Genomic DNA, 57,671 nt, shown 5'->3' with positions numbered 1-57,671 from the left:
AATCGTTGCGCAGAAAAAAGCACACGAAATAAAAGCAGTTAATAAAGCACCTAAGGTTACGTTAAGGTTAAATTTCTTCAAATCTTCAAGTGGAGATAGTACTTTTGATAACAAACGAGTTCAAGATATGAAGGCCGTTTTTTCTTCAAGAGATTTGTTCAAAAAAATGGCGATTATTAACCGACATGAAAATGAAATTCATAAAATTACAAGCCAATTCATAGAACAAGTTTTTTTCAGTTTTATATCTCAGGTACAATCTAGCAACTGTTATACAAAGTCCCTTCGTGGTCCTCCTTTGCTTTTGTCTTATTTCTAAATCTCTATCTTTCAGTAGTTCTATATTTTAAGTATTTTTCACTTATTTTATGGTTCGAAAGGTGTGCCCCATAGCGGGTATACGTCTTTATCTGCATTTTTTTAAATCAATATTTTTTGCAGATAGAAATTTTAATAAAATCAAAAATCACATTAATTAAAAAATGACAAAATTTCAATTCATTTCAAAACCTTTGAAAAACTATTTTATATGTGTTTTCGGGTTAATGTTTTTCAGTCCGTTTATCATGGCACAAACTGCAACTTTGGATGTTTCAGGTACAGATTTTTCTTTCTTGAACAGCAATAGAACAACCATTAGTGGAACTCCAACTACGTCAGGATCTGTTGTAAAATATGCGAATGTCGTAACAAAAAGTGGCGTTACGGTCTATGCCAAAGTAACCATGACTTTAGATGCCAATGTTACAATTAGCAACTATGATGATGATACCTCCAAACCTGGACAATTTCAGCCGATTATCAATACGACCGGTAGCGGAATAAAAGGAGCAACCTATAAAATGGAATTTTTTGATACGGCAACTGATTTTCCCATTTACTTGAGAAATTTTATTTTAACCGGGATGGATGTTGATGGCAATCCAGCTAACGGGGGTAATCCAGCATATACTGAACTTTATCGTCTTTCAAACCAAGAATACTCGGCATACAGACGTTCCGATGCAACGGCATTAACAACTTCGACTGTGGGTTCATTCTTTCAGATTTTAGGTTCCCCAACCTCAATTAATGGAACTGATTTTGACAACTCCAATTCCTTTTTAGCGGATTACAATTCCAGTAAAACTTCAATTACTTTTTTTATAGGAAATAGCAATGCTGCATCAGGAAGATTGGCAGCTATGAAATTAGGAACAGCAGGAGGTGCTTTCACCGTACCTACAACCACTACACCGAATCCAACAACGAAAGCGACAACAGACTTGCAGATATTGAAATCAGTAAATTCTAATGTGGCGCTTGCCAATACTAATGTTATATTTACCCTTGCTGCCACGAATTTAGGAACTGCAGCAGCTACAGGAGTTCAAGTAGGTGATCTATTGCCTTCTGGATATACTTTTGTAAGTGCTTCTGCACCTTCAGGAACTACTTATAATAATACGACAGGAGTTTGGACAATCGGAAATTTAGCAGTTAGTGCCTCTTTAAATTTACAAATTACCGCCACAGTAAAAACAACAGGTAATCTTACCAATGTAGCTATTATTACTGGTAATGAGATCGATTCCAATCTTACAAATAACACAGCCAGTGCAACAGTAACACTTGCAGATCCTTGTACATTTGGCGCAAGTACCGATGGCAACCCAACTCCAACCGATCGCGACGGAGATGGTGTAAATGATGTTTGTGATTTAGATAATGATAATGATGGGATTTTAGATGCTACTGAAATGTATTGTGACCAAACCAACGCGCCAAATGGTGCTTTTCCCGTTGCTACAACACCCACCACCATTCCTAGCTATACGAAACAGCTTTTGTTTTTCGATTGGAGCGGGGTTACTCTTAGCCCAACAAGTACTACTGCAACCAAAACTGTAGTCTTTAATGGAGTAACTTATACGGCTACCATCTCAAACTATACAAGTACTTCAACTGGTGCTGCTAATACTAAAACGATGGTTGGGAATGATGTAAATACTTGGGCAAACGGTCCCGCTTGGATGTTTTGGAGATATTATAATGTAAATACTACAACCTTTAAAGAGATCCTCTATACTCCAGACAATACTACTTCAACAAATACGATGGACATTGTAGTTACCGCGACAAAAGGTGGCGTAAGTTATCCAGTAGATTTAGTTGTTTTTGATCCGGAATCCACTAATGATAAAGTTGCATTAAATCCAACAAGGGGAGAAAGTGTATCGTATCAAACGAATACAAATAATTTTACCTTATTAGAAAAACTAGGAACTGGAACAATTACAACATCGAATATCACGGGTGGTGGAACTAATATAGTCACTTATTTGAATACGGAAACAAGTAGTGTAAATGCTTTATTTGTAACAACGGGTTACGCTCCTAAAGTTACCGCTACAACCAAAACTATAGACTCAAAACAAGGAGTAGGAATTGCAGTTCGTTTATTTTGTGATACCGATGGCGATGGGATTCCAAATTTTTTAGACACAGACAGCGACAATGATGGGTGCCCAGATGCAACAGAAGGAGCTAATCATTATACAACCACCGGAACATTACCAGGGGGAAGCAATGGCGGAAGCTCTGCTAATTTAGGTGTCACGGTAGATTCGAATGGGATTCCTACTGCTGCAGGAGCAGGACAAGCTACAACTACAGGAGTAAAAACTCCCGTAAGAATCAACACAGGAACCACTCCACCAGCAACAGTAACTGCGAATTCAGGAACTACTGTTACATTGACCTCCAACGCAACGGCAGAAAGTGCTACAACTTGGGCCACAACAACGCCATTCGCACCAAATTATACCACTCCAGGTAATGCAACAGCGGGTTTAACGTATTCTTGGACCAAAGATGGAGTAGCGGTTGTTAATGGAGCAGGGATTTCTGGCGCAACCACCGCTACACTTACTTTAACGGGTGTAACGGCTACAAGTGGCGGAACTTATGTGGTTACCATTAGACATGCTGGTAATTATTGTGGTGCTGCAAAATCTACCGTGCTAACTATTAATAGTGCTTGCTATGACGATCCAAATACCGGAGCAGGCGTCGCCACCAAACACGGTATCACTTTGTTGCAAAGAGCCGGCGCAGACAATGGCAACTGGCCAATGATCAGAACCTCTGCCCACACGGTTTTAGAATCCAACACCAAAGGATTTGTCATTACCAGAATGACCCCAACTCAAATTAGTGGCTTAACCGGTCAAGAAGGAATGATGGTTTATGATACCGTCAACAAATGTTTGAAAATATATTCAGATGGAGCTTGGAGTTGCTTTGAAACCCCAACTTGTCCATAAAAATTAGTATAATCAACTTCATCAATACCCTCTCATTAAAAGAGAGGGTTTGGGTGAGGAAAAAAATAAATAAAATGAAAAAAATAGTAGCAACCATATTACTAGCCATGATGTTTACAGCCAATGCGCAGGTCATCATCGGGAATGCCACAGGAACAGCAGCAGTAAAGACTTCTGTTTTACTAGAATTTGCTTTAGAGAACAAAGGCCTTATATTGCCCTATGTTCGTACGATTCCTACGGGCACGAAACTCTCGGAAGGCACCTTGCTTTTAGATGCCAGTGATCCCACCAAAGCGCGCGTAAAATATTATAACGGTACGTGGCAAGATTTGAGTGGACAAGATGCGAACTTAAATTCTCCGCTCGTTCTGGCGAACTTTGCAATAGAACAACCTTCAATGCTTAGCGAAATCGAAGGATCAAAAGCGATCATTGGATCTACAACAACTACCGCAGATGGTGTTTTGGTTTTAGAATCTACCACCAAAGCGATGGTTTTACCCACGGTTGCAGATGTACAAAACATCCCAAGTCCTTCGCCGGGAATGATGGTTTATGTCAACAAAACGGGCGCAAAACGCTTGGCTGTTTTCAATGGCAGCAAATGGAGTTTCTGGAAACCGTAACTTTAAGACTATTTGTCTTAAATAGTCACTTCGAAAGGAGTGGCTATTTTTTTACCCTATTTTTATGATTTTTCCCGCAGATGCTCAATTTCATTTTCCGGAGTAATGATTGTAGGGTTTTCTTTAAGATAACTATTTTAAAAAAAACAGATTACGGTTCAAAATCAGTGTGTTATTTGTAATAACCGAATTAAATTCTTACCTTTGCACTCAATTTTGGCGCATATAATTGTTTACTTGACTTTAAAATATTGACTATCAACTCTTTCAATTTTTGAAAGAGGATTTTCTGTTTTAATAATCACCCAAACAAAAATTTCTGCCAAAGTTACAGTGAAAATATTTTGCACTACGTCGTGAAAAGATATACCGATGTTGCAGTTAGGTTTTAGATAAAAGACTGATAGATAATAGATCAGAGACTTTTAATAAGAATTATTCAGATAACTGCGCCAAAGTTTTCTATATCGTTTTCTTATTGAGTTCGTCTGCAATCATAAATCTTTTCGTCTTCAATTTAAACCTGATATTTTGAAAAACAAAATATTTTTTAACCCTCATTCTTTAATTTTTTTATGAGTAAATCTAAAGCAGTCGCTAAAACTCAGGCCAATCAAAGAATCAATTTTTCTGAAGCAAAAGGAAAAATTGTTACCCCTGACTTTTTGGACATTCAGATCCAATCTTTCAAAGAATTTTTCCAGTTGGATACCCTTCCGGAGCAGAGACTCAAAGAATCTTTGTACAAAACCTTTGAAGAGAATTTCCCAATTACCGATTCTAGAAACAATTTCGTTTTAGAATTTTTAGATTATTTGGTGGATTCCCCACGATACTCGATCGACGAGTGTGTAGAAAGAGGTTTAACCTATTCGGTCCCTCTTAAAGCCAGACTTAAATTGTATTGTACCGACCCGGAACACGAAGATTTCCAAACGGTAGTACAAGATGTTTATTTAGGACCAGTTCCTTACATGACGCCATCTGGGTCATTTATTATTAATGGTGCTGAACGTGTGATCGTAACACAGTTACACCGTTCGCCAGGGGTTTTCTTTGGTCAAACATACCACGCCAACGGAACCAAATTGTACTATTCCCGTATTATTCCTTTTAAAGGGTCTTGGATGGAATTTACAACCGACATTAATAATGTAATGTTTGCCTATATCGATCGTAAGAAAAAATTACCTTTAACTACTTTGTTAAGAGCAATTGGTTACGAATCTGATAAAGACATTTTACAAATTTTCGACCTTGCCGAAGAAATTAAAGTTTCTAAAGCAGCCTTGAAAAAAGTAGAAGGAAGAGTTCTTGCAGCGAGAGTATTGAACACTTGGTTCGAAGATTTCGTAGATGAAGATACCGGTGAAGTAGTTTCTATTGAAAGAAATGAAATCATCTTGGATAGAGAAACGGTTCTTGAAAAAGAACACGTAGAAATGATTATGGATTCTGGCGTGAAATCAATTTTGATTCACAAAGAAAATTCTCATGAATTCTCCATCATTCAAAACACTTTACAAAAAGATCCAACCAATTCTGAAAAAGAAGCGGTTGAATATATTTATCGTCAGTTGCGTAATGCAGATCCGCCCGATGAAGAAACTGCACGTGGAATTATCGAAAAATTATTCTTCAGTGAGCAACGTTATTCATTAGGAGAAGTTGGTCGTTACCGATTGAACAAAAAATTAGGATTAAATATTCCTGAGAAAACTGAAGTTTTAACCAAAGATGATATCATTGCGATCGTAAGACACTTGATTCAATTGGTAAACTCTAAAACTGAAGTAGATGATATTGATCACTTATCAAACAGACGTATTAAGACTGTTGGTGAGCAATTATCAGGACAGTTCGGTGTAGGTCTTTCGAGAATTGCCAGAACGATCCGCGAGAGAATGAACGTTAGAGATAACGAGATCTTTACGCCGATTGACTTGGTTAACGCGAAAACTTTAACCTCTGTGATCAACTCGTTCTTCGGAACCAACCAGTTGTCTCAGTTCATGGACCAAACCAATCCACTCTCAGAAATTACGCACAAGCGTAGACTTTCTGCCCTAGGACCTGGTGGTTTATCAAGAGAGAGAGCCGGATTTGAGGTGCGTGACGTTCACCATACACACTACGGAAGGATTTGCCCGATCGAAACCCCAGAGGGACCAAACATTGGTTTGATTTCGTCATTAGGAATTTATGCAAAAATCAATACTTTAGGTTTCATTGAAACGCCATACAGAAAAGTAGAGAACGGTAAAGTTGATTTGAAAGGCAATCAAGTGTACTTAAATGCTGAGGATGAAGAGGATCGAGTAATTGCACAGGCAAATATCGATATGAAAGATGACGGAACAATTCTTACAGATAGAGTTATTGCTCGTCTGGATGGTGATTATCCAGTGGTAGAACCTAAACAAGTTGATTTAATCGACGTGGCACCAAACCAGATTTCTGGTATTTCTGCTTCATTAATTCCATTCTTGGAGCATGATGATGCGAATAGAGCCTTGATGGGATCCAATATGATGCGTCAGGCAGTTCCATTGTTGAAGCCAGAAGCACCAATCGTTGGTACCGGTTTAGAAAAACAGGTGGCAACCGACTCCAGAGTTTTAATTAATGCTGAAGGCTCAGGTACGGTAGAATATGTAGATGCTGACAAGATTATCATTAATTATGATAGAACTGATGATCAAAATCTAGTTTCATTTGATTCAGGAACCAAGTCGTATAAATTGACCAAATTCCGTAAAACCAACCAGAGTACGACCATTACTTTGAGACCAAACGTAAGAGTTGGTGACAAAGTTGAAAAAGGGCAGGTTCTGTGTGATGGTTATGCAACTGAAAATGGGGAATTGGCCATCGGCAGGAACCTTACCGTAGCATTTATGCCATGGAAAGGATACAACTTTGAGGATGCAATTGTAATTAATGAAAAAGTAGTTCGTGAGGACTGGTTTACGTCAATCCACGTGGATGAATATACGCTGGAAGTTCGTGATACCAAATTAGGTATGGAAGAATTAACAGCAGATATTCCTAACGTTTCTGAAGAAGCGACCAAAGACTTAGACGAAAACGGTATGATTAGAATCGGTGCTGATGTGAAGCCTGGTGATATCATGATCGGAAAAATTACTCCAAAAGGCGAATCTGATCCAACACCGGAAGAGAAATTATTAAGAGCAATCTTCGGTGATAAAGCTGGAGATGTAAAAGATGCTTCGTTAAAAGCAGATTCTTCTTTAAGAGGAGTTGTTATTAACAAGAAGTTATTCTCGAGAAATATTAAAGACAAAAAGAAAAGATCCGAAGAAAAGTTGAAACTGGAGGAAATCGAAAACACGTACAAAGCGAAATTCGATGACTTAAGAGGAACACTTCTTGAAAAATTAGGAACTTTGGTAAACGGTAAAACTTCTCAGGGAGTGAATAACGATTTAGCTGAAGAGATTATCGGAAAAGGCGTGAAGTTTACAACCAAACTTCTTCAATCTGTTGAAGATTATGTAAACGTAAGCGGTGCTGACTGGACTGTTGATGCTGAACGTAATGAATTGGTTAAACAATTAATTCACAATTACAAGATCAAATACAACGACTTGAACGGTGTTAAAAACCGTGAGAAATTTGCAATCTCTATTGGAGACGAACTTCCTGCAGGTATCATCAAATTAGCGAAAGTTTATGTTGCTAAAAAACGTAAACTGAACGTTGGTGATAAAATGGCGGGACGACACGGTAACAAAGGGATTGTATCAAGAATCGTACGTGAAGAAGACATGCCGTTCCTAGAAGACGGAACACCAGTAGATATCGTATTGAATCCATTGGGTGTACCTTCTCGTATGAACATCGGGCAGATTTACGAAACCGTTTTAGGTTGGGCTGGACAAAAATTAGGGTTGAAATTCGCAACTCCAATTTTCGATGGGGCAAGTTTAGAGCAAATTACAGAATATACCGAGCAAGCAGGTTTACCAAAATATGGTAGTACTTACTTATATGACGGTGGAACAGGTGAAAGATTCGCACAACCCGCAACGGTTGGAATTATTTACATGTTGAAACTAGGTCACATGGTAGATGACAAAATGCACGCACGTTCGATTGGACCTTACTCATTAATTACGCAACAGCCATTAGGTGGTAAAGCGCAGTTTGGTGGACAAAGATTCGGTGAGATGGAGGTTTGGGCATTGGAAGCATTTGGTGCTTCAAATATCCTAAGAGAAATCTTGACGGTGAAGTCAGATGACGTGATTGGTAGAGCAAAAACATATGAAGCGATTGCAAAAGGAGAAGCAATGCCTGAACCAGGTATTCCAGAATCCTTCAACGTATTACTTCATGAGTTGCAAGGTCTTGGTCTTGATGTAAGACTGGAAGAATAGAATAGAGACTCTTAGACTTGAGATTAGAGAATTAATTGTCTCTACTCTCCGCTCTCTCAATCTTTTAATCTAAATTTTAAAAAATGTCAAACAAAAATAAAACAAGTAATTTTACTAAAATTACCATTGGACTTTCTTCGCCAGAATCTATTTTACAGGATTCAAGAGGTGAGGTTTTAAAGCCCGAAACAATTAACTACCGTACGCATAAGCCGGAAAGAGATGGTCTTTTCTGTGAAAAAATATTCGGTCCTGTAAAAGATTACGAATGTGCCTGTGGAAAATACAAAAGAATCCGCTACAAAGGAATCGTTTGTGACCGTTGTGGTGTAGAGGTTACCGAGAAAAAAGTACGTAGAGAAAGAATTGGGCATATTGGCTTGGTCGTTCCTGTGGCTCATATCTGGTACTTCCGTTCTTTGCCGAATAAAATCGGTTATCTTTTAGGATTACCGTCTAAGAAATTAGACATGATTATCTATTATGAAAGATATGTGGTTATTCAACAAGGTATTGCGAAAAGAGCAGACGGTGCTGATTTCGATGATAAAGAATTCTTAACCGAAGAAGAGTATCTGGATATTCTAGAAACGCTGCCGGCAGATAATCAATATCTTGATGATGCTGATCCAAATAAATTCATCGCCAAAATGGGTGCTGAAGCAGTGGAGCAGTTATTAAGCAGAATTGATCTTGATACTTTATCATTCGACTTGCGTCACAAAGCGCATAACGAATCTTCTAAACAAAGAAGAACAGAAGCCTTGAAAAGACTAAACGTGGTAGAAGCAATCAGAGGTGCAAATACCCGTATGGTTAACCGTCCCGAATGGATGATTATGAGAGTGCTTCCTGTAATCCCGCCAGAGTTGAGACCTTTGGTTCCATTGGATGGTGGTCGTTTTGCGACTTCAGATTTAAATGATCTTTACCGAAGAGTAATCATTAGAAATAATCGTTTGAAGAGACTTTTGGAAATCAAAGCTCCGGAAGTGATCCTTCGCAACGAAAAAAGAATGTTGCAGGAATCTGTAGATTCATTATTTGATAACACCAGAAAATCCTCAGCAGTTAAGTCGGAATCAAACAGACCATTGAAATCACTTTCTGATTCATTGAAAGGTAAGCAAGGTCGTTTCCGTCAAAACTTACTAGGAAAACGTGTGGATTATTCTGCCCGGTCCGTAATCGTCGTAGGCCCAAACTTGAAACTACACGAATGTGGAATTCCTAAAGATATGGCTGCGGAACTTTACAAACCGTTCATCATTAGAAAACTGATCGAAAGAGGAATTGTAAAAACCGTAAAATCTGCAAAAAGAATCATTGATAGAAAAGAGCCAGTTGTTTATGACATCTTGGAAGGAATCATCAAAGGTCACCCGGTTCTTTTGAACAGAGCACCTACTTTGCACAGACTTGGTATTCAAGCTTTCCAACCGAAAATGATCGAAGGAAAAGCAATCCAACTTCACCCATTGTGTACGACAGCATTTAATGCCGATTTCGATGGTGACCAGATGGCAGTGCATTTGCCATTAGGTCCTGAAGCAATTTTAGAAGCACAACTTCTAATGTTAGGTTCCCAGAATATCTTGAACCCTGCAAATGGTTCTCCGATTACAGTACCTTCTCAGGATATGGTTTTGGGTCTCTATTATATGACCAAAGAATTATCATCAACAGATGAAATGAAAGTATTAGGTGAAGGCCTGGCTTTCTATTCAGCAGAAGAAGTTGAAATAGCATATGCAGAAGGAAAAGTTTCCTTGAATGCAAAAATAAGATGTAGAGTTCCTGTAAAAGAAGAAGGTGAATTAGTAACCCGATTGGTAGAAACAACTACTGGTAGAGTACTATTCAACCAAATTGTTCCCGAAGGAGTAGGATTTGTAAACGAACTTTTAACCAAGAAATCATTGAGAAATGTTATTGGTAGAATTTTAGCGGATACAGACTTCCCAACGACCGTAGACTTCTTAGATGATATGAAAGACCTAGGGTATTCTCACGCATTCCGTGGCGGATTATCCTTTAGTTTAGGTGATATTGTAATTCCTGTAGAGAAGAAAGGTATGATTTCAACTGCGGTAGAAACCGTTGATGAAATTAAGGCCAACTATAACATGGGTCTTATTACCGATACAGAAAGATATAATCAGGTGATTGATGTTTGGACGAATACCAACGCAGGATTAACCGAGATGATTATGAGCAGAATGAAAACCGATCAAGGTGGATTCAACTCTGTTTATATGATGCTTGATTCTGGTGCAAGGGGTTCCAAAGAACAGATTCGTCAGCTTTCAGGAATGAGAGGTTTGATGGCAAAACCACAAAAAGCCGGTTCATCTGGCGCAGAGATTATTGAAAACCCGATTGTTGCAAACTTTAAAGAAGGTTTATCCATCTTAGAGTACTTTATCTCTACTCACGGGGCTCGTAAAGGTCTTGCAGATACCGCACTAAAAACTGCCGATGCTGGTTACTTGACCAGAAGATTAGTAGATGTAGCGCAGGATGTAATCATTACCGAAAACGACTGTGGAACATTAAGAGGAACTGAAATTACACCACTTAAGAAAAATGATGAAATCGTAGAACGTATTTCTGAAAGAGTATTAGGTAGAGTTTCCTTACATAATGTGTACGATCCAGAAACCGACGAAGTAATCGTGGAAGCTGATCAATTGATCAATGAAGCCTACGCGAAGAAAATCGAAGAAGCTGGAATCGATAGCGTAGAAGTTCGTTCACCTTTAACTTGTGAAGCGAAAAAAGGAATCTGTGCAGCTTGTTACGGTCGTAACTTAGCCACTGGTAAACCTATTCATATGGGTGAAGCAGTAGGAGTTATTGCCGCGCAATCCATCGGTGAGCCAGGAACTCAATTAACATTGAGAACCTTCCACCAAGGGGGAACTGCAGGGAATATTTCTGAGAATTCATCGATTGTTGCAAGACGTGATGGTATCGTAGAAATGGATGAAATTAGAACCGTAACTTCTGAAAACGAAGCTGGTAAAAAAGCCGAAATCGTAGTTTCCCGTTCAACTGAATTCCGTTTGGTAGCAGACAATGCAGCAAGAACACCATTAATGGTGGCGAATATTCCTTACGGATCTGAATTGGCTGTTAAACCAGGTGATAAAGTAAGCAAAGGAGATCTAATCTGTAAGTGGGATCCGTATAATGCGGTAATCATCGCTGAATCTGCAGGTAAGATCGAGTATGAAGATATTATCCAAGGGGTTTCATTCTCACTAGAGATTGATGAGCAGACTGGTTTCGAAGAGAAAGTAATTTCTGAATCTAGAAACAAGAAAGCCGTACCAACCTTGAAAGTTGTGGATTCTAAAGGAGTGGAGCAAAAAGCCTACAACTTACCAGTAGGAGCACACATCATGGTAAACGATGGTGAGAAAATTAAGTCTGGTAAAGTAATGATCAAGATCCCAAGAAAATCTGCAAAATCTGGAGATATTACAGGGGGTCTACCGAGAGTTACCGAATTGTTCGAAGCAAGAAATCCTTCAAACCCAGCGGTAGTTACAGAAATCGATGGAGTGGTATCGTACGGTAAAATCAAAAGAGGGAACCGTGAGTTGATCGTAGAAGCAAAAACTGGAGAAATCACTAAATATTTAGTGAAACTATCCAACCAGATTTTGGTTCAGGAAAATGACTTCGTAAGAGCTGGCTCACCATTATCAAATGGATCTACGACTCCAGATGACATCTTGAAAATTAAAGGACCAACTGCCGTACAGGAATATTTGGTCAATGAAATTCAGGAAGTATATCGTCTGCAAGGGGTGAAGATCGATGACAAACACTTCGAAATTATTGTTCGTCAGATGATGACCAAAGTTTCAATCGTAGATGGTGGAGATACTCAATTCTTAGAAGGAGCGTTAGAGCACAAAGGAGATTTCTTAGTAGAAAACAATAGAGTGTTCGGTCTTAAAGTAGTGGTAGAAGCTGGAGATTCCAAAGAATTCAAACCAGGGCAAATGATTACGACCAAAGATCTAAGAGACGAAAATTCTAAACTGAAACGGGAAGACTTGGCCTTAGTAGAAGTTCGTGACGCACTTCCTGCAACTGCAACACCAGTATTGCAAGGGATTACCAGAGCAGCGCTACAAACCAAATCATTCATGTCTGCAGCCTCTTTCCAGGAAACGACGAAAGTATTAAACGAAGCAGCAGTTTCAGGAAAAGTAGATTACTTGAGCGGTCTGAAAGAAAACGTAATTGTAGGACACAGAATTCCTGCAGGAACGGGTCTGAAAGATTATCAAAACATCATCGTGGGTTCTAAAAAAGAATTCGAAGACATTAATTAGTAATTATAGATTTTAGATTACAGATTTTAAATTAATAAATTCTGTAGTCTAAGGTCTTTTGTAATTTAAAATCTAAAATTTATAATTTAAAATTCATTCAAAAATGGACAACAACCAAAATCAAAATCAAGATCCAAACAACATCAACATTCAATTAAGCGAAATGGTTGCCGGAGGAGTTTACTGTAACTTAGCTTTAGTAAATCATTCCCCTTCAGAATTCGTAGTAGATTTTATCCAAATGATGCCAGGAGTTCAGCAAGCGAATGTAAGATCAAGAGTAATTCTTGCGCCACTTCACGCCAAAAGAGTAATGGCAGCTTTGCAACAAAACATCACCAATTACGAACAACAATTCGGAGAAATCAAAGAAGTTGAACCTTTCGTATTAGGACAAAACAACGTACAGGCTTAATTAGCACCGCGTTTTTTCAATCAGAAATCCCGATTCATTCACTTGAGTCGGGATTTCTATTTGGGCGCCTTTTCCGTCCTCCATTCCCGCTTTTTTGTTCCGCTGCGCTGCACAAAAAGAGCTCCATTCAGGCCGGGGCGCAGGGTAATACGAAATTTAGGTCTTGTTCACCCAAAACAAAGACAAGCTGACCTTCCACACTTTTCGACGCTCGCTTCGCTCGCGCCACACTAAACCACCCAGAAATACCAACTAAAAGTTTAAAAAACCTTTAGAAATTCCTATCTTCCTCAAAAATATTATTGTTTTAGCAATGCGAAAATTAATCCCTTTATTTAGCTTTCTGTTTTTTGGCAATTACATTGTTCCAGCGTCCTCACAAAAAGCCTCGCCAACCAACCAACTCCTTCTCAAAGTAAAAATAATTGGCATTAAAGACGGCGACACTGTTGAGGTTTTATATTACCAGTTGCCCATGACCCTGCGCTTAGAACATATCGATGCGCCGGAAAAAAAGCAGGCCTTTGGTACTGTTTCCAAACAAAAACTTGCCGCGCTCGCTTTTGGAAAAACGGTCACAATCATTAGCAATGGAAAAAAAGGATCTTACGATTCTCGCGGAAGGATGATTGCAGAAATATTTTTAGAAAATAAAGTCTGCCTCAATAAAGAAATGCTAAAATCTGGTTTAGCCTGGCATTATAAAAGATATTCTAGCAGCATCGAGTATGCACAATTAGAAAATAGTGCCCGCAAAAATAAAATCGGACTCTGGGCAGATAAAAATCCAGTGGCGCCTTGGGATTTTAGAAAATAGTTTATTGATCGATGAATCGAACTCGAATTTTTTATCTTCCAACTTTCTCAAGCTTTTAGGTAATAAAGAACTTAAATTCTTTGCGCCATTTGTGGTTTTAAAAAAATAGCCCTTAAATTTGTAAAAAATAAATCAATGTTTCAGATCAAATCGTTTACATTTAATCCCTTTTCACAGAATACCTATATCGTTTATAATGACGACAAAGACGCTTACATCATCGATCCCGGAAATTTCACTGACGAAGAAACCAATGTTTTAGAACAATTTATTGCTGACAATGATTTAAAAGTTAAGAATATACTATTGACCCACGCACACATCGATCACGTTTTAGGGTTGCAGAAGGCCTATGACAAATACCAAGTTCCCGTGGTAATGCATCCACTTGAACAGGAAATGTTGGACCGAAATCCAATGGATGCCAATCGATTCGGCTTTTTCTTCAAACCATTTGTAGGAAAAATTTCTTATGTAAAAGAAACTGAAATTCTCAGGTTGGGAAAAGATGAATTTAAAATTATTCACGTTCCCGGCCATTCACCTGGAAGCATTGCTTTTCATAATGAAAAGCAAAAATTCATGATTTCTGGAGATGTTTTGTTTGAAGGAAGCATAGGCAGAACCGATTTGTACAAGGGAAGTCATGAAGAACTCATCAGCAATATCAAGTCAAAACTTTTTGTTCTGGACCAAGATACCAAAGTCTATAACGGTCACGGTAATCCGACTACGATTGGATATGAGAAAAATTACAGTCCCTTTTTTTAAAGTAAAAAGGTAAAAGTAAAAAGAGCCAAGTAATGCGTATACTTGGCTCTTTTTACTTTTTACTTGGCTCTTATTATTACTTCCATTTGATATTACAACCCATACTTGGTTTCTGAATTTCTTCCTGTGGTGCGCCAGCCAATAGATTTTCGAAGGCGATAATTAAATCTTCACCTGTGATTTCTTTTTGATTTCCCGGTCTGGAGTCATCCATTTGTCCGCGGTAAATTAAATCTAATTTGTCATCAAAAAAGAAAAAATCGGGCGTACAAGCTGCCTCGTAGGCTTTTGCAATCGCTTGACTTTCATCATATAAATAAGGAAAATCAAATTTTCTCTCTACCTGAAATTCAACCATTTTTTCTGGGGAATCTGCAGGATATTTTTCAACATCATTGGCATTAATGGCGATAAATTCGATACCCTGTTCCTGATAATCTTCGTACAGTTCAGTTAACTTATCAACCACATGAAGTACAAACGGACAGTGGTTACACATGAAAAAAACGAGGGTTCCTTTTTCACCTTTTAGATCTTCTAAGGATTGCATTTCATTGCTTTGGGACGGATTCGGTAGTTCAAAGAAAGGAGCTTTAGTTCCGAGGTCGATCATATTGGAAGGAGTATTTGCCATTGTTTTATTTTTTGATATTTAAAGTATGAAGCAAAGATAACGATTCTTGCACCGAATTTTCAAAATTTACCCAGTTGATGTTTTCTTCTTTTCGATACCAGGTCAATTGCCGTTTTGCAAATCTTCGCGAATTTTTTTTAATTTCTTCCAAAGCAAAATCCAAAGGCCAGATTCTCCCAAAATATTTGAAGAGTTCGGAATAACCGACGGTTTGTAAAGCTAGATTATTTTTAAAAGGAATTAATGATTCTGCCTCGTTTAATAAACCGTTTTCTACCATCAGATCTACGCGTTGATTAATTCTTTCGTAAATAGTTTCACGTGGTGCTTGCAGTCCAATCCTGATCACCTCAAAATCCCGCTGATTCATTTGTGGTGCAATATTTTTGCTGTAGGTTTTCCCAGTTTGCCAGATAATATCAATGGCGCGAAATAATCTCCTCGGATTGTCTCTGTCTACTTTATCAAAGTATTCTGGATCTAATTCCTTCAAAATATGTTGAAGTTTTTCAATGCCGTCTTCTTCTAAAATCTGCTCCAGTTTATGTTGGTTTTCTTCGTTGGCTTCGGGTAAATCGTGAAGTCCTCCGATGACCGCTTTTTCGTACATCATGCTTCCGCCCACCAAAACCACGATATCATGTTTCTGAAAAAGTTCCTCGATTTTTTCTATCGCGTCTTTCTCGAATTGTCCGATGGAATAATAATCTTCTACCGAAAGATGTTGAATGAAATGGTGCGGAACTTCTGCCAACTCTTCTTTTGATGGGGTAGCAGTCCCGATATTCATTTCTTTGAAAAATTGCCGAGAATCACAGGAAATAATTTCGGTCTCGAAATGTTTTGCAATTTCGATGGCGAGTTTTGTTTTGCCAATTCCTGTAGTTCCGATAATGGAGATGAGTTTTTTCACGCTGCAAATTTCCTTATTTTTTTTGAATAAAAAGGGTTAAAGTTTCCGCTTTAAGATTTCACAGATCCCAAGCATTGCAAATTTTAATAATTTAAAGGGAATTGAATTTGATATTAAAATCGACACGGGAATTTTTAATCTAAAGCCAGACCTGTTTTTTAAGAAGCGATAATCCTGGTATTCCAAAAAAAACCGCTCCTTTTTGGGAACGGTCTTCATTTTTTATGGATTAAGAGATAATCTCGGCTTCTTCGATTGTAGGACCATCGTACTTTTTTGAAGCTTCCCAAGCGACAAACTTTTCGGCTTCTTTTACCAAAAGTGGAATCGCAAAGGCGAGCAGTGCAAAATCATCCAATACACCGATGATAGGAATCATATCCGGGATAATATCAATGGGTGAAACCAGATAAAGCAAAACCAAACCGGGTACAAGTACGTTTTTTAACTGAGGTTTGTAACCGCCTTTTTTGGTTGCCGACTTGATCATCCGGATAATGACAGGAATTTTTGAGATAAATCCTTTATGCTTAAATGCTTCTTTTGCCAACTGAATTTTTGATGCTTTCATTGTGTATTTTAATTTTTTATAACGAACAATTAGTCACAAAATTCATACCATCAATTCGTAATTTTAGTTAAATTACTGCGTGACATTGTCGATAAATGAATTGGTTGACTTAGAATTCCAGTCTTTGGTTCCCTCTTCTTTTAAGAGAATTCTACCGTTTTTATCGAGTAGAAAAGTGGTGGGAAATACTTTTGGCAAAACATTTTTGGTGATCGGGCTTTCTGCAATATAAACAGGTGCGGTGTAATTATTTTTCTTCATAAATGCAATCACATCTTCTTCTTTATCCTGCATGGCAATTAGTACGAAATCGATTTTATCTTTTCGTCCCAAATATAATTGCTCGATGGTTGGCCACTCTTCCCGACATGGCGGACACCAAGTTCCCCAAAAATTAAGCAAAATGAGTTTGTTCCCTTTTAAACTTTTCAGATTGGTGTTGGGTACATTAATTCCTTTGAGTTGTATATCATAATCTTCATCGTTTAGCGTGATGGCGTTTTCAATCGCTGCAATGGGAAAAAAAAGATCTTTCAATTTTAATTTTACCGATGGGAAGAGATAAAGTACGGTTAAAAATGCCGCAACCAGAATGAAAAATGCGTTCTTTTTCAGGAATTTCATTATTGTATTGTATTAAAAATTGGTCTAATGTTTTTTAACCGCAAACCAGCCTGTCGCCACGCAGGTTTGCGATTTAACATTTAAAATTATTTACAGTAACGATATGATTTCTTCAATCGCATCTTTACCACGATTTTTTGCGTAATACACCTGTAAATCATTGTAAAATTCCTCTCTTGGATAGGTGTCTGGATTTTCTTTAAATTTTTTCAAAAGATCATTTCCGAATTGTGGTCGTGGTCCCCAATCTGCTTTTACCGAAAAATCTTCATTAAAAATAATCACCTTCGGAATAGACTGCGTTCCATTGGTTTGAAATTGATCGATGAGCGAAAGGTCGCTGTCTCGCAAGAAAACGGCCACCTCAATGCCCGCTGCAGCAAAAAATTTAGAAACGGCAGGTACAGTTGCACTTGCATCGCCACACCAAGGTTCTGAAATAATTAATATCTTACCGTTAAAGTTTTTAGCTTCAAATTTCTGCATTTGGTCTGCATCAACTTTATAAGTTTTAATAGTCCGGTTAAGTCGCTGTAATCCAAGTTCATAATATTCCTGATGCTCATCGTTTGAATCAGGATTGTTGTGGAATCGCTCTTCTGCGATTTTCATATAGGCGTCGAAAGTAATAGCGTTTTGCCAGTAATTTTTATTGGCTTCGGTGTTGTTAATGTTTTGATGTTCGAGAATCATTGTTTTCATTCTTTTTTTTATTTTTCACAAATTTCATTATAAAACTTGGATTATTAGGTGATCAAAATCACATTCAGAAAATTTTAAATAACAGGGATTTAAACGTCCTCGCTGTACTTTCGGAGTTTGTTAATCAGGTATAAATCAGCCAATACAAAAGCGGCTAAATTCTCCACAATAGGAACAGCGCGTGGTAAAACACAAGGGTCGTGGCGACCTTTCCCTTGAACGATAATAGGATTTCCATCGTCATCAAAACTGTCTTGCGGACGTAAAATCGTGGCGACAGGTTTGAAAGCAAGTCGAAAATAAACATCCATCCCATTGGAGATCCCACCTTGAATTCCGCCCGAAAGATTGGTTTTAGTCGTGAAATCTTCATTGAATAAATCGTTGTGGTCTTTTCCGGTCATTTTTGCGCCACAAAATCCACTGCCATACTCAAATCCTTTGCAGGCATTGATGTTCAGCATGGCTTTGGCTAATTCGGCCTGAAGTTTTCCGAAAACAGGTTCCCCAAGACCGATAGGTAAGTTTTTAATCACGCAGGTAATGGTGCCGCCGATGGTGTTCCCTTCTTTTTTAATTTCCTTGATTTTGGAAATCATTTTTTCGGCAGTTTCCAGATCTGGACAACGGACGTCATTGGAATCAATTTTGGAAAAGTCTAAATCTTGATATGGTTTTTCGCAGAAAATTTCTCCGACTGAAGAAACGTATGCACTGATTTCTACGTTGGTGGGTAGAAGCTGTTTTGCCATACTTCCGGCCACGACCCAGTTCACGGTTTCGCGGGCAGAAGATTTTCCACCCCCACGGTAATCACGGATTCCGAATTTTTGGTCATAGGTAAAATCGGCATGGCTTGGCCGATAGGCTTTTGCAATATGATCGTAATCTTTAGATTTTTGATTTTCGTTTTCAATCATAAAACCAATCGGAGTTCCCGTAGTTTTTCCCTCAAAAATTCCCGAAAAAAACTTCACGGTGTCGCTTTCTTTTCGTTGGGTTACAATCGAGCTTTGACCAGGTTTTCGGCGATCCAATTGATGTTGAACTTCTTCTAAATTTATGGGTAAGCCGGCAGGAAAACTGTTGATAATGCCGCCGTAAGCCTCACCATGACTTTCGCCGAAGGTAGAGAGCGTAAGAAAATTTCCTAAATTGAACATGATACAAAGTTAGGGGTATTTTATTAATTTATTGAGTTCATTAATTAATAATTATTTAAGTGAAAAATCTTTTAGAATTACTTGAATTTTCTCTTTTTCTGCCGTGGTTATTTTCCGCCAGATGAAACCTTTTTTTAAAGTTTTACCTTTTAGTTGGGGAAAAATTCCCGCATCTAAATCCTCTTGAATAAATTGGGGTGAAATCGCCGGAATCGGAGTGTCGAAACTGAAAATATAACCATCAACTACATTGAATTTTAAATTGCCGATTTGGTGCGTTTTGTGCTTTTTATAGACAAAAGAGGCGGGTCTTAGCAATTGAGTCTTGTCAAAGCCTGTCATGAAATTGCCCAATTTAAAACTTGGCAGGTGTGTTTGAACCAAATTTGGGAACGATAGAAAAGCTGCGAAAAAAATTGATAAAGTGCTGAAAAGGAGGAGCGAAAAGTTTTTGGTTATATTATGATAAAAGAGAACAAATATAATCACAAAAAAAACATCGAAAAAGAAGCGGTATTGGGCAGAGAACAGTAAGATTAATATGCTTTTTAGGAGTATTGAAAAAAGCAAGATCCAAATTATTTTTGAATTTTTTACAACCGCAAAGACAATGAAGATTGCCAGACTACCAATGAATAGAAGATGGATTTTACCTTTGATTCCCTCCAAAAAAAACCAGTTTTTTAGATAGTCAATTCTGGAAAACTGTTGGATTTCTTCATACGAATATTGCATGTCGTAGGTTTTCATAATCGCAACTTTGGAAGAATTAAAAAGCAAGTCCGCATTTGGTCTCCAGGAAAACCCAAGATCAATTAATTGGACGGGAAATATTGGGAAGCCGAAAGTCCAGATGTTTTTAAAAACAAAAAGCAGGAACAGTAAAATTCCCGGAATAAAGAATTTATAATTGTTTTTGAGCACTACAAAACCATAAAGAGAAACCAAAATCGGCAGCCAAATCATCGTGGGTTTTACCGCAACTACAAATACTGAAACTGCAAAAATAAAGGGTAGATTTCTGGTCGAATTAAAAACTTCATTTAAGACAATCAACGAAAAAACGATTGCTGGCAAATCAGCAGACGGCGATTGGGTGAAGAGAAACAGGACGGGAAAAAATGCCAAATGAATCCATGTTTTCTGCTCTAAGACATAAATTAAATACGTAATAAGTACCAACACATTCAGCCTTAGAAAAGGATCAGAAAAATTTGAAAATCCAGCTTGAAAAATATGCCAGAGGGAATTTTGACCCAAGAGCAAGTCCAGATTAGAAATTCCCTGGACCAAGCCGATTTCCGAAAGCCATTTTATTGTGGGTACATAATAGCCGAAATGGTCTAATATAAAAGGATAATAAGAGCCAAAGAATATTATCAAAAGTGAAATGCTCAGAAATGCAATAGAATTTTGACTAACAAAATTCCAAAATTCCAAATTAATTTTAAAGTAGAAAAAGGCGGTTGTTCCAATTAGTAAAGTACCTATTTCTACGTAAATATTAAGTGGAATGAAAAAAGCGAGGCCTGTGAAGATAACGCTTACCAAGAAAATACCGCTCAAAATTTGAACCGCAATTTTTTGGGAATAGCCTCCGGAAATTTTCGTGAGCGTGGCTCCTAAACCTGCTAAAGTTGGGAGCAACAAAATTAGCATCAATACGATATAAAGCATAAAAAAAGATTGCTTAAAAATAAGCAATCTTTTTAAACTATAAAAAGTGATTTTTTAATTTTTTGGTTGCACCCGACCATCTTTTCTGTCGCCAGCTCTACCGATGGTATAACCGGTTGCTCCACCCACAACGCCACCAACTACTGCACCTACGCCACGGTTTTTCTTATTGATAATTGCACCTGCAGCGGCACCACCTACGGTCCCAATAATGGTGCCTTTTGCGGCTTTACTCATGCCTTGTTTTTGGGTAGTTCCTTGAGAAGCGCCAGTATTTGAGCCAGAAGAGGCGACCTGTCTTGGGGTATTATTCACGTAAACAGTTTTGGTTTCTCTGATCACTTGAGGTCTGGGTGCTGCAGCTACCGCTTGTTTCGCTTCTGTAATACTATCCATTTTCTTTTGAGTTTCATATGCCATTTTTTCTTTTTCAATGGCTAGCTTCTGTTGCTCAATCTCGAGTTGTCTTTGTTGGAACTCAATTTTTTGTTGGTCTAAAGATTTTTCAGCGATTGCATTGTCTTTTGTACAAGCGGTCAAAGTAAGTGCAGCTATGGCTCCTACTAAGAATAAATTTTTAAAGATAAAATTCTTTGGTGTTTCTTGAGATATGATGTGAGTTGCTTTCATAACGATAAATTTTAGTACGGTTTAATAAATAGATTACTAAATAATCCTCCAACTGTACTACTGCCAAAAACGAAACCAATCTAGTGTTAATGATTTGTTAAATAAATTTTAATATATCTAAAGCGCTGATATGTAGATTTTTAGTTGATTGTTCGAGATGGGTAAAATCGTATTGTTTTTAAGTAAGCTTATATCCTTTAAAATTTAACTCAGGAGTTACAATCGTTATATTTTTTCAAGCGGTATATATGACATATCGCTGAAAATTTTTGATTTACAATACTACTGTACCTTCTGCGGTACTCCTATTTGAGCTATTTTATTTAACTGATGCGTTAACCAGATCAATGTACTTTAAATTTAGATAGACTCTAAATTACCGTCGGAAAATCTCAATGGTATCTACTTTTAACTTTGCTTTCAGCCATTGTCGTAGTGTTTCCTGTTTTTCTCTGGTAATAGGTTTCTCACTTTGATACAAACCGATTGGGATGACCTTCGTAGAATCTGTATTCGAAAAAATTTCTTGCTTACCGATGGAAATTGAAGTGAGTTCCGGAAAAATCGAAGACGCTTCTTTATAGAGATTTTCGGTTTGAAAGGTATAGCGTTCTAATTTTGCATTAAGGTCTGAAATCAGTGCTCTCCGCGCATTATCAACTTCATTGTTGGCAATGTTTTTCGTAGAGGCTTCTGCTAGAAATGCACTGTCTTGCCTGATAATTAATTGGGTGTTCGGCAAGCCCAAACCTACTAATTTTTTATTTTCGTCGGCAATTTGTTTTGCAGTAAATTTCTTATTTAAAAAAGCCAATTCGATGGTTCGCAAACTGGTCGGAGAATTGTAATTTGTTTTCTGGTAAACAATCGTACTTCCTTTTGATTCAAATTCTTGCTGGACGTACAATTTAACTTTTTCCTGAAATCGCTGTTGCTGAATAAACTGATAGGCGAAAAAAACACTCGGCACAATCATCAAAACTGTGATGATGGTTATCCAGTTTCGTACTGTTTTTTCACGTTTTTCATCTACAAAACCTGCGGCTGGGTATTTTAGCAATTTTACAATCAGGTAGGTTGCTATGCAAATGAAAACACAGTTGATGGTATAAAGAAACAATGCTCCACCAAAATAAGCTAAATTTCCTGTTGCCAAGCCATAACCTGCCGTGCAGAGTGGTGGCATTAGCGCCGTGGCAATCGCAACACCGGGAATTGGATTTCCTTTTTCTACTCTGGTTACCGCAATTACACCGACCAAACCACCGAAAAACGCGATGAGGACATCAAAAATATTCGGGGCTGTTCTGGCAAGAATTTCGGATTGGGCATCCTTAAAAGGCGTTAATAAGAAATAAATAAAGGATACAATCAAACCGACTAAGGTTGATATCAACAGGTTTTTTAAGGACTTTCGTAAAAGGGTAAAATCAAACATGGCCAAGGCGAACCCAGCACCTACAATCGGTGCCATTAAGGGCGAAATAAGCATCGCACCAATCACTACCGCTGTGGAATTCACATTCAAACCGACCGATGCAATCATGATGGCACACGCCAAAATCCAGACATTTGCCCCAGAAAAGGAGATGCTGCTTTGAATATTCGCCAACACTTTGTCTTTCTCTTCTTCCCCGATCTGAAGATTAAAATAATTCTTCATTATTCAATATTAGTAAGTTCACAAATGTAAAGAATAAATGCAAGATATAACATAGTCCGAAAATTTCTTTGCTGGGCACAAATGTTCTCCATTTTGTTGCCTTACAAAGAAAAACCCTAAAAATCTTATGAACAGATTAATAGGGTTTTAGAGGTTCCTAGCGGATTCGAACCGCTGTAGATGGTGTTGCAGACCACTGCCTAACCACTCGGCCAAAGAACCATTTGGGTTTGCAAATATAGGACTTTTTATTTTTCAGAAAAAATAAAATTAAAGTTTTTCTTTTACACCCAAACTTTCAAGGTCATTCTGCATATTTCGGGCGAGTTCATATGCTTTTAATTTAACCACTCGTGTATCCGACCAGTTGTCGTGCCATCCATTATTGCCGAAAAAAGAAAGTTGGTCAAATGGTACCGCACGAGAAAAATTTCTTTTTAATAAATCATCAGTGGTCAGCGCACTGCCATCGATTTTTACCACTTTTGTACCGGTGATTAATTTTCCCAAACTGCGTCCGTTACTTATTTTTTCTGTTACAAACATAATGAACGCATACATCAAAAGTGTTCCTATTCGATCGATTAAGGGGTCTAAATTTGCAATTTCATCCGCAGATTCCTCTATATCGGCGCCAGTAATCAAGTATTTTACCACCACAAATACCAAAATGAGAAACCACATCACAAGGAGTGTAAAACCGAAATCAATAATGTAGTTGAGAAAACGGTATCCTTTATCTGCTTTGTTTCGCTCAACCACTTGTAAAACTCTAGCCATATTTACTTGTTTATTTATTTTATTAAGGTGTTACAAACCCTTTACAGAAAGCTCTAACTGGGCTTGCGTATCGATGATTGCGGTAATGCCAACAGGGTTTAAAATAATTTGTGAGGGTTTCAGTTTAAATACCTTTCCATTCATTTTCAATCCTTTGTAGTATTCTTTGTTAAAAGTTTCTTCAATACTTTTTTTAGATGAATCCTCTAGTTCTGCGGTCGGAATTCCGTATTCATCTTCAATCATTTTTACAATTTTGCCTTGAAATAAAAATGTTGCGGTTTTGTATAAAATGTTTTTCGTTTTTAATTTGAACTGCGTGTCAGATAAAACGATTTTTCTTTTCATCTCATCGTAAACAGGGATTCCGCTGATGAAAGAAGTTCCTTCGATGGCTCCTTCTGTGGCGGCTTCAATCATAATCCTGTCCTTTTCACCATAGACTTTAATGGATGTTATTTTCACTTTAGATTTTCCTTCTCGAAAGTCGAATTCTTTTCCTAAAAATGTTTTCTCGGCAATAGCAGTCGCTTCTGTAAACGGAATATTAACGGTCGTTTGTAAGATAAAATTATTAGGAAGCTGCTGAACCGAATTGAAATTTGCAATGGTTTTAATTAAAGGTGAACTGGCTGGTTTTCTTCCCGTAAACGTTTCTGAATACGTGTCGATTCCAATATTGGCATCAATACGATTTCCGTAGAAGATGAGGGGTGTAATATTGACGCTGATGGGTGTGATTTTTAACCATGTTTTATATTCTTCTGAAACTTCAAATGGTTCTGAGAATTGATTCCAGGCCATAATGGCATATTGCTGAAAATTAAGTTGTTCCAGCATCATTTCATCGATGGTTTTTGAAAAGTCGGCTTGCTGTTTTTTCAAACTTGATTCGATCAAAGTGGTAATTGGGACTTTAATTCTGCCATAATCGAGAACCGGTTTTGTAACCCATTTATAACCCATTGGTTCGGTTTTGGTGACCATCGTCCAATTATTATTAAAGGTGAGTTGGGTGTTAAAATACATCACCGTCTCAAAAGTGGTATTCTGATAATTGTAGAACCCAAAAGTTCCGATTCCTTTTTCAACCCATATTTTTAACGGAACTTCGATGAGAAGATTTTGTTTGGTGCCGCCAACAAGACGAATTGGTCGGGTTTTCCAGACTTTTACTTTGAACTGATCGTTGTTGTTATCGGTAAAAGAATCATCTTGAAAAATGAGGGTTGGTACCGAATTATTAATCATATTCCCGATTTCCGACAGCGGGATTTTCACTGGCATCGTAATCGATGATTTAATTTTGGGGAAGTTAAGAAGAGGTACCGAAGAATATTCACTAATTTGCTGAGAGGATAGATTCCGGCTAAAAAGAAGAATGATCAGAAAAATCAAGTTTCGCATAGGACTGTTTTCATTGAAACGCAAATTTGCATAAAATTTGGATAAGTGCATAGAAAAATTTTTAGCACTTTAGTTATTTTCTCTAATCTGTAAAATAATTTGTTTCTTTAAACATTTTTTTAGTTAAATTTAATTGTATTCCTTATCTTATCGCAATGAAAAAATTCGAAATTTCCGTACTGGATTTAGCGCCAGTTAAACAAAATAAAACCATTCAAGATACTTTTAACGACAGTTTAGATTTAGCAAGAGCTGCCGAGAAATTGGGTTATAAAAGATTTTGGCTGGCCGAACATCATAACATGGCCAGTATTGCAAGTTCTGCAACTTCAGTCTTAATTGGATTTATTGCGAACGGAACGCAAAAAATCAGGGTGGGTTCTGGTGGCATTATGTTGCCCAATCACAGCTCCTTGGTCATTGCCGAGCAGTTCGGCACGCTGGAAAGTTTATTTCCGGGCCGAATTGATTTGGGCGTCGGCAGAGCACCTGGCACTGACGGCTTAACTGCAAAAGCTCTGGGAAGAAACCCGATGAATATTAATCAACATTTTCCGCAGCAGATTCAGGAATTGCAACAGTATTTTTCGGTTGAAAATTCTGGTAGTTTGGTTCGCGCGATTCCGGGTGAAGGTTGTGATATCCCGATATATATTTTGGGATCCAGTACCGATAGTGCTTGGCTGGCTGCAGAACTGGGTTTGCCTTATGCTTTTGCGGGACATTTTGCACCCCAAATGATGGAAACCGCTTTTGAAATTTACCACCAAAATTATAAACCCAGCGCAGAATTTCCTGAACCGTACACCATTGCGTGTGTCAACGGAATTGCAGCGAATACCGATGATGAGGCGAAAAAACGCGCAACCACTCTGTACCAAGCGTTTGTTAATTTGATAAGAAATGACAGAAAACCGTATGCTCCACCTCTAAATAATATGGACGAAATCTGGAATCAGATGGAAAAGACGCACGTAACCCAAATGCTTAAATACAGTTTTATCGGTGGCAAAGAAACGGTGAAAAACCAAATTTCAGAATTTCAAAAAAGATTCCAAGTGGATGAATTGATGATTACATCGCATATTTATGAGCATCAGGCAAGATTACAATCGTACGAAATTATTAGGGAAGCTGCTGATGATTTGAATGCTTAATCAATTACTGCGAATTCCTAAATTTAAAAAAAACACCAAATTGCGTCCCGAAATTGCGTCCCGGCTTGAACGAAGCTCTTTTTTATTATTGCGATTTTGATATTTTTCAGCGCATTGCTTCGCTTTGCTCGCAACAAAAAAAGCGGGAGTGGAAGACGGAAACAGACGCCCAAATAAGAATTGTCGGTTGCCATAAATCTAAGTATCTTTGCAAAAATCTAAAAGTAAAATGTCAGATATTCAACTTAATACCATTCCTGAAGCGATTGAGGATTTAAAAAACGGAAAAATTATCATCGTTGTGGATGATGAAAACCGGGAAAATGAAGGAGATTTTCTATCTGCGGCAGAATTAACGACGCCCGAAATCATTAATTTTATGACCATCCACGGTCGTGGGTTGATTTGTACGCCACTGCCTGAAAAGCGTTGTGATGAACTCGGTCTGGATATTATGGTGACACGAAGCAGCGATCCAAAGGAAACCGCCTTCACCGTATCAGTCGACTTGTTGGGCGAAGGTGTTTCTACAGGAATCTCTGCCAGTGACCGAAGCAAAACGATTTTGGCATTGATGGATGAAAATACCAAGCCGGCTGATTTTATGCGTCCAGGTCATATTTTCCCCTTGAGGGCGAAGAAAGGTGGCGTTTTGAAAAGAGCTGGTCATACCGAAGCTGCGATTGATTTAACCAAGTTAGCTGGTTTGCAGGAAGGTGGTGTTATTTGCGAAATTATGAATGATGACGGTTCGATGGCGCGACTGCCCGAATTATATGAATTGGCGAAAAAGCATGATTTGAAATTGGTTTCTATTGAAGATTTAATTGAATACCAGTTGAGAAAAGGCGATTTGATCGAGCGTTTGGAAGAACGAAAAGTAAAAACACATTACGGTGAATTTGATTTTTTCGCTTTTAAAGAAACAAGTACCGATCAAATTCATTTCGCATTAACCAAAGGGAAATGGTCCGAAAATGAACCGATTTTAGTTCGGGTTCAAGCGTCTAATTCTTATTTTGATGTGTTGAGCAGATTGACGACTGGTGAAAAACCATTGCTTGAAAAAGTGACTAGAATGATCAACGATGAGGGTAAAGGCGCTATCATTTTCATTAATAATGTGTCGAACTCTGAAAATACCATGCGAAAATTGCAACAGTTTTTGGATTTCCAGGATGGTCAGGAAAAACGACCGACTTTGGCTTCAAATTTCCATGATTATGGGATTGGAACCCAGATTTTAAAAAATTTAGGCATTAATAAATTCCGTGTAATTTCTCAGAATATCAATCAAAAACCCTTGGTGGGCGGCTATGATGTGGAAGTGATGGAAATGGTTGAGTTGTAGCAAGAGCCAAGTGAAAAGATAAAAGAGCCAAGTAGGGCAATAAATATTTCGGGCATTTTTTTTTGCCAACGGTAAACCCTTTCGGTCTTCTAAAGACTGAAAGGGTTTTTCATAATCACAGCCTCAGCACATCAGCACATCATTAGAATATCACCTCGCTAAAAATTGTTATCTTCGTCTCAATGAAATATTTACAAACCTTCCTGATTTTAGTCAGCGCCTATTTCTATGCGCAGGATATTCGCAGCGTACAATTGTTCAATCCACAAACCAACGATGAAACACCGGTGATTGGATTTAATGAACAGTTGATTTTGCGTTTCGATGATTTGTCGAATTCGAGTACGATCTATCGCTATACTTTAAAACATTTCGATAGAAATTGGCAGGAGGATAACTTATTTTTTACAGAATTTGCCAATGGCAGTTTAAACGGGATGATCGATCAGTTTCAATACTCATTTAATACCCTGCAAGCTTACACCAACTATACCTTAACTTTTCCCAATGACAAAATTCAGCCTAAAATTTCAGGAAATTTCGAGTTGGTAATCTATCAGGATTCTCCAAGCAAACCACTTTTTACGAAACGATTTTGTGTGGTAGAAGCCGGTGCTGATGTTGCACTAAATATTTCCCGAACAGCTGATGCAAGAAATCCTAAAATCAACCAAAGGGTAGAAGTACAGGCGATTGGCAATGGTCCCACGATGAGTTCAAATCTCAATTCATTGACTTTGAATGTGATTCAAAATAACAACTGGGATTTAGGGGTTTATAACCAAAAACAAAGTTCTACATTGGGTAATAAAATTCTTTTTCAACAAATGAATTTGGCTTTTCCGGGTAATAATGAGTTTTATTATTTCGATAATAAAAATATGGATCAGCCTTTTGATATGGTTGCACAGGCAGAAAATATTGATGGGATTAATTATACTTATCTGCATTCGGTTTGGGCTTTTCCGATGAATTATCAATACCAACCCGATGTAAATGGTGCTTTTTATTTCCGCAGAAATGATTTGGGAATCGAAAGAAATGCAGAACGTGAAGCAGATTATTCCTGGGTTTATTTCGCCTTAGATTCAGAAAAAACCGATAAAGATATTTATGTGGTGGGTGGTTTTAATGATTTTAAAGCCAGCAAAGAAAACCAGATGATCTACGATGAAACCCTAAAAAAGTACATCGCAAAAATTTATTTGAAACAGGGATTTTATAACTATATTTTAGCCACCAAAAATCCAGATGGATCACTTAATCTAGGCGAAATCAACGGTAATTTCTGGCAGACCGAAAACCTGTATCAGGCCTTCTTATATTATCAACCTTTCGGCAGAAGTTATGATGGTTTATTGGGATATGGCGAATTTAGGATGCCTGTAAGATAAATTGAAAGAAGAATTCAAACCTTCAAGGTTTCTAAAACCTTGAAGGTTTATAATGTTAAACCATGTAAAATTCTTGCAGTCTTTCCTCACACAAGGTTTTCACCACTTCGATCCAGCGGTCTTCATCATTCAAGCAAGGAATATAATTGTAAACTTCGCCGCCACCATGCATAAACTGTTCTTTGCCTTCTACTGAAATTTCTTCTAAAGTTTCTAAACAATCAGATACAAATGCCGGACAAACAATGGCCAGATTTTTAATTCCTTTTTTGCCTAAATTTTCTAGAGTTTCATCCGTGTAAGGTTCCATCCACTTGTCATTTCCCAAACGGGATTGAAAAGTGACCAACACTTTTTCTTTGGGTAAATTCAATTTTTTAATAACCTCCTCCGTCACCTTAAAACACTGATGTCTATAGCAAAACTGATGACTCGGATTGTGGTCTCGGGAACAACAGTCGTTTAAATTACAGGTGTTGGTAGGGTCGGTTTTATAAATATGTCTTTCCGGCACGCCGTGATAGGAAAACTGCAACGCATCGAATGTTTCCGGCAATTTCTCGCGGATGCTTTCTGCCAGGCAGTCAATATAAATCTCGCGGTTGTAAAAAGGCTGAACATAATTGATTTTAATTTTTGGGAAGTGTTTTTTGCGCACCTGTTCTGCCTTTTCAACCACCGTTTCAGTGGTACTCATCGCGTATTGCGGATAGAGTGGGAAGAGTACGATTTCCGAAACGCCCAGTTCTGTCAGCTTGCGCATTCCGGTTTCAATACTGGGTTCTGCGTACCGCATTCCGATTTCTACGGGAACATCCACCAACTTTTCCAGTTTCTTTTTAATCCGCTCCGTGATGAAAATGAGCGGCGAACCTTCCTCTGTCCAAACAGTTTTATAGGCTTCTGCAGATTTTTTCGGCCGCGTATTTAAAATAATCCCCTGTACAAGCAGTGATCGGAAAAACCAGCGATAATCAATCACTTTTTCATCCATTAAAAACTCATCCAGATATTCCCTTACATCTTCAACTTTCGTTGATTTGGGCGACCCGAGGTTCACTAATAAAATTCCTTTTTTTGACATTTATTTTTTTATTTGGGCGCCTAGATCCGCCTTCCACTCCCGCTTTTTTATAACTCCCGCTCCTGCGGTAATTATAAAAAGAGCTCCGTTCAAGTCGGGGCGCAATTCAGTTACACTTTTATAAGATGAGCAGGTTTAAAAATTTTATCCCTCTTCAACTTTCAACCATTTACCGCTTCTACCTTTTCCACCAATTCCGGCAAGAACTGTTTTAAGATATTTTCAATTCCACCTTTCAAAGTTGCCGTGGAGCTTGGGCAGCCAGAGCAAGCACCTTGTAATAACATTTTTGCAGTTTTGGTTTCTGGATCATATTCCATTAAGGAAATTTTACCACCATCGCCTTCCACTGCAGGAGCGACATATTCATTCAAAATATCAGATATCTTCTGCTCCTCTTCATTGTATTCTCGGTTCATAATTGTGGAAGCTGGGCTTGCATGTTTCTGCGGTGTTGCCTTAGAAATTACGCCACCATTTTGCAGATAATCAGCGACAAAGCCTCGTACCGAAACCATTACTTCATGCCATTCTACGGAAACATTTTTGGTCACCGCGACAAAATGATCAGAAATAAAAACTTCTTTGGCAAAATCATATTCTTCAAAAATAGCTTGTGCCAAGGGAATATCTACAGCTTCTTCTCGGGATTTCACTTCAATAAAACCATCAAGCAACAAGGTATTTGAAACGAATTTCATCACCATCGGATTTGGGGTCATTTCTGCATAAATCATATATTCCTCTTTTTGCTTCTGACGATAAACACGCGGATTAGCCTCTAATTCTGTTGCGATAATTCCTTTTAACGGTTCCACTACATTTTCCCAATCTACGCCATCCTGCTTTGCCAACGCAATAAAATTCGCAGTGATAAAAATTCTTTCTACGAAGGGATATTGAAAAAGTTTTTGTGCTAAAGGGATTTCTGCGATTTCAGAATCTCGATCGAGTTCCAGAGAACCAGGAATTAAGTTGTAATCGGCTACAAACTTCATTACTTTTGGGTTTTCTGTGGGCTCTATAATAATTGGTTTCATTTTAATTTCTTAAATTTGAGTACAAAAATACGGATAAGAATTTAGATTTCATCAAGGATATATTAGACCTTGTCAATAAGCGTAATATTATTTAAATTAAAAAAATCCAAAATCAATATGATTTATTTTATTTGCTTAAATCAAGAAATGAGCAACTTATTAAATTAACATAATTAGCATAATTAGCATGGCACTTATAAAAGAATTATTAGGAAAAACTCCGCAAATCGGAGAAAACACTTTTTTAGCAGAAACCGCAACCATCATTGGCGATGTCACCATGGGAACAGCATGCAGCATTTGGTATAATGCAGTAATTCGCGGCGATGTTCATTTTATTAAAATGGGCGATAAAGTAAATGTGCAGGATAATGCCATGTTGCATTGCACCTACGAAAAATTCCCACTCATCATTGGTGATAATGTTTCGATAGGGCACAACGCCATCGTTCACGGTTGCACCATTCAGGATAACGTGCTAATCGGAATGGGAGCCATTGTAATGGACGATTGTTTGGTAGAAAGCAACTCGATTGTGGGTGCCGGTTCAGTGGTGATCCAGGGAACTCATATTAAACCGGGTGAAGTGTGGGCCGGAACACCCGCACGAAAAATTAAAGATATTTCTGCGGAATTACTGGAAGGAGAAGTAGAGCGGATCGCGAATAATTACGTGAAATATTCGAGTTGGTATATGGAATGATAATCCATGATTGAAGATATTATATTCTCGACAATTTTATTGATTATGTTCATTGGGATTCCAGTGGGTTTTCTGTTTTTTCAAAGGCAAACGCTCGGGAACTCTTACTGCCAAATAATATTGAATTAAAAGATGATTTCGAAATTGTCGAACATAAAACAACATGGGCAATTGGCGATTTTTACCAACGATTTGAGTTGAAAATTTCAAACAATGATAAATTGAGATTGGCAAAAGAATTTAAAGAGAAATCTGATAGTATCAATATTCTCATCGAAAAATATCCAACTTTATTTATAGAATACCGAGAAAATAGCGAAGGATTTTTTAAAGAAAATGCCAAAAACTCGGAAATAGAAGAAGATTATATTTTCATTTCTAAAAATGAAAATAAGTTAATTTATGAATTGGTTCAAGAATGAAATAATTTAAGTTTACTCCACTACCTCTTTTTCTTCCGACTGATGGCCAATCAAAATCGCTTTTCCGTTGTCGCATTTGATTTCGGCTGGCGGCAGAACCATGGCACAATCAGACATTAAGCCATACTTCATATTAAAAGCACTTTGCATTGAGGTGAATTCTGCGATTTTTGGCAAAATTGCGTTTTCTAATTTTACGGGATAGGCAATATAAGAGTTGGGTCCACCACAAGCTTTGGAGCCAATCGCAGAAAATTTCCATTCAGCAGCATCCGTGCACGTTTCCGTATTGATCAGAGAGTCAATTTCATTGATGAGCTTCTTCATTTGAGCTTGGTCATCTTCCTGGGTAAAGTGGTTATGAGGCTTCAGTGCAATGTCTTTTGGTAAGGTTTCCACCTCTGTAAATTTCTTTTTAGAGGAACATGAAATAACGGTTAAAATTGAAATCGTAATAATTAGGACAATTCTCATGATAAATATTTTCTTTTCGATGCAAAAATACAGTCTTTTTTAGAATATTGTAATCACGCTCATTTTTACTTCATTTCTCCTGCTTGATGATCCAGCAATTTCATTATTTTTAAATCAAATCGATGCCGGGATTTCTGAAATGAAATACGGTGTTTTTCATGATCAGCATTGTTTTCAATTTTCTTAAATTTGACCAATGGACCCATCTCTCTTTAATTTAGCCGAACATACCAACCGCAGTATCTTTTTGACCGGAAAAGCGGGAACAGGAAAAACAACTTTTCTCAACGAATTTGTAAAAAAAACCCAAAAGAAACACATCGTAGTTGCCCCCACGGGCATTGCTGCCATCAACGCAGGTGGCGTGACGATACATTCTATGTTTGGGCTTCCTTTGAGAACATTTATTCCTACGACCGATCGAATCGACAGTAATTTTGGAAATAATATTGCCGATCTAATGCAGCATTTTAAATACCGAAAAGACAAACTTAAACTGCTGCGCGAAATAGAAATTATAATCATCGATGAGGTTTCGATGTTGCGGGCTGATGTGTTGGATATGATGGATTTTTCCCTGCGGTCTGTTCGTCGGAATCAGCAGAAATTTGGGGGCGTTCAAATGTTATTTATCGGCGATTTGTACCAGCTTCCACCCGTCGTGCGAGATGAGCATTTTTTAGGTCAATATTATAAATCACCCTTTTTCTTTGAAAGTTATGCTTTAAAAGAAATGCCATTAATCACCATTGAACTGACCACGGTTTACCGGCAAAAGGATGAAATATTTTTGGATATTTTAAATGATATCCGAGATGGAGCAGTCGGTGATATTGATTTCGATACCTTGAATGACCGGTATATTCCCGACTTTGAACCCACGGATGAGCCTTATGTGTATTTGACTTCTCACAACAGAATGGCCGATGAAATCAATCAGAAAAAACTGGCCGACCTTAAAGGAAAAGCCTACGTTTATTCGGCCGAAATTATCGGGAACTTCAGTGAAAATCAATATCCAAATGAAGAAGAGTTGCAGCTAAAAGTGGGCGCTCAGGTCATGTTCATTCGAAATGATGCCAGCAGTGATAAACGATATTTCAACGGGAAATTGGCGGAAGTGATGAGCTTGGATCAAAAAGAAATCACGGTACTCATCGATGGAGATGAGGAGGTTTTTACCTTAAAGAAAGAAACTTGGGAACAAAAAAGATACGGCTTAGATGCCGAGAAAAACATTACCGAAGATGTTCTGGGCAGTTTTCAACAATATCCAATTCGCCTGGCTTGGGCGGTGACGATTCATAAATCACAAGGTTTAACTTTTGACCGTTTGATTATTGATGCCGGAAAATCCTTCGCTTCCGGACAGGTTTATGTGGCTCTTTCGCGCTGCCGAACCTTGGAGGGAATTGTCCTAAAATCGAAAATTACACCGAATGTTATTTTTGCAGATCGCCGGGTTGCCCAGTTTCAGGATGCAACCAATGCCAATGAAAAAGTAGAGGAGATTCTTCAAACCGAGAAATACGATTACAGCATTAAAAAAGTGATCAGCAGATTAGATTGTTTGTGGTTCAAAAATTATTTAGAAAAATGGTTCCAAACAACCAAAACCAGCAAAGCACTTGATAAAAATAAAGCCGCTTTTTTGTACCAAAACATCAAGCCTAAAATTGAGGAGTTTGGAAAAGTTTATCAGAAATTCGATAAAATCATGATACAGAAAACCCAGAAATTTATCAATGGTGATGAAACGTGGACCGAAATTGAAACCAAAGCAAAAGGCGCAGTTAATTTCTTTTTTACCAAAATCAATCTGGAAGTTTTTCAACCATTACTCGATTTCTATTCCGAAAATAAGGGTACCAAAGGACTCAAGGAGTACAACGAAGATTTCCGTGTTTTTCTGGATGATATGGAAGATTACCTGAATGATTTAAAGAAAGTTTATTTGTTGGAAGTTCCGCTTTTTAATACCGAAAATAACATGACCATTTCTACAAAAGTCGCCAAAATCCCTTCTCATATTTTAACTTTTCAGTTGTTTGAAGAGGGCAAAACGATTCCTGAAATTGCAAAGGAAAGAGGTTTGGTAACCGAAACTATTTTTGGGCATCTTGCTAAATTTGCAGAGCAAGGTTTATTGGATTTAACCCGGATTTTCGATAAAGATAAAATTAAAACTTTTGAGAAAGAGTTTAAGAAAAATCCACATGAAACCTTAAACGACTGGAAAAGAGCCTTACCAAATGATTTTGAGTTCAATGAAATTCGTTTATTGCTAAATCATTTTATCCATAAAAAATCAAAGTAAAATGTACTGATGAGATCTTCAATTTTTAATGAATTTCTTTTTTAAATGCAAATTTAAGCATGCTATTAAGAAAAAAAATTAAATTTCACGCTTGAAATTGGTGTTTTGCTTTTCTATTCAATGCTCGTACTTTTATGATCATCCCATTCAATTTTCTTATTTTCGCCAAATAATGCAAAGCATGAAAATAGGAGATTTGGTTTCAGTGATTGATGATAACCTAAAAGGAACCATTAAAAATTTTAAAGGAGAAAAAGTGGTGATCGAAGATGAACACGGTTTTTCTTATGAATTTAAGGCCACCGAATTGGTTCTGCAACAAGCAGAGATTTACGATCAAATCTCCACGGTACAAAAACGAGAACCAACCAAACTTATTTCTAAAAAGCACGATAAAAAGCCATTGATTTTGGATTTACATTTCCAGCATTTGGTGAAGAAGCCGGGTGATTATAATTCTTTTGAGCGGCTTTTTCTTCAGAAGGAAAAATTGCTGGCGACCCTTGATTATTGCCGTAAAAATAAACTGAAAAAATTAGAAATCATCCACGGAATCGGAGAGGGTGTTTTGCAGCAAATGGTAGTCGATGTTTTGAAAAGCCAAACCAATATAGAATTTCAAAATAAAGAAATACTGCACCATCAATCCGGTACAGTATTGGTTTTTTTTAGGTAAATAAATAGGCAGAAGGTTTTACGTCTTTGGAAATAGGCAAGCAGTTCAAAAGGCCCGATTGCCTATTATTGATCACCCATTACCTACCAACTAAAACCTAATCAACATATTTAAAACTAGTCGCGTAAAATTTTCCTTTTTTGATTTCGCCGCTAACTACTGCTTTTTTCATGATTTTGCAATAACCATCATCGGAGTGCATTTCTCCAAATTCTTTTTTGTTAATGCCTTCAACGACGAACACTTTGCCATTGATTTTTACAGCCATGGCGCAGCCTTTATCGGTTTTTACTTTGAATTGACACATGGCGCAAGCTGCATCTACAGTTTGATTTTGAATTTTCTGAGCAAAAATACTTACTGAAAATAACAATAAGAATGCGAATAAGATTCTTTTCATAATACATGTACTTTAATAATTAAAAAATGGTTTTTCTGTTTTTGGTGTTGAAGCAGACTAAAACACTCTTGTAAAAGTAGCAAATCTCTCTGAGATAAGAGAATGACTTTGCTCATATGGATGAAATATAAGAAAATTTCAAAAGCCGATTAATTTTAATAAATTTGCGGTCGTAAAGCATGGAACACCTAAAATTACTTTTTACCAAAGACGGCGTACAATATCAAGTTTCAAGAAACAAAACAGTTTCTGAGGAACACTCGTTTTTTGTCACCGAAGAATCTTCGGAAAACGCGCTCTCAACGAAGGTTGATGAGATCTTAACCCAGAAAAAATACAAAGAGATTACCGTAATTTCTGCTTTGAATCATTTTACATTGATGCCTGAGGGTTTTTCAAAACATGATTTGGGCTACGAATTAATTGCCTACAACGCACCTGCAGACCAAGATTATGAAGAATTAATGCTGTCTGTTAATAAGAAATTTGGCATTCAGTTTTATTATACGTTTCCAAAAGACCTTTATCATAAAATTAAAAATCTGAGTATTCCGACTCAATTTAATTTCTCGGGCGAGCAGTTTTTAAATCAGATTTCAGTAAAACACCAAAAAGAAATTCACATCAATTTGTATCATCAGCAGTGTGAGTTTTTTGCCTTAGACCGGAAAAAAGTGATCCTTTACAATAATTTAGATGTAAATTCAGAAGTTGATTTTCTTTATTTTGTAATGTTTACTTTAAGTAAAATTGGCTTTGGAATTGCAGATACCCAGTTTTTCGTATATGGGGAAACGACTGAAAATGAAACCTTTATTTCAGAATTAAAGAAATTCGTGAAAAACTTAAAAATTGTTTACGATAATATTCCGAAGAAGAATTTTCTTTTGAATGCGAGATAACTTCTCAAACGTAACCTAAACAACAAACCTCATGTACAGAATAATCAGTGGCCAGTGGAAAGCCAAAAGAATTTCCGCACCGAAAAATTTCGACGTGCGACCAACCACCGATTTTGCCAAAGAAGCCCTCTTCAGTATTATTGAAAACCGCTTCCGATATGATTATGCCTCTATTTCTGTGCTTGATCTTTTTGCCGGAATTGGATCGATTTCTTTGGAATTTGCCTCGCGTGGTTGCAAAGATGTATCATCCATAGAAATGAATGCCCGCCATGCCGGCTTCATCAATGCAACTGCGGAAGAACTTGAAATGGATGCGCAAGTCAATGCCATGCGTGCCGATGTTTTTGAATATTTAAAGAAAAACAGAAACCGCAAAAGCTACGAAATCGTGGTTGCTGATCCACCCTTTGAAATGGAGGTGGCGAAATATCAGGAATTGATTTCTTTGGTCTTGAATAATAATTATCTGAAAGAAAATGGGGTGTTTATCCTGGAACATCAAAGCCGAACAAAACTGGAACATCCCAACATAACGGATACCCGAAAATATGGAAACGTTAGTTTTTCCTTCTTAAAACCCAACGAAGTGCAACCGGAAGAAATGCCTGATTCAGAAGCGGAAACGCCTCTTGGTTAGAAAAATAGATTCGAAACAATTCAACTCTGAAAAGCAAATTCTTACAATACTTTCAGTTCCAAATCAATGGTTTTTCCAAAGAATTTCTTTGATATTTTTTCAAAGTTTTTGGTGATGTCTGAAAGATAAAACTGGTAAGATGGGTGGGGATTTTGCTCATTCAACAGATGATGTTTTTCTAAAATCATTTTCAGTTGATTCGCTACAATAGTTGGGGAATCGATGACCCGAACGCGGTTTCCGTAATACTGTTTGATTTCATTGAGCAAAAGCGGATAATGCGTGCAGCCCAGAATAAGCGTTTCGATGTTTTTTAGTTTACTGTTGCTCAGGTAATTGTAAATAATTGAATGCGTAATCGGATGATTTCTAAAACCTTCTTCAATCGCCGGCACCAATAATGGCGTAGCCAATTCGTCAACCTTAATAAATTTATTGTGTTTACGGATTGATTTTTTGTACAATCCTGAGTTAACGGTCGCTTTCGTAGCAATCACGCCCACATTGTTGTGAATTTCGTAAGCCACTTTTTCAGCTACGGGATTAATCACATCTATAACCGGCACGCGGGAATCCACCAATACCAGGACTTCTTTTAAAGCATTTGCTGTAGCAGAATTGCAAGCGATAACCACCGCTTTGCAATTTTTATCCATCAGAAATTGAGTGATTTTAGTAGAGTATCCAACGATCGCTTCACGGGATTTTTCACCATAGGGGAGGTGCTTGGTATCTCCGAAATAAATCAAATTCTCGTTGGGCAGCAATCTTTTAATCTCTTTAGCCACGGTGAGTCCGCCCACCCCAGAGTCGAAAATCCCGATAGGTTGGTTTGCAGAAAGGTGACTGAAATCTGGTTTTTTAGTTTTCAAAGGAAGAAATTTCTGCAAAAATACGAATAAAGTGTCAAGTATAAAGCAAAAAGAAGCAGTTGGAATGATGGGCGCTGGGTGCTAGGTGCTAGGTGATGGATTGAGATTCGTGAATTACATCATTGCGCACCGACCAAATGCCACCCATAACCAATTACCTAAACAACAAACAAATCCGAGGCAATCCCATCTGCCAAAAACCAATGTTTTTCTGGAATGATTAATTGATTGTTTTGGATGATTAACATTCCGTCTTCTAATTTTGATTTGATTTCTTTTTGGAAATACGATAAAAGTTCTGTACTGAATTTTTTCTTTAAATCTTCTAAATTTACTCCCCAACTTGTTCGTAAACCAATCATCAGCATTTCATTAAATTGGTCTTTTTCGGTTAAAACTTCGGTTTCCTTGGGTAATTTATTTTGATGTAAAGAATTGATATACCGTTGATTATTGGCAATATTCCAACTTCTTTTATTTCGACCATTATAAGAATGTGCCGACGGTCCGAGGCCCAAATATTCCTGGTATTTCCAATAGGCAGAATTATGTTTGGAATGAAACCCGGGTTGCCCAAAATTAGAGATTTCATAGTGATCGAAACCTTGATCTTTTAGAAAATCGACCATAAAGAAAAATTCCTCATGCTGTTCAGCTTCTTTCGGTGCCATCATTTTTCCTTGAGAAATCCAGGCGCTCAACATTGTTTTGGGTTCTATCGTTAGCGCATAAGAGGAAACATGGGGAACTTGGAGCGCAATGGTTTTCGCTAGGTTTTGTTTCCAAATTTCAAAATTAGAACTCGGCGAACCATAAATTAAATCGATGCTGATGTTTTCAAAACCAAAATCCTGCGCGCGCTTGATCGAACTTTCGGCTTCACCCGAATTATGAGCGCGGTTCATCAATTTTAAATCTTCATCGAAAAAACTTTGCGTTCCAATCGACAAACGGTTGAAGGACGTTTTAGATAAATCTTTTAGAAAATCTTTATTCAAATCATCGGGATTGGCTTCCAGTGTAATTTCAATATCGGGATCAAAAGAAAAGTATTTTAAAACCTCATCTACTATTGATTGAAGCTCATCTACTGTAAGCAAAGAAGGCGTACCACCACCGAAATATAGGGATTGTAAATTTTTATTTTCCAGTTCGTCTTTGCGCAAATAAATTTCCTTTTTAATAGCCGCAATCATTTCTTCTTTAGCATTTAAAGAAGTTGAAAAATGAAAATTGCAGTAACTGCATTTTTGCTTGCAGAAAGGAATATGTAAATAAATCATCTTTTAAATAAGAGCCAAGGAAAAAGTAAAAAGAGCCAAAATATAATCGCAACCAATCAATGTTTATTTGTTAAAACATCTATTTTTAAAAAAGAATAAATAGACATTGCCCTTTGCTAAGTGAAACGCCTTTGCGATCGTAATTATTGAGGAGTAGTTGCGTGTAAAATCTTTGCGTTAAATAAAGACAGTTATTTACAACTGGAACTTTAATACCGATATCCTCTTTGATTGATAAAATTATCAAATTTATAACCGATGCTCAGCATAAAGCTGCTGCCAGCGTATTGTTGAATATCCGACAGTCCGAAATTATAACTTGCGCCAAAAAAGAAATTATTAACAGAAGCTTTAATCACCGGTGATAATCCTAAACTTTGATTCCCAAATTTATTATTGGCAGTTCTTAAACTCGCGCCCGCAGAAAACGAACTATCCGCTCCCGCAAAAGTTGCCATGAGGTTAAGGTCCATTAATTTTGAAGAATTCGTGTTGAAATTGACCAAGACCGAAGGCGTTACATAAAACTCTTCCGTCACATACCAGTTATAGCCCGTATTCACTAAGAATTTGGTGGGTTCTGGCTCAATTCCATTTACAATCGGGATGTCATTCGTTAAAGCGATATCGTTTACAGAAACACCCGCAAAAAAATTACGGTAAGTCACCGCCATTCCCAGGTTGGCATACACCAGAAACATCGAATCAGCATTTAAAACGGGATCACCGGGATCTTGTGGATTGAGCATGCCCAAATCGATGTTCATATTATAGAAATTCACATTCGTACCGAAGGAAAATTGGCTTTTTCGTTCGCCATCATCATCAATCGGAATAAAGTAAGCGGCTCCAGCTGAAATACCATTCGAGGAAATCGGCCCGTTCTGATCTCTAAAAAAAGACAAACCTGCTCCCACACGATCAAAAACGTTGGCATGCAACCCGATCGACTGTACATTGGGCGACTGATCGAAATTCGAAAACTGTTTCTGGTAGTTTAAATTCAACACAATATCATCGGAGTTTCCGTAGAGTGCGGGATTAAATAGGAAATCACCATTCAGCAAATACTGTTGATAATAAGGCAAAGTTTCCTGGCTTTTGTAGCTCCCCAAAAAGGCCACCACGAAAAATAACGTATATATTTTTCTCATAATAAGAATTGCGTGAATTTTCAACAAATATAAAAAAAGTTTTATGTAATTAAGATTCTGCCTAAATTTCTTTTAAACTGCAAAAGATCGAAAAATTTTACCAAAATTACACCCTACAAGGATTGGAGAAATTAGTTTTGCTGAATTTTAATTAGGCGTTAAGATTCTAAATATTTTCTCCATTTATTCAGGGCCTCATCCATATCATTAGGCATGGGGCTTTCAAAATACATTTCTTCCTTGGTTGTGGGGTGAACAAATCCGAGCGTGTGTGCGTGCAGTGCATGACGGGGCAAAATCTCGAACACATTCTTCACGAACTGTTTGTATTTCGGCATATTGATTCCTTTTAAAATCTGGTTTCCTTCATACCGTTCATCATTAAAGAGGGTATGGCCAATATGTTTAAAATGCGCCCTAATCTGATGCGTTCTGCCCGTCTCTAACTTGCATTCGACCCAAGTAATGTATCGAAATCTTTCGAGCACTTTATAGTGAGTAACCGCATGTTTACCAAAACTTTCGTCTTCGAAAACGGCCATTTGCATTCTGTTTTTTAAATGTCTGCCGATATTGCCGCGAATGGTTCCAGCCTCGTCTTCCATATTTCCCCACACGAAAGCCCAATATAATCTTTTGGTCTGCCGGTCAAAAAATTGTTTGGCCAGAAAGCTCAACGCATATTCATTTTTGGCAACGACCAAAAGTCCCGAGGTATCTTTATCAATTCTATGAACCAGACCAACGCGGTCTAAATCAGATTTTACGCCATTTTTTTCAAAATGAAAAGCCAAAGCATTGATCAGGGTACCGTCGTAATTCCCATGTCCCGGATGCACGACCATACCAGCTTCCTTGTCTAGAACCACTACATCTTCATCTTCATAAACGATATTAATGGGAATATCTTGTGGAATAATAATGTTTTCTCTCGGAGGCTTGGTCAGCAAGACCGAAATTTCATCGCCAGGTTTCACGCGGTAATTTTGTTTAACTGGCGAGCCATTTACCACCACATTCCCAGCCCGGCAGGTTTGCGAGATTTTATTTCGGGAAGAATTTTGTCGGAAATTGACCAGGAATTTATCGATTCGGATTGATTCCTGACCTTTATCCACGGTCATCGAAAGATGTTCAAACAGTCCCTCTGATTCGGTTTCGTTGGATTCGTGATTCCCTAATTCTTCGTCGTTGAAGTATTCGTGGTCTTCTGTCATTGTATTTTTGAAAGATAAAGCTCCAACTTTTCGGTTGAAGCTTTAGATTGTATCATGATTAAAAAGCTATTCAACAATAACCTTTTTAGCTTTTGGCTTTTCTTCGGTTTTTGCTGGACTCGTTTTGGGTGCTACAGCAGGCGATGTTGCCGCTTTTGGTTTCGTCTCTGTGGCTTTCGGCTTTTGTTCCGTCGACGGTTTTGAGGCTTCCGGCTTTTTTACTTCGGTTCTTGGCGCAGCAGGTTTAGGAGTTTCCGCAGGTGGCATTTCTTGCTGTTGTGGTACAGCTTCACGATAAACGGGCTCCTCATTTGTGTAATTTTCCGGTACGCTGTAATTCATTTGGATTCGATAAATAGAATTCAATTGCGAAATTTTTGCACCCATTTCAGCCGGTGTTTTTTTACTGGCCCAAATGTCGATTTGCATGCCTTGATCTCGCGCATCCATCGGAGCGGGATCCTGATAATAAACAATGTCGGAGTCATCCGCGCCACCATCTTCATGCTCCACCAAGCCGATTTCAAACAAATTTTGAGAAATAATCAATTTGGCTTGTTGCACCGTTAGTCCTACCATATTCGGGACGCTGATATTTCTTTTTGGTCCAGCCCCGATCACCAAATCAATGGTTGAAAATCTTGGCAACAAAGCACCGGGTTTTAGGGTGGATCCATTATAAATCATTCTTAACACCGCATCGCGCTGAATGCTTGGTTCGAAAATGGTGTCACCCACTTTTAAACCCACTTGTTCTAACTGTCGGAAGGCTAGACCTTTGTACCGGTCTAAAACATCAGGAACGGAAACTTGGGCGTAGGTTCTAGGATTTACTTTTAAGACAATGGTACGGCCATCTTTCACGCGTGAACCTGGAGACGGATAAATTTGCAAAACCTGAAAGGGTTTGAATTTCGGATCGAATTTAAAACTGTCTACTTCGTAACCTAAGCCAGAATCATCTAAAATTTTAATGGCGTCGTGCACCGATTTATTCATCACATTGGGCACTGCGATTTCCTTTCCGTGATTGGTATGCATTTCTAACCAACGAAATGTTAGCCAAACGGCACCCACAAAAACGGCAGACGCTACCAATATATTCACCCAGACTTTCCAATGGAAGAGCGATTTAAGCATATTTTTAAATCTTTTATTAACTGCAAATATATAAAATAATCTTTTCTGTATTTGATGAAATATTCAAACAGGAGTAAACTGCAAATTTGTTCATCTTATAATGCAATGAACGGATTAAAAGTAAAATTCTTTCCTGGTGAACCGCAAAAGAGGTAATTTTCAAATAAAATATAAAAATTAACACTGTTGCAATCCACCTTTTTCTCCGTTTTGATTAAATGTTGGACTCTTATTTTTGGTCTATCTTCTGCAGGTAAATAAATCAAAACCTTGTGGAGTTTTTTATCATTTCTTTTTTAAGTCTAAAAGTTTTTAAATAATTATCTTTGTGAGATAAAGTAAATACATGATTTTATCCATGACCGGCTTCGGGAGAAGCGAAGGAGTTTTCGAAGGTAAAAAGATCACCATCGACATTAAATCCCTCAACAGCAAATCATTCGATCTCAATATCAAGATTCCATTAAGATATAAAGAAAAAGAATTTGAAATCCGAAAACTGCTAAATGACCGGGCTTTACGCGGAAAGGTGGATTGCTATGTGAATATAGAATCGCTTAATAACGCCAATGATGTCAACATCAATCACGAGCTGGTAAAAGCCTACATGACCGAACTAAAGAAAGTTGCGGGCGATGGTCCTGACTTTGAATATCTGAAAATGGCAATCCGAATGCCCGAGGCAATTTCATCCAAAAGTGATGAACTCAGTACGGAGGAATGGGTATATTTAATCGAATTGTTGGAAGAGACCTTGACGAAATTCGAGAATTTCCGACGTATAGAAGGAGAGATTCTGCAGCAAGAACTAGAGCGGAACATTAAAAAAATAGAACGTTACCTGACTCAGGTTGAACCTTACGAAGAAATTAGAATGGAGGGCGTGAAAGAACGCTACCGAAAATCACTCAACGAATTTGATCAAATCGATGAAACCCGTTTTTATCAGGAAATGGCGTATTATACAGAGAAATTAGATATTGCCGAGGAAAAAGTGCGCCTTACCCAACATTTAAAATATTATATGGAAGTGATGGCTACTGAAAACTTCAATGGTAAAAAACTCGGTTTTATTTCCCAGGAAATCGGCCGCGAAATCAACACCTTAGGTTCCAAAGCCAATCACGCCGAAATCCAAAAACTCGTCGTCATGATGAAAGACGATCTAGAAAAAATAAAGGAACAAACGTTGAACGTGCTTTAGTTTTAAAGAGCATATACAAAGAGAGCGTAGACAAAGAGATCATAGACAAAAAGATAACAGATGAAAGATTAAAAAAAGAGAGGGTGCAAAATTTTAGACTAAGTTCTATCATCTATCCTCTATCCTCTATCAGTCTGTGATCTATCCATCTGTTCAAAAATTTAAAAATCAATGCAAAAAGTAATCATATTCTCAGCACCTTCGGGCAGTGGCAAAACAACTTTGGTTAAACATTGCCTCGACCATTTTCCACAACTGGAGTTTTCAATTTCCTGTACCACCAGACAAGCCAGAGGGGAAGAAAAAAACGGACTTGATTATCATTTCATTACCCCCGAAGAATTTCGGCAGAAAATTGAGGAAGAGGCTTTTGTAGAATTTGAAGAAGTATACACCGATAAATATTATGGCACCTTAAAAGCAGAAGTCGACCGCATTTGGGCCAGTGGCAAGGTGGTTATTTTTGATGTAGATGTTCAAGGTGGGATTTCTTTAAAAAATTATTTTGGCGACAAAGCTTTGTCGATTTTCATTATGCCACCCTCTGTTGCCGCCTTAGAATTAAGATTGATCGCCCGGGGAACAGATGATTTAGAAACCATACACACCCGCGTTGCCAAAGCAACCGAAGAAATTTCCTTCAAAAATGAATTCGACCAAATTGTGGTGAACGATATTTTGGAACAGGCCAAAAAGGAAATCGATCATCTTTTAAATCACTTTTTAGAATTATGAGAATTGCCATCATCGGTTGCGGTTGGGTAGGAGAGCGGTTGGCTAAGTTTTTAGCCGCCAAAGGGAATCATGTTATTGCCACCACCACTTCGACCGAAAAATTAACCATGCTAAAGAATGTGGCAACCGAAGTTCATTTACTGGACTTTTCGACCACCCTAAATTTCGATTTCTTAGATGCCGTTGAAGTGGCCATTTTCAGCATGCCGATTTCTAGAAATAGCTGGCATCAAGGCTTTGATCATTTAAATCAGAAATTTCCGAAAACCCTGCTTTTCAGTTCTACGGGAATTTACCCCACGCAAAGCGGCGTGTACTCTGAGGAGCATACTGCCGATTTAAGGAGCGATATTGCAAGTTCTGAAAATTTGATCCGGCATAAATATCCGCAAACCAATATTCTACGTTTTGGCGGCTTAATGGGCGATGAGCGTTCCCTTCAAAATTTTTTTAAAAACAGACTTCCAGAAAACCCCGCAAAAGCAACCAACTATATTCATTACCAAGATATTTTGGCGGCGGTCGCGCTACTGCTTCCATCAGAAATAAAAGCGGAAACCTATAACATTGTTGCACCTGAACATCCCACCATCGCTGAGGTTTTGCAGTTAGAAAATCCGGGAACAAAAGACCCGGCTTCTGCAAGTGAGCAAAGAATTGTTTCTTCGCAGAAATTCATTCAAGATTTTAATTATACATTTATACATCCCAATCCTAAATATTTTTAACCATGAGCACAGAAAATTTAGATAAAGCAAAATCAAACCTGCCCGTCCGTGGGTTTTTAAAAATAGATGACCTCGTTATTCCACAAGGTGAAGCTTTGGTGCAGGCCATTCTCGACCTGAAGAAAGAAAAAAATGCGGTCATTTTAGCGCACTATTATCAACCGCCCGCTATTCAGGATATCGCCGATTATTTGGGCGATTCGTTGCAGCTAGCGCGCGCAGCCAAAGATACAGAGGCCGATATGATCGCTTTCTGTGGCGTTCACTTTATGGCAGAAGCGGCCAAAATTCTTAACCCAACAAAAAAAGTAGTTCTTCCGGATACCCAAGCGGGTTGTTCTTTGGCAGATGGTTGCAGTGGTGAAGGTTTACGCGCCATGCGTGCGAAACATCCCGGCGCTTTAATCGCCACCTACATCAATTGCAATGCAGAAACAAAGGCAGAATCAGATATTATCGTCACCAGTTCCAATGCCGAAACCATCATTCGTTCTTTACCAGAAGACCGTCCGATTATTTTTGCACCCGATAAAAATTTAGGCGCTTATCTGATGAAAAAAACTGGACGAGATATGATTCTTTGGGACGGAACCTGTATCGTTCACGAAGCTTTTTCTATGGAAAGAATTGCTAAACAATTAGCAGAAAATCCGCAAGCAAAACTTATCGCTCACCCCGAAAGTGAAGAGGCAGTTTTGAATCTGGCTCATTATGTTGGTTCCACTTCTGGACTTCTTAATTTCGTTGAAAAAGATGATGCTCAGGAATTTATCGTGGCAACCGAAGAAGGAATTTTGCACGAAATGAGAAAGCGCGCTCCACATAAAAAACTAACTCCAGCCTTGGTTTTCGACGAAGCTTGTAACTGTTCCGAATGCTTTTACATGAAAAGAAATACCCTGGAAAAACTCTACCTCTGCATGAAATATGAATTGCCAGAAATCACCATGGACGAAGATTTACGCCTAAAAGCCTTGAAACCGATTGAAGCGATGCTGGAATTGAGTAAGACGATTAAATAATTGCAATACACTTTGTCAAAGTTTTCAGAAGCGTTTTTGTTCCTTTGACAAAGTTTTAAAATGCATTTGGGCAATCTTTTTTGCCATTCCATTTGCCACCGCTTTTTCCCCGACAAAAAAGGATTTTCCCAGCAATCCCTGTTGCGTGAGACCGTTTCTGAATAAGTGCGTGGTTGAGATTAGTAATGGAAATTATGGATAGGAGCGGACTTTAGCCCGTTTAATAAAAAAAATCATCGGCTTTAACCGAAACCTAAATTTTGGAATATAGAAGAGGAAAGATTGCTAATGGAAAAATAATTTTTTTAATGAAATATATATTTGCCTCCGGCCTCCTGCTGTTCTTCTGTATCTCTTTTGGTCAACAAAAGAAAGTGGTTGACTTCAGTAACATTAAATACATTGATGGTGTCGCCCACTTTAACACTGGTGAGAAAGTGAACGGCGCTGTAAGTAAAAAGAGAAGTTTCGGACCTTATTACGAAGGTTTAGAAAAAACATTTATTTTCGCGGACGGAATTTTAGTTTCTGAAATTTCTTATTTTACAGAGGTTCCAGAAAATATTATTTCAAAACAAGTATACTATTATCCACATACAACCCAAACCTCAAAAATGATCGTTTATCACGATAAGAAACATAAGATGATAAAAACGTATGAATTTTATGAAGATGGAAAACGAAAATCGATAGAAACAACTGAAAACGGTGCGCTAATATTTCAAAAAAATTACGATTACAAATGACTTCAAAAATAATATTCGAGAATCTAAAAATCTATGCTTATCACGGTGTTCTTCCCGAAGAAACGTTGATAGGAACGTATTATTTCTTAAACATTGAAATTCATGCCGATCTTTGGAAAGCCGTGGGAACTGATGATTTAAACGATACGATCAACTACGCTGAAATCAACGAAATCATTCATCACGAAATGAAAACACCCTCAAAACTGATGGAGCACGTAGCGGGTAGAATTTTAAAACAGATCAAATTAAAATTTACACCGGTTACTTTTATTAAAATCAGAATCACCAAAACAAATCCACCCATGACGGGCGAAATGCACGGCGTAAGTGTGGAAATTGAAATGTAGTTTTAAAAAAGATAAAAAAGTATTTCGTGTATTCGTGGCTGATAAATTTGCCAAGAATACACGAATTTTTATGACCAAAAAAAAATTGTGAAATATTTGAAAAAATTAGCGCCGTTTGTCTTTACAAAAAATGACCTAAAATCCTTAACTTTGACCTTTTAATAAAGTCAGAATTTCTATGAAATATATTATCTTGTCCTTACTCTCAGCCGTCTTGCTGAGTATTTCTTGGCCGACTTACGGCATTCCTTTTTTTATATTTTTCGCACTCGTTCCCCTGCTCATCATTGAACATGATATTTCTAAATTTTCTAAAATCAAACGTAAGGGCTGGGCCATTTTCGGCTTTACGTACCTAAGTTTTTTAATTTGGAATATCGTTACCACGGGCTGGCTGTACGGTGCAAAAAACCCCGATGGCACCCATTCTTTATTTGCAGTCGTAGTTCCAGTTTTATTTAATTCCCTTTTTTACGCCTTTGTTTTTCAGTGTTACCATTGGTACAAAAACGCGCAGGGAACCTATTTTGGACTGGTATTTTTCGTTGCCATTTGGATGGTTTGGGAAAAACTTCATTTGAGCTGGGAACTCACTTGGCCTTGGTTAAATCTTGGGAATGTCTTCGCAGATTACCCACAACTGATTCAGTGGTACGATACGCTGGGTTCTACCGGCGGAAGTTTCTGGATTCTGCTGGTCAATGTGTACGCGTTTTATACGCTCCGAATCTGGGAAGCGGGTCGAAAAAGAAAACCGCTCATCATCAATACGCTCATTCTATTGGGTGGTATTGGTTTACCCATGCTCATTTCCGCTCAGCAATACCAGCGTTTTGATTTAAAACCAACAGGTTCGGTTAAGGTGTTAATGCTGCAACCGGAACTTGATCCTTATACCGAGAAATATTCAAAAGACAGTTTAACCATTTTGAATGATTTACTGACTTTAGCCGACGAAAATTCGAAAGGACAAATCGATTATTACCTCGGGCCCGAAACATCACTGCCTGGCTTTGGTTCCATTTCAGAAACCGGTTTCGAGCAAAGTGAACTTTTAAATAAAGTCAAAGGATTTTTAACCCAACATCCGAAATCAGTATTTGCCACGGGCATTTCTTCTCATCGCTTTTATCCCAATGAAAAGGAGAAATCAAAAACCGCCTATCAAACCGCACAGGGAATATATGTAGACAGTTATAATTCGGCCGTTCAAATTATTCCCAATCAAAAAATAGAAGTCTACCACAAAGGAAAACTCGTACCCGGTGTCGAGATTTTCCCGTACATGACTTTTTTGAAACCACTGCTCGGTGATGCCATGTTGAATCTGGGTGGGACTACTGCTTCTCTTGGCATTGATGAGGAAAGGAAAGTGTTCAGCAACCCCTTCAACCAAGGAAAAATGGCGCCGATTATTTGTTACGAAAGCATTTACGGCGAATTCGTTACCGATTATGTAAAAAAAGGAGCCAATTTTTTGGGGATCATGACCAATGACTCTTGGTGGGGAGAAACGCAAGGACATGAGCAGCTCATGGCTTATGCCAGAATGCGCGCTATAGAAACCCGCCGGGAAATTGCACGGTCAGCCAACAGCGGTATTTCTGCGCATATTGATGCCCGAGGCGACGTGGTAGCCGACACTTTTTACGGCGACAAAACAACCTTGTTTGCAAATGTCAATTTATACGAGCATCAGACTTTTTACACCCGTGCCGGCGACTTATTATCCCGTTTGTCTCTTTTTGTCTGGGGCTTTTTAATCGTTTATATGTTAATTAAAAAATACCAAAACAGAAAACCAGCCGCACCGATGAAAAAAATTGTGATTAAAAGACCATAGAATATTACAGTGAAAGGGAGTTAGGTACATTCTGATGAAAGGCAGTTAAGAAAATTGCAACGATTCAACCACTCCATCACACCAATACTCCGTCACCAAACACGACCCAACAATTTCACCCGCAAGCCGTTTTCTTCTTAAAAATTTACATAAATTTGAATGCTAATTATTTCTCTTTAAAAAAAACATCAATCATAAAGTATGGATCCAATTTTTGACCTTATTGAACAAGAAAGACAAAGACAAACACATGGCATTGAGCTGATTGCTTCTGAAAATTTTGTTTCAGAGAATGTGATGAAAGCCGTGGGCAGTGTGCTCACCAACAAATACGCAGAAGGCTATCCTGGCCGCAGATATTACGGCGGTTGCGAAGTGGTAGATGAGGTGGAAACTTTAGCCATCGAAAGAGCGAAAGAGTTATTTGGGGTGGCGTATGCCAATGTGCAGCCACATTCTGGCTCGCAGGCCAATGCTGCTATTTATCTTTCCATTTTAAAACCGGGCGACAAAATTTTAGGTTTGGATTTATCAATGGGCGGGCATTTAACCCATGGGTCTTTCGTGAACTTTTCGGGTATTCAGTACCAAGCCAATTTCTATGGTGTTGATCGCGAAAGTGGCTTAATCGACTACGAAGCCATGCGCCAGAAAGCCTTAGAAGTTAAACCTAAAATGATGATTGCAGGATATTCTGCCTATTCCAGAGATTTAGATTTTCAGAAGTTCCGTGAGGTGGCAGATGAAGTAGGAGCCACTTTATGGGCAGATATCGCCCATCCAGCGGGCTTAATCGCCAAAGGACTCTTGAGTTCTCCTTTCGAACATTGTCATGTGGTGACAACCACCACGCATAAAACCTTGCGTGGACCAAGAGGTGGACTGATTATGATGGGTAAAGATTTTGAAAATACCTACGGACATAAAACTCCAAAAGGAGAAACCAAAATGATGAGTCAGGTGATCGACAGTTCTGTCTTTCCTGGTATTCAGGGTGGCCCGCTGGAACATGTAATTGCCGGAAAAGCAGTGGCCTTTGCAGAAGCGATTGATCAGAAATTTGAAATCTACGCGAAACAAGTCGTTGCCAATGCCCGCGCTTTGGCAAAAGCCATGATGACGCTAGGATTTGATATCGTGAGTGGCGGTACAGATAACCATCTGATGTTGGTGGATCTGCGAAATAAAAATGTAAACGGGAAAGAAACCGAAAAAGCCTTGGTAAAAGCAGATATTACTTGTAATAAAAACATGGTTCCATTTGATGATAAATCAGCGTTTACCACTTCGGGAATACGGCTTGGGACTGCTGCCATTACCACCAGAGGGTTAAAAGAACAGGATATGGAAGTGCTCGCTGGCTTAATTAATGACGTGGTCATCAACATCAACGATGATCATAAAATTGCTGAAGTCCGTAAAAAAGTAAACCAAATGATGGAAGGGAAGGCCTTGTTTAATTATTAAACGAAGGAACTATTGAACGAATAAAAGACCGATAAAGCACTTCTATAATCACTTACAAATCAAATTCATTGCCCCAATCCACGGCCCTGAATTTGATTTTTTGTTATTTTTGCAACCAACTACCACCTAATCCCTATTCAAAACTGTGGAACACAAATCCTACACTTTTCTGGAAATCAAGCAAAAGCTCGTCAATTACTGCGTGTACCAGGATCGCTGTCATCAGGAAGTAGCGCAGAAAATGCGGGATTTTTTATTGATTCCCGAGGCCAAAGATGAAATCTTACTTTATTTGATGAAAGAAAATTATTTAAATGAAGAGCGTTTTGCCCGCAGTTATATCCGTGGAAAATTTTATATGAAATCCTGGGGGCGCAATAAAATACGAAATCATTTAAAATTCAAGGGAGTGCCAGAAAAACTCATCAACTCTTGTTTTAATGAAATTGATGAAGAGGACTACCAAAAGACTTTGACAAAATTGTATCACAATTATTACGAAAAAATAAAAGGAGCGCAAGAGTATCAGAAAAAATCAAAAACGATTACCTATTTATTGTCAAAGGGTTTCGAATATGAAGAAATCACCCAAGTGATCAAAACGCTGGGAGGGGAGTAATCGCTATTCCCCGCATCATCCCATCACCCATCACCTCATCATCCCATCAAAATGATTTGTTTTTTTGGAGAGATTTCTAATTTGAATCGTATAATTTGGTACACTTCTAAAAGGGATTTGAAAAAAAATGAGTATAATTAAAATATTTTTAATTAATTTGCACAACGATTAACATAATAAAGTGCATCACAATCGGTTAAATGATATGAAGAAAATTAATACACTTATTGCAGTTTTCCTTTTAATCATGGTGAACGGGCAAAAATTCAAATACGGCCTTACGGGTAATTTCCATAAAGGCTCGATTGTGGGCGTGCACGATGTTTCCAAAGGAGCTTATGGTGGCTCACTCGGAGCTTTTGCGCAATGGTCGCTCGTGGAAAATGATGTTTTCGATTCGGCATGGTTGTATATTACACCGCAAATCGAATACAGCATGCAGGGGGAAGTAGCGAAAGCAGAACAAGAAATCTTCGGCGTTCAAAAATTTCATCATGATTATGTTGCCCTTCAAGTCTATATGAAATGGTTTTTTCACCAGGGAAATATGAAAAGAGACTTATTTTTGTTTGCCGGCCCTCGAATCGAATATTTGGTGCGAGAAAAACGCCAGGTAAACCCTGCTTACGATTTAGCGTATTACAAATATAATGGCGATGATGAAGTTAAGAAATTTGGGTACGGAATTTCTTTTGGTACTGGATTAAAAGTTAATCAGCACTTTGAAGCCTTCTTAAGATACGATCGCGGATTTAGTAAAGTATATCCAAACAACGTCAACAGAAATACGTATAATCGACTCCTGGCGCTAGGGCTCAATTATTATTTTGATGAAAACTGGTGGTAATAAAATGGAAATAGGTTAAGATTACGACCACCCTAATTATCTTTATCTTTGTAATCTTAAAATAAAAAAATGAAAAAATACGTTCTTGTATTTGCTTTAATAATTCCACTGCTCCTTTTGTTTTCTTGTAAACCAAAGAAAAATATCGTTTACTTCTCGAATAATAATTTCGACCAAGAGGTTTCTCAGGCCAAATATGCTGGCTTGCATATTCAGGAAGGTGATCAGCTCCAAATTTTAGTTACCGGTTTTGATGAAATGCTGGTACGCCCCTTTAACCGATCTACCATGGCGGCAACAGCAGCATCTGGTCGCGGAGTAACTGCTACCAATACCGCTGCCACCGCGAGTGAATATATCGTAGGTTCCGAGGGAAGTATTGTTTTTCCCGTCCTGGGATCCATCTATTGCAAGGGAATGACCAAACAACAGTTAAAAGAGGATTTAGAAAGTCGCCTCAAAAGGTATTTAACCGATCCCATGGTTACCATTACCTTGTCAAACTTTAGCATCAGTGTCTTGGGGGAGGTCAAAAGTCCCGGCCAAAAAAGCAGTACAAGCGAAAAATTAAATATTTTTCAAGCCATCTCATTGGCAGGTGATTTAACCTACGATGCCAACAGAACCAATATTAAATTAATTAGAACCTCTGAAACTTCGGGGAAAGATGAAGTGATTTCCTTAGACCTTTCAGAAGCATCTATTGTGAACTCACCCTATTATTTCCTCCAGCAAAACGACATACTCTATATCGAGCCCGACCGCAATAAACAAGTGGCCATCAACAATGATTCTGCCACGGATAAGTGGATTAAATATGGTGGTGTTGGTTTAGGATTACTCACGCTGATTCTTACGTTAACCCGAAAATAATGGCAATGGAACTTTTAGAAAATTCGGTGCCCGTACAGCGCGCTAAGCCCCTTAACATTAAAAAAGAAATTGGAAGATACCTTAAAAAGTGGCCGTGGTTTTTGCTGAGTCTCCTTTTGTTTTACACCGCTGCCAAAATTTATCTGCGCTATGCCCAACCGCAATTTTACACGAAAACCTCTTTAAAACTCCAGGAATCCAAAGGAAAATCTACTGCGTTGAGCGATTTGAAGAATTTGGGAATGGGGGTCAGTGGAGACAATGAATTGCAGGGTGAAACCACCGTCATTATCTCAAAACCCATCCTTACCAAAGTGGTTCAGAATTTAAACCTGGATGTCACCTTCTTCAGTCAGGGAACCATTAAAGAAGTAGAACTTTACTCAGATTCGCCACTAACCGGAAAAATAGTAAAACTAAGCAAACCGGATACTTTTAACAGTGCAGCTTTTATTATTACTCCTGTGGGAAAGAATTCTTATCGCTTGTCCGATTCCAATACAATCTACCGATTTGGCCTGCCCGCAGAGATTTCCCTGGGTACGATTCTACTCGATGCAAAACCCGGCGTGGTTCTTTCAAGTCCCCTCAAAGTTGTTTTTAGAAATACCAAAATGGTGGTCAATAACTTAGAGGGAAGCATCAATGTCTCGCTTCCTGAGAACAAAGGACTTTTAATGGAACTTTCTGTTATTGGCCCAGTGCCCAAAAAATCAGAAGATATCCTCAATGAAGTCAGCAGCCAGTATATCATCGATGGGATTAATGATAAAAACGAAGAAGCCCAAAACACGCAAAAATTCATCAATGACCGTTTAGAAATTATTACCAATGATCTGTCAGGTATTGAAGGGGAGAAGGAGCAATTTAAAAAAGCCAATCAAATCACCAACTTAGAAGCTCAAGCAGCGCAGGCGCTTCAAAAGTCGAGTGAAAATACGAAAGCCATACTCACCCAGTCCATGCAGTTGGATTTGGTGAATTCCATCTATGCTTCTAGCGCAGGTGATCAGCTTTTGCCTACGGGTATGGGCTTGCCAGCAGGCGCAGAAAATAATATTGCGGAATACAACAACCTCTTACTCACCCGCAACAGAGCACTGAAACAAGCGACCGGCGAGAATCCCGCGGTCGTCGAAATGAATAAGCAGATTGCCAATCTCAAAAGCCTCATTCGCAAAAACTTGGTAGAAGCCCGCGAAACCTTGCAGCTTCAATTGGGGCAAGCCAATGCCCAACTGACCCTCGCCAAAGGTGACATCAACAAATACCCCACGCAAGAGAAAGTTTTTCGCAGCATTGATCGGCAGCAAACCCTGAAAGAGCAATTGTATCTTTATTTGTTACAGAAAAGAGAAGAAAACGCCATCACCCTGGCGGTGACTGCACCCAAGGCAAAAATTGTAAATCCCGCTTTTACCACCGGAATTGTAAAGCCCAATTATCAGCAAATCATTTATGGATCGCTCGTGGTGGGCTTCGTACTCCCTTTGCTTTTGTTCATGGGAATTCAGGTTTTAGACACCAAGGTTCACACCAAACAACATATTATTGCCCATTCACCAGATGCCTCTGTCATCGCAGAAATCCCTGTGAATACCGATGATAACCCCATGGTGAATCCCAATGATTTTTCGGTCTTTGCAGAGTCGTTCCGAATTTTAGGCTCCAACCTTAAGTTTTTACTCAAAGCAAAAAGCGTCGGCAATGGGGCGACCATTCTCATTACCTCTTCGGTAAAAGGTGAAGGTAAAACCACGATTTCCATGAATACTGCGCTGACTTTAGCCGGGCAAAGCTCGGTGATTATCATCGGGGCCGATATTAGAAATCCACAACTGCACCGTTTTATAAAGGGTGAAAATGTAGGACTCACCGATTATTTGGTCTCCAATGATACCGTTCCCGATCGGTTCATTATTAAATCTGGTATTAATGAGCAACTCGATGTCTTGTTTAGTGGTCAGATCGCACCCAACCCGAATGATTTATTAGACATGGCGAAATTTGATGAGATGATCGCCTATCTGAAAACCAAATATGATTATATTGTTTTAGATTCCGCGCCAGTGATGCTGGTGAGTGATACCCTGCACCTGGTCGAAAATTCAGATGTGGTGCTCTACGTCGTAAAATCAGATTTTACCGAGAAAGAAATGGTTGATTTTGCCACCGGCTTCCGAAAAGAAAATATGATCCAGAATATGGCCTTCATCCTCAACAGTGTGAAAGCCGAAAACACCCGCTACGGAAAAAAATATGGCTACGGCTATTACTCCTACACCCATCATGAAAAACCCGTTTGGTGGAAGAGGTTTTTCTAAGCAGGCAAGCAGCAATCCAGAAATGAAGTAGCAAAAAAGCGCTTACACCAGTAGCCAATGGTTCACCGGTTTGCGCTTTCAGAAGTTCACAATAATAACCATGTCAAAAGAAACCCAACCCACGTATTTTATCCATTCCAAGCAATCGGTCTTTTCGCTGAACCTCAAAGAAGTTTGGGCCTATCGGGATTTATTATTGATGCTGGTCAAAAAAGACTTTATCACCTTTTACAAGCAAACCATTTTAGGGCCGCTCTGGTTTATAGTGCAGCCTTTATTGACCACGGCGATTTACATCATCCTCTTTGGGAATATTGCCAAACTGTCTACGGATGGGGTACCACAGGTATTATTTTACCTCTCCGGAATTACGGTCTGGAATTACTTCTCAGAGAGTTTAACCAAAACCTCCAATGTTTTTACAGCCAATGCCGGAATGTTTGGCAAGGTCTATTTTCCGCGCCTCATTATGCCGTTGTCGATTGTAGCCTCTTCCCTCATGAAGTTTGCCGTACAGTTCGCGATTTTCGCGGCAGTACTTTTGTATTTCGTTATTTTTACCAATGAAGTTCAGCCCAATATTTGGATCTTGTTCACCCCTGTTTTAATGGTGTTAATGGCGATGTTTGCGCTGGGCATGGGCATGATTTTCTCGTCACTAACCACCAAATACAAAGACCTTACTTTTCTTTTAACCTTTGGTGTTCAGTTGTTTATGTACATCACGCCCGTTGTTTATCCCATTTCGGCCTTACCCGAGAAGTTTCGGTTTCTGGTCTATATGAATCCGCTCTCCTCCATTTTTGAATGCTTCCGCTACGCCTTTTTGGGTTCCGGCAGTTTTGATTTCATGAGTATTGTCTGGAGCAGCATCTTCATCACCTTCATACTCATCATCGGCACTGTGATTTTCAACAAAGTAGAAAAGAGTTTTATGGATACGGTTTAGGAGAGGGTAGAGCCAAGATCTCCCGCTCACCAATCCTCATTGCGAGCGCAGCGCAGCAAAATGAAACAATCTCCCTCAAAAATCGGCATTGCGAGAGCAGCGCAGCGAAACGAAGCAATCCCATTCTATTTACACAAAAAATAAATCCACCATCTCACTTCATTAAAAACCCACTTAGGAGCTCTTTACAAACAATTTCCTACAGACTCCCGCAGCAGCTAAGCTGCAGGCAACAAGTGCCACCCATCGAAACTATAGCATTGACTTAGGAGCTATTTGCGTTAA

51 protein-coding genes and 1 tRNA gene (1 of these 52 running past the window's edge) are annotated in these 57,671 nt (G+C 38.3%); 30 read left to right on the top strand and 22 right to left on the bottom strand.

Annotated elements, in window-relative coordinates:
- From QWY78_RS12110 to QWY78_RS12075, 8 genes are all read left to right on the top strand, one after another.
- A protein-coding gene (locus QWY78_RS12110) for a hypothetical protein (protein WP_290220166.1) crosses the window boundary here: on the top strand, positions 1-319 show its 3' portion. It extends 296 nt beyond the left edge of the window; only the last 319 of its 615 coding nucleotides appear in the window; its start codon lies off the left edge, out of view; the stop codon is at positions 317-319.
- 163 nt (positions 320-482) lie between these two features.
- Positions 483-3,305, top strand: coding sequence for a hypothetical protein (locus QWY78_RS12105; protein WP_290220164.1), 2,823 nt, complete (start codon positions 483-485; stop codon positions 3,303-3,305).
- A gap of 74 nt (positions 3,306-3,379) precedes the next feature.
- Positions 3,380-3,934, top strand: a complete 555-nt coding sequence (locus QWY78_RS12100) for a phage tail-like protein (RefSeq protein WP_290220162.1) — start codon at positions 3,380-3,382, stop codon at positions 3,932-3,934.
- Between the two features lie 575 nt (positions 3,935-4,509).
- A complete protein-coding gene (gene rpoB, locus QWY78_RS12095; RefSeq protein ID WP_290220159.1) occupies positions 4,510-8,337 on the top strand; it encodes a DNA-directed RNA polymerase subunit beta in 3,828 nt (1,275 codons plus the stop codon).
- 83 nt (positions 8,338-8,420) lie between these two features.
- The gene (gene rpoC, locus QWY78_RS12090) at positions 8,421-12,686 is read left to right on the top strand and encodes a DNA-directed RNA polymerase subunit beta' (RefSeq protein WP_290220158.1); all 4,266 of its coding nucleotides are present in this window, start codon (positions 8,421-8,423) and stop codon (positions 12,684-12,686) included.
- A gap of 103 nt (positions 12,687-12,789) precedes the next feature.
- Positions 12,790-13,101 carry a DUF3467 domain-containing protein gene (locus QWY78_RS12085; RefSeq protein WP_193810855.1) on the top strand — a complete coding sequence of 104 codons (312 nt, stop codon included), beginning with the start codon at positions 12,790-12,792 and terminating at the stop codon, positions 13,099-13,101.
- A 313-nt stretch (positions 13,102-13,414) separates the two neighbouring features.
- Complete coding sequence (locus QWY78_RS12080; RefSeq protein ID WP_290220153.1) at positions 13,415-13,918, top strand: thermonuclease family protein; 504 nt, start codon at positions 13,415-13,417, stop codon at positions 13,916-13,918.
- A 135-nt stretch (positions 13,919-14,053) separates the two neighbouring features.
- A complete protein-coding gene (locus tag QWY78_RS12075) occupies positions 14,054-14,689 on the top strand; it encodes an MBL fold metallo-hydrolase (protein WP_290220151.1) in 636 nt (211 codons plus the stop codon).
- A 76-nt stretch (positions 14,690-14,765) separates the two neighbouring features.
- Here QWY78_RS12075 and QWY78_RS12070 read toward each other — a convergent pair whose 3' ends face one another.
- The 12 genes from QWY78_RS12070 to QWY78_RS12015 all read right to left on the bottom strand — a co-directional run bounded on the left by QWY78_RS12070 (position 14,766) and on the right by QWY78_RS12015 (position 25,333).
- The gene (locus QWY78_RS12070; protein ID WP_290220149.1) at positions 14,766-15,323 is read right to left on the bottom strand and encodes a thioredoxin family protein; all 558 of its coding nucleotides are present in this window, start codon (positions 15,321-15,323) and stop codon (positions 14,766-14,768) included.
- 4 nt (positions 15,324-15,327) lie between these two features.
- Positions 15,328-16,236 (bottom strand): tRNA (adenosine(37)-N6)-dimethylallyltransferase MiaA, encoded by a 909-nt coding sequence (gene miaA, locus QWY78_RS12065; protein ID WP_290220146.1) that lies wholly within the window; start codon positions 16,234-16,236, stop codon positions 15,328-15,330.
- A gap of 229 nt (positions 16,237-16,465) precedes the next feature.
- The gene (locus QWY78_RS12060; RefSeq protein WP_290220144.1) at positions 16,466-16,807 is read right to left on the bottom strand and encodes a DUF1232 domain-containing protein; all 342 of its coding nucleotides are present in this window, start codon (positions 16,805-16,807) and stop codon (positions 16,466-16,468) included.
- A 72-nt stretch (positions 16,808-16,879) separates the two neighbouring features.
- Positions 16,880-17,431, bottom strand: a complete 552-nt coding sequence (locus QWY78_RS12055) for a TlpA family protein disulfide reductase (protein WP_290220142.1) — start codon at positions 17,429-17,431, stop codon at positions 16,880-16,882.
- 90 nt (positions 17,432-17,521) lie between these two features.
- A complete protein-coding gene (locus QWY78_RS12050) occupies positions 17,522-18,133 on the bottom strand; it encodes a thioredoxin family protein (RefSeq protein WP_290220139.1) in 612 nt (203 codons plus the stop codon).
- Positions 18,134-18,222: 89 nt separating this feature from the next.
- Entirely contained in the window at positions 18,223-19,296 is a 1,074-nt protein-coding gene (gene aroC / locus QWY78_RS12045; RefSeq protein ID WP_290220137.1) for a chorismate synthase, read from the bottom strand.
- Between the two features lie 51 nt (positions 19,297-19,347).
- Positions 19,348-20,973 (bottom strand): LIC_10190 family membrane protein, encoded by a 1,626-nt coding sequence (locus QWY78_RS12040; protein ID WP_290220136.1) that lies wholly within the window; start codon positions 20,971-20,973, stop codon positions 19,348-19,350.
- Positions 20,974-21,027: 54 nt separating this feature from the next.
- Positions 21,028-21,603 (bottom strand): YMGG-like glycine zipper-containing protein, encoded by a 576-nt coding sequence (locus tag QWY78_RS12035; protein WP_290220134.1) that lies wholly within the window; start codon positions 21,601-21,603, stop codon positions 21,028-21,030.
- 376 nt (positions 21,604-21,979) lie between these two features.
- Complete coding sequence (locus QWY78_RS12030) at positions 21,980-23,266, bottom strand: DUF389 domain-containing protein (RefSeq protein WP_290220132.1); 1,287 nt, start codon at positions 23,264-23,266, stop codon at positions 21,980-21,982.
- Between the two features lie 151 nt (positions 23,267-23,417).
- Positions 23,418-23,488: transfer RNA gene (locus QWY78_RS12025), tRNA-Cys, on the bottom strand.
- A 48-nt stretch (positions 23,489-23,536) separates the two neighbouring features.
- Positions 23,537-24,046 (bottom strand): RDD family protein, encoded by a 510-nt coding sequence (locus QWY78_RS12020; protein ID WP_290220130.1) that lies wholly within the window; start codon positions 24,044-24,046, stop codon positions 23,537-23,539.
- A gap of 30 nt (positions 24,047-24,076) precedes the next feature.
- Positions 24,077-25,333 (bottom strand): DUF4403 family protein, encoded by a 1,257-nt coding sequence (locus tag QWY78_RS12015; RefSeq protein WP_290220129.1) that lies wholly within the window; start codon positions 25,331-25,333, stop codon positions 24,077-24,079.
- Between the two features lie 275 nt (positions 25,334-25,608).
- Here QWY78_RS12015 and QWY78_RS12010 point away from each other — a divergent pair, with 275 nt between their 5' ends.
- The 3 genes from QWY78_RS12010 (at position 25,609) to QWY78_RS12000 (ending at position 29,355) form a co-directional block, all read left to right on the top strand.
- The gene (locus QWY78_RS12010; protein WP_290220127.1) at positions 25,609-26,610 is read left to right on the top strand and encodes an LLM class flavin-dependent oxidoreductase; all 1,002 of its coding nucleotides are present in this window, start codon (positions 25,609-25,611) and stop codon (positions 26,608-26,610) included.
- Positions 26,611-26,839: 229 nt separating this feature from the next.
- The gene (gene ribB / locus QWY78_RS12005) at positions 26,840-27,961 is read left to right on the top strand and encodes a 3,4-dihydroxy-2-butanone-4-phosphate synthase (protein ID WP_290220125.1); all 1,122 of its coding nucleotides are present in this window, start codon (positions 26,840-26,842) and stop codon (positions 27,959-27,961) included.
- 182 nt (positions 27,962-28,143) lie between these two features.
- Positions 28,144-29,355 carry a type IX secretion system plug protein gene (locus QWY78_RS12000; protein WP_290220123.1) on the top strand — a complete coding sequence of 404 codons (1,212 nt, stop codon included), beginning with the start codon at positions 28,144-28,146 and terminating at the stop codon, positions 29,353-29,355.
- Between the two features lie 55 nt (positions 29,356-29,410).
- Here QWY78_RS12000 and hemH read toward each other — a convergent pair whose 3' ends face one another.
- Together hemH and QWY78_RS11990 are read right to left on the bottom strand one after the other, a co-directional pair.
- Entirely contained in the window at positions 29,411-30,439 is a 1,029-nt protein-coding gene (gene hemH, locus QWY78_RS11995; RefSeq protein ID WP_290220121.1) for a ferrochelatase, read from the bottom strand.
- Positions 30,440-30,600: 161 nt separating this feature from the next.
- The gene (locus tag QWY78_RS11990) at positions 30,601-31,479 is read right to left on the bottom strand and encodes a NifU family protein (RefSeq protein WP_290220119.1); all 879 of its coding nucleotides are present in this window, start codon (positions 31,477-31,479) and stop codon (positions 30,601-30,603) included.
- Between the two features lie 187 nt (positions 31,480-31,666).
- On the opposite strand from QWY78_RS11990, the gene QWY78_RS11985 reads away from it, so the two are divergent.
- Entirely contained in the window at positions 31,667-32,182 is a 516-nt protein-coding gene (locus QWY78_RS11985) for a gamma carbonic anhydrase family protein (RefSeq protein ID WP_290220117.1), read from the top strand.
- A gap of 36 nt (positions 32,183-32,218) precedes the next feature.
- Here QWY78_RS11985 and QWY78_RS11980 read toward each other — a convergent pair whose 3' ends face one another.
- Complete coding sequence (locus QWY78_RS11980; RefSeq protein WP_290220115.1) at positions 32,219-32,392, bottom strand: hypothetical protein; 174 nt, start codon at positions 32,390-32,392, stop codon at positions 32,219-32,221.
- Positions 32,393-32,409: 17 nt separating this feature from the next.
- Here QWY78_RS11980 and QWY78_RS11975 point away from each other — a divergent pair, with 17 nt between their 5' ends.
- Positions 32,410-32,604, top strand: a complete 195-nt coding sequence (locus tag QWY78_RS11975; protein ID WP_290220113.1) for a hypothetical protein — start codon at positions 32,410-32,412, stop codon at positions 32,602-32,604.
- Positions 32,605-32,616: 12 nt separating this feature from the next.
- Here QWY78_RS11975 and QWY78_RS11970 read toward each other — a convergent pair whose 3' ends face one another.
- Complete coding sequence (locus tag QWY78_RS11970) at positions 32,617-33,078, bottom strand: hypothetical protein (RefSeq protein ID WP_290220111.1); 462 nt, start codon at positions 33,076-33,078, stop codon at positions 32,617-32,619.
- Positions 33,079-33,274: 196 nt separating this feature from the next.
- Between QWY78_RS11970 and QWY78_RS11965 the strand changes: the two genes are divergently transcribed.
- A complete protein-coding gene (locus tag QWY78_RS11965; protein ID WP_290220109.1) occupies positions 33,275-35,395 on the top strand; it encodes a helix-turn-helix domain-containing protein in 2,121 nt (706 codons plus the stop codon).
- A 181-nt stretch (positions 35,396-35,576) separates the two neighbouring features.
- A complete protein-coding gene (locus QWY78_RS11960) occupies positions 35,577-36,071 on the top strand; it encodes a DUF8465 domain-containing protein (RefSeq protein WP_290220107.1) in 495 nt (164 codons plus the stop codon).
- A gap of 97 nt (positions 36,072-36,168) precedes the next feature.
- Here the strand turns inward: QWY78_RS11960 and QWY78_RS11955 are convergent, their stop codons facing one another.
- The gene (locus QWY78_RS11955) at positions 36,169-36,471 is read right to left on the bottom strand and encodes a DUF6370 family protein (protein ID WP_290220106.1); all 303 of its coding nucleotides are present in this window, start codon (positions 36,469-36,471) and stop codon (positions 36,169-36,171) included.
- A gap of 179 nt (positions 36,472-36,650) precedes the next feature.
- Here QWY78_RS11955 and QWY78_RS11950 point away from each other — a divergent pair, with 179 nt between their 5' ends.
- The gene (locus QWY78_RS11950; protein ID WP_290220105.1) at positions 36,651-37,373 is read left to right on the top strand and encodes a DUF3822 family protein; all 723 of its coding nucleotides are present in this window, start codon (positions 36,651-36,653) and stop codon (positions 37,371-37,373) included.
- A gap of 31 nt (positions 37,374-37,404) precedes the next feature.
- Entirely contained in the window at positions 37,405-38,013 is a 609-nt protein-coding gene (locus tag QWY78_RS11945; RefSeq protein WP_290220104.1) for an RsmD family RNA methyltransferase, read from the top strand.
- A gap of 41 nt (positions 38,014-38,054) precedes the next feature.
- Here the strand turns inward: QWY78_RS11945 and murI are convergent, their stop codons facing one another.
- The 5 genes from murI to QWY78_RS11920 form a co-directional block, all read right to left on the bottom strand.
- Complete coding sequence (gene murI / locus QWY78_RS11940) at positions 38,055-38,885, bottom strand: glutamate racemase (RefSeq protein WP_290220102.1); 831 nt, start codon at positions 38,883-38,885, stop codon at positions 38,055-38,057.
- Positions 38,886-39,043: 158 nt separating this feature from the next.
- Positions 39,044-40,168 (bottom strand): radical SAM family heme chaperone HemW, encoded by a 1,125-nt coding sequence (hemW, locus tag QWY78_RS11935; protein ID WP_290220100.1) that lies wholly within the window; start codon positions 40,166-40,168, stop codon positions 39,044-39,046.
- A gap of 209 nt (positions 40,169-40,377) precedes the next feature.
- Positions 40,378-41,322 (bottom strand): PorP/SprF family type IX secretion system membrane protein, encoded by a 945-nt coding sequence (locus QWY78_RS11930; protein ID WP_290220097.1) that lies wholly within the window; start codon positions 41,320-41,322, stop codon positions 40,378-40,380.
- A 158-nt stretch (positions 41,323-41,480) separates the two neighbouring features.
- Positions 41,481-42,446, bottom strand: a complete 966-nt coding sequence (locus QWY78_RS11925; protein WP_435389070.1) for an RluA family pseudouridine synthase — start codon at positions 42,444-42,446, stop codon at positions 41,481-41,483.
- Between the two features lie 159 nt (positions 42,447-42,605).
- Positions 42,606-43,679 (bottom strand): PASTA domain-containing protein, encoded by a 1,074-nt coding sequence (locus tag QWY78_RS11920; protein ID WP_290220094.1) that lies wholly within the window; start codon positions 43,677-43,679, stop codon positions 42,606-42,608.
- Between the two features lie 346 nt (positions 43,680-44,025).
- Here QWY78_RS11920 and QWY78_RS11915 point away from each other — a divergent pair, with 346 nt between their 5' ends.
- From QWY78_RS11915 to QWY78_RS11855, 13 genes are all read left to right on the top strand, one after another.
- Complete coding sequence (locus tag QWY78_RS11915; RefSeq protein WP_290220093.1) at positions 44,026-44,883, top strand: YicC/YloC family endoribonuclease; 858 nt, start codon at positions 44,026-44,028, stop codon at positions 44,881-44,883.
- Between the two features lie 171 nt (positions 44,884-45,054).
- Complete coding sequence (gmk, locus tag QWY78_RS11910; RefSeq protein WP_290220092.1) at positions 45,055-45,618, top strand: guanylate kinase; 564 nt, start codon at positions 45,055-45,057, stop codon at positions 45,616-45,618.
- Positions 45,615-46,346, top strand: a complete 732-nt coding sequence (locus QWY78_RS11905; RefSeq protein WP_290220090.1) for an NAD(P)-binding domain-containing protein — start codon at positions 45,615-45,617, stop codon at positions 46,344-46,346. Before gmk ends, QWY78_RS11905 begins: the two co-directional genes overlap by 4 nt.
- 2 nt (positions 46,347-46,348) lie before the next feature.
- Entirely contained in the window at positions 46,349-47,368 is a 1,020-nt protein-coding gene (gene nadA, locus QWY78_RS11900; protein ID WP_290220088.1) for a quinolinate synthase NadA, read from the top strand.
- A 308-nt stretch (positions 47,369-47,676) separates the two neighbouring features.
- Positions 47,677-48,114, top strand: coding sequence for a hypothetical protein (locus tag QWY78_RS11895; protein ID WP_290220086.1), 438 nt, complete (start codon positions 47,677-47,679; stop codon positions 48,112-48,114).
- Positions 48,111-48,464 (top strand): dihydroneopterin aldolase, encoded by a 354-nt coding sequence (folB, locus tag QWY78_RS11890; protein ID WP_290220085.1) that lies wholly within the window; start codon positions 48,111-48,113, stop codon positions 48,462-48,464. The genes QWY78_RS11895 and folB overlap by 4 nt, the downstream gene beginning before the upstream one ends.
- A gap of 178 nt (positions 48,465-48,642) precedes the next feature.
- Complete coding sequence (gene lnt, locus QWY78_RS11885; protein ID WP_290220083.1) at positions 48,643-50,307, top strand: apolipoprotein N-acyltransferase; 1,665 nt, start codon at positions 48,643-48,645, stop codon at positions 50,305-50,307.
- Positions 50,308-50,508: 201 nt separating this feature from the next.
- Positions 50,509-51,774: a serine hydroxymethyltransferase gene (glyA, locus tag QWY78_RS11880; protein ID WP_290220081.1), complete on the top strand. Its 1,266-nt coding sequence runs from the start codon at positions 50,509-50,511 to the stop codon at positions 51,772-51,774.
- 145 nt (positions 51,775-51,919) lie between these two features.
- The gene (locus QWY78_RS11875) at positions 51,920-52,393 is read left to right on the top strand and encodes a regulatory protein RecX (RefSeq protein ID WP_290220079.1); all 474 of its coding nucleotides are present in this window, start codon (positions 51,920-51,922) and stop codon (positions 52,391-52,393) included.
- Positions 52,394-52,598: 205 nt separating this feature from the next.
- Positions 52,599-53,240, top strand: a complete 642-nt coding sequence (locus tag QWY78_RS11870) for an outer membrane beta-barrel protein (protein ID WP_290220077.1) — start codon at positions 52,599-52,601, stop codon at positions 53,238-53,240.
- Positions 53,241-53,309: 69 nt separating this feature from the next.
- Positions 53,310-54,113, top strand: coding sequence for a polysaccharide biosynthesis/export family protein (locus QWY78_RS11865; protein ID WP_290220075.1), 804 nt, complete (start codon positions 53,310-53,312; stop codon positions 54,111-54,113).
- A gap of 5 nt (positions 54,114-54,118) precedes the next feature.
- The gene (locus tag QWY78_RS11860; RefSeq protein ID WP_290220072.1) at positions 54,119-56,437 is read left to right on the top strand and encodes a GumC family protein; all 2,319 of its coding nucleotides are present in this window, start codon (positions 54,119-54,121) and stop codon (positions 56,435-56,437) included.
- Between the two features lie 100 nt (positions 56,438-56,537).
- Entirely contained in the window at positions 56,538-57,386 is an 849-nt protein-coding gene (locus tag QWY78_RS11855) for an ABC transporter permease (RefSeq protein ID WP_290220070.1), read from the top strand.
- Positions 57,387-57,671: the final 285 nt, after the last annotated feature.

Source organism: Kaistella yonginensis, assembly GCF_030409525.1.
Lineage (GTDB): Bacteria > Bacteroidota > Bacteroidia > Flavobacteriales > Weeksellaceae > Kaistella > Kaistella yonginensis.
This window is presented reverse-complemented; position numbering and strand designations above follow the sequence as displayed.

Bases quoted from the DNA above. Each gene is read 5' to 3' on its own strand.
- QWY78_RS12080 (WP_290220153.1), top strand. From the start codon at position 13,415: ATGCGAAAATTAATCCCTTTATTTAGCTTTCTGTTTTTTGGCAATTAC.
- QWY78_RS11930 (WP_290220097.1), bottom strand. From the start codon at position 41,322: ATGAGAAAAATATATACGTTATTTTTCGTGGTGGCCTTTTTGGGGAGC.
- QWY78_RS12055 (WP_290220142.1), bottom strand. From the start codon at position 17,431: ATGAAATTCCTGAAAAAGAACGCATTTTTCATTCTGGTTGCGGCATTT.
- ribB (WP_290220125.1), top strand. From the start codon at position 26,840: ATGTCAGATATTCAACTTAATACCATTCCTGAAGCGATTGAGGATTTA.
- rpoB (WP_290220159.1), top strand. From the start codon at position 4,510: ATGAGTAAATCTAAAGCAGTCGCTAAAACTCAGGCCAATCAAAGAATC.
- QWY78_RS12035 (WP_290220134.1), bottom strand. From the start codon at position 21,603: ATGAAAGCAACTCACATCATATCTCAAGAAACACCAAAGAATTTTATC.
- QWY78_RS12020 (WP_290220130.1), bottom strand. From the start codon at position 24,046: ATGGCTAGAGTTTTACAAGTGGTTGAGCGAAACAAAGCAGATAAAGGA.
- QWY78_RS11905 (WP_290220090.1), top strand. From the start codon at position 45,615: ATGAGAATTGCCATCATCGGTTGCGGTTGGGTAGGAGAGCGGTTGGCT.
- QWY78_RS11855 (WP_290220070.1), top strand. From the start codon at position 56,538: ATGTCAAAAGAAACCCAACCCACGTATTTTATCCATTCCAAGCAATCG.
- nadA (WP_290220088.1), top strand. From the start codon at position 46,349: ATGAGCACAGAAAATTTAGATAAAGCAAAATCAAACCTGCCCGTCCGT.
- QWY78_RS11945 (WP_290220104.1), top strand. From the start codon at position 37,405: ATGTACAGAATAATCAGTGGCCAGTGGAAAGCCAAAAGAATTTCCGCA.
- QWY78_RS12105 (WP_290220164.1), top strand. From the start codon at position 483: ATGACAAAATTTCAATTCATTTCAAAACCTTTGAAAAACTATTTTATA.
- gmk (WP_290220092.1), top strand. From the start codon at position 45,055: ATGCAAAAAGTAATCATATTCTCAGCACCTTCGGGCAGTGGCAAAACA.
- QWY78_RS12030 (WP_290220132.1), bottom strand. From the start codon at position 23,266: ATGAAGAATTATTTTAATCTTCAGATCGGGGAAGAAGAGAAAGACAAA.
- QWY78_RS11895 (WP_290220086.1), top strand. From the start codon at position 47,677: ATGAAATATATATTTGCCTCCGGCCTCCTGCTGTTCTTCTGTATCTCT.
- QWY78_RS11860 (WP_290220072.1), top strand. From the start codon at position 54,119: ATGGAACTTTTAGAAAATTCGGTGCCCGTACAGCGCGCTAAGCCCCTT.
- QWY78_RS12060 (WP_290220144.1), bottom strand. From the start codon at position 16,807: ATGAAAGCATCAAAAATTCAGTTGGCAAAAGAAGCATTTAAGCATAAA.
- QWY78_RS12100 (WP_290220162.1), top strand. From the start codon at position 3,380: ATGAAAAAAATAGTAGCAACCATATTACTAGCCATGATGTTTACAGCC.
- glyA (WP_290220081.1), top strand. From the start codon at position 50,509: ATGGATCCAATTTTTGACCTTATTGAACAAGAAAGACAAAGACAAACA.
- QWY78_RS11920 (WP_290220094.1), bottom strand. From the start codon at position 43,679: ATGCTTAAATCGCTCTTCCATTGGAAAGTCTGGGTGAATATATTGGTA.
- hemW (WP_290220100.1), bottom strand. From the start codon at position 40,168: ATGATTTATTTACATATTCCTTTCTGCAAGCAAAAATGCAGTTACTGC.
- QWY78_RS12070 (WP_290220149.1), bottom strand. From the start codon at position 15,323: ATGGCAAATACTCCTTCCAATATGATCGACCTCGGAACTAAAGCTCCT.
- QWY78_RS11960 (WP_290220107.1), top strand. From the start codon at position 35,577: ATGAAAATAGGAGATTTGGTTTCAGTGATTGATGATAACCTAAAAGGA.
- QWY78_RS12000 (WP_290220123.1), top strand. From the start codon at position 28,144: ATGAAATATTTACAAACCTTCCTGATTTTAGTCAGCGCCTATTTCTAT.
- QWY78_RS12085 (WP_193810855.1), top strand. From the start codon at position 12,790: ATGGACAACAACCAAAATCAAAATCAAGATCCAAACAACATCAACATT.
- QWY78_RS12015 (WP_290220129.1), bottom strand. From the start codon at position 25,333: ATGCCAGTGAAAATCCCGCTGTCGGAAATCGGGAATATGATTAATAAT.
- QWY78_RS12010 (WP_290220127.1), top strand. From the start codon at position 25,609: ATGAAAAAATTCGAAATTTCCGTACTGGATTTAGCGCCAGTTAAACAA.
- rpoC (WP_290220158.1), top strand. From the start codon at position 8,421: ATGTCAAACAAAAATAAAACAAGTAATTTTACTAAAATTACCATTGGA.
- QWY78_RS11870 (WP_290220077.1), top strand. From the start codon at position 52,599: ATGAAGAAAATTAATACACTTATTGCAGTTTTCCTTTTAATCATGGTG.
- aroC (WP_290220137.1), bottom strand. From the start codon at position 19,296: ATGTTCAATTTAGGAAATTTTCTTACGCTCTCTACCTTCGGCGAAAGT.
- hemH (WP_290220121.1), bottom strand. From the start codon at position 30,439: ATGTCAAAAAAAGGAATTTTATTAGTGAACCTCGGGTCGCCCAAATCA.
- QWY78_RS11925 (WP_435389070.1), bottom strand. From the start codon at position 42,446: ATGACCGTGGATAAAGGTCAGGAATCAATCCGAATCGATAAATTCCTG.
- QWY78_RS12040 (WP_290220136.1), bottom strand. From the start codon at position 20,973: ATGCTTTATATCGTATTGATGCTAATTTTGTTGCTCCCAACTTTAGCA.
- QWY78_RS11985 (WP_290220117.1), top strand. From the start codon at position 31,667: ATGGCACTTATAAAAGAATTATTAGGAAAAACTCCGCAAATCGGAGAA.
- QWY78_RS11950 (WP_290220105.1), top strand. From the start codon at position 36,651: ATGGAACACCTAAAATTACTTTTTACCAAAGACGGCGTACAATATCAA.
- QWY78_RS11915 (WP_290220093.1), top strand. From the start codon at position 44,026: ATGATTTTATCCATGACCGGCTTCGGGAGAAGCGAAGGAGTTTTCGAA.
- QWY78_RS11970 (WP_290220111.1), bottom strand. From the start codon at position 33,078: ATGAGAATTGTCCTAATTATTACGATTTCAATTTTAACCGTTATTTCA.
- QWY78_RS11990 (WP_290220119.1), bottom strand. From the start codon at position 31,479: ATGAAACCAATTATTATAGAGCCCACAGAAAACCCAAAAGTAATGAAG.
- QWY78_RS11965 (WP_290220109.1), top strand. From the start codon at position 33,275: ATGGACCCATCTCTCTTTAATTTAGCCGAACATACCAACCGCAGTATC.
- folB (WP_290220085.1), top strand. From the start codon at position 48,111: ATGACTTCAAAAATAATATTCGAGAATCTAAAAATCTATGCTTATCAC.
- QWY78_RS11865 (WP_290220075.1), top strand. From the start codon at position 53,310: ATGAAAAAATACGTTCTTGTATTTGCTTTAATAATTCCACTGCTCCTT.
- lnt (WP_290220083.1), top strand. From the start codon at position 48,643: ATGAAATATATTATCTTGTCCTTACTCTCAGCCGTCTTGCTGAGTATT.
- QWY78_RS11955 (WP_290220106.1), bottom strand. From the start codon at position 36,471: ATGAAAAGAATCTTATTCGCATTCTTATTGTTATTTTCAGTAAGTATT.
- QWY78_RS12075 (WP_290220151.1), top strand. From the start codon at position 14,054: ATGTTTCAGATCAAATCGTTTACATTTAATCCCTTTTCACAGAATACC.
- QWY78_RS12050 (WP_290220139.1), bottom strand. From the start codon at position 18,133: ATGAAAACAATGATTCTCGAACATCAAAACATTAACAACACCGAAGCC.